Here is a 40,917-nt window from a genome sequence, read left to right as displayed (position 1 = left end):
GAAGACCGTAGCGGTGGGCGCAGGCATAGTGCCATGGATCCGCGGTCTGATTCGTATGCGACTGCGACTCGCGCACCACCCGTCCGGCCGCATCGAAGGCGAAGCGTACCTCGGCCGTGGGGCTGGTAAAGGAGGCCAGCTGGCCATCGGCGCGCCAGGCGAAATGCTCGGTGATCGCCGGCGCACACGCGGTGGCCGGCAGGTGACGGGCGATGAGACGGCCCACGGCGTTGTGTTCGTAACGCGTTACCGGTGCCTCGGGCAGGCTCGCCTCGGTGCGGGCGATGAGTTCGCCCGCGGCGTTGTAGGTGTAGTGCTGGGTACGGCGATCGAACCCGGTCTCGGTAATGAGGCGGTCCAACGCATCGTAGGCAAAGTGGGTCTGGGCCTCGTTCTCGTTGATGAGGGCGACCATGCGCCCGGCCACGTCGTAGCGGTAGCGCTGGGTGAGCCCACCCGCATCGCGATAGGCGGTGAGGCGCCCGAAGCGGTCCCACACCAGGGTGTCGGTGCGCGGATGCGCCTCGCCCTTGGCGCTGCGGGTGAGTTGGGTGACACGGCCCAAGGTATCGTACTGGTAAGCGATGCGACTGTCGTCGGGGCGATAGACGGCGATGACGCGCCCGAGGCGGTCATGTTCATAGCGGGTGGCTTCGCCCAGCGCGTTGCGCTCGGCCAGCAGCCGCCCTTCGCCGTCGTAGTCGAAGCGGTGGCTGCGCCCCGAACAGTCGGTGTGTGTGGTGAGCTGACCCAGTCGGTTCCACTCGAGTCGGCGCACGCCACCGCGCGCATCGGTGATGGTGGTGGGGCGGTCGGGCAGGTCGATGTCGTCGTAGGTGTAGGCGGTGGTGGTGCCGTCCGGCGCGGTGACGAGCACGGGACGGGCGCGTTCATCACGCTGGATCTTCCAGGTCTGCCCCTCCGGGCCGCGGATCTCACGCGCGGCGCCGGTGTCATCATCGAGCGCATAGTGCCAGGCGCTGCCATCGGGTAGGCTGCGCGCGGTGAGCCGCCCCTGGCCGTCGTAGCGCGAGGTGGTGCGCCGCCCCAGGGGGTCGATGCTGGCGATCTGACGACCGAAGCCGTCGTATTCGAAGGCCAGCTGCGAGCCGTCGGCGCGGGTGTGGCCGGTCCAGCGCGTGTCGGGGCCTTCGCCTTCGAAGTCGTAACGCTCGGTGCGCCCCAGGCTGTCGGTGACCTCGGTGTGCCCGGCGTGGTAGGCGAACTGACGGCTCAGCCCATCGGTCTCGGTCTGGCGCAGTACCCGGCCCTCGGGGCCGGGGGTGTCCCACGCGTAGTGCAGTGCGATGCCGCCGGGCTGGCTGTGGCCGGCCATGACGGAGCCGGTCCAGGTGAATTCACGCACGATCTGGCCACTGCGGTCACGCACTGCCACGAGACGGGCGGCGCTGTCGTAGTCGTAGCGCACCAGCCAGTCGGTCTCGGGCGCGTGCGGGTCGACACCGTAGGGCGTGCGCGGCGTATCGCGCGGTGCGAAGGGCGAGGGGCTGGTGGGGACCAGCGCCACGCCGTGCAGGCGCGAGCGCTCGGCCACCATGACATAAAAGAAGAGGTAGCGACGCCCGGCGCTATCGACGACGGTGGCCGGACGGCCCTGGCGCCAGGCGAACTCGGTACGGTAGCCGTGGGCGTCGAACTCGGCCACGAGCCGCCAGTCCTCACCCTGGGGGGCAAAGTGCAGGGCCTCGGTGCCGCGCACGACGAAGATCGCCTCGGGCTGGTGTTGCAGCGCCTCGGGGATGAAGGCCCAGCGCCCGGTCCACGGCGCCAGCGCCTCGGCCTGCGGGACGACCGGGCCGCCGCGGCGGATCCACAGCGCTTCGGACGGCGAGAAGCGGGCCTCGCCGGGCGCGAGCGGACCGAAGGTAATACGCCGCCCCTGGGCGTCGATGAGCACGGTGGCGGTGTCGCTGACCTCCAGCCCGAGGCCCTCGCCGGGGATGGACCAGCCCGGGCCCAGGGCGCTGTCGCGCGCATCGCTCGAGACATAGCTGCGGGTAAAGGCGAAGGGGGCGGGGGCGACGAGGGCAAAGTCGGTCTCGGCCGGCAGCAGCTTGACCCCGAGCACCGGGTTCACCGGCCACCCGACGGTGGGCTTGCAGGTGGGGCAGCGGTCGGCTGCGCCTTCGGCGGCGTCGCCGATGAGCACCGTGGCCGAGCCGGTGACGATCTTGCCTTTGACGACCGAGTCGCCGATGCGGGCGGCGGGTTTGCCACTCATGAGGGGATCCTTGTCAGGCGTTGATCTTGACCAGCGTCGAGAGAATCTCGATCAGGGCGGGGGTCAGGCGCACCGTACTGGCGCCGCACGAGAGCACGAGCTCTTCGCTGGCGGTGAGTTCGATGCGCTTGGCGCTGACCTTTCGCGTCTCGGTGACGTTGAGGGTGTCGTTCTTGCTGACCGTGGTACTGCGGTCCGAGCCCACTGTCTCGGTCTTGTTCATGCCGGTCGCCTCCACCCGGATGGCACCGACCATCGAGGTGTGGAGCAGACCGACGTTCTCGCTGTGCATCATCCCGACGTTGAACATGGACACCATGCCGATGGTCTCGGTCTTGATGGTGCCCACATTGACCGACCACTTCTTGCCGATCTTGTCGGTCTCGTTCTGGTCGATGGTCTTCTTGCGGCTCTTGTGGACGGTGACCGACTCGTTGCCGTCGACGGTTTCAGTGCGGTTCTTGTGGACGGTGATGGTTTCGTTGGCATCGACCGTCTCGGTGCGGTCGCGCTTGACGTGGGTGGTCTCGTCGCGGTCGATGGTCTTGGTGCGGTCCTGGCCGACCCAGTGGGTCTCGTCGAGCTTGACCTCGATGTCCTGGTTGCGCTCTGCGTGGATCCACAGCTGCTCGGCGCCCTTCAGATCCTCGAAACGGATGGCGTTGGCGTTGGCGGCGGATCCGCCCAGGGAGGAGCGGGTGAGAAAGCCCGACTGGGTCTTGTTGGCGGGCAGGGCCCAGGGGGGCATCTGCTCGGCGTTATAGACGCGCCCGGTGATGATGGGGCGGTCGGGGTCGCCGTGCTCGAAATCGACGATGACTTCCTGGCCGATGCGCGGCAGGTGGATGGCGCCGAAGTGGCTGCCGGCCCAGGGTTGGGCGACACGGATCCAGCAGGTGTCGGTACCGTCTTTCTTGCCGTAGCGGTCCCAATGGAAGTGCACCTTGACGCGGCCGTACTGGTCGGTGTGGATCTCTTGGCCGGGCGGGCCGACGACGATGGCGGTCTCGACGCCGCGGGTACGTGGCTTGGGGTGGCGAGTAGCGGGCGAAAGGGGCGGTTGGCGGGCATGGCCTCGACGGTGATGCACATGCGGCTAGCCTCGGTTGTGGTGGCGCCTTCGTAATCGTTGTCGGCTATGTCGTAGTTGGCGGCGACGATGAGGAGCTCGCGGTTCTGGTCGGGCCGCGGGTGTTCGCGCAGGACGAGTCGATGGCCGGGGGCGGCGCCGCGCACGCGCCCGGCTAGCAGCACGGTCTCCTGTGCACGTTGGAGTCGCTCAAGGGTGTTGGCTGCGTAGCGGCGACCGTCGGCAGGTTGAAGGTAGTCGCCGGGGTAGTGAAAGCGGGTGTAATGGTCGAACAGGTGTCCGCGGGGGTCGGCGTGCTCGGTGGTGAGGTTGGCCGAGGGGTGTTCGAAGTCGTAGTCGGTGTGGATCAGACGGCCGGGTTCGACGCGTCGGCTCAGGCGCCAACTGTCGAAGTGGTCCTCGTCGGCGCGGGCCTCGGTGCCGTCGTAGTAGGGTACCGAGGCGTAGCCGGGAAATTCGGTATGGGTCGAGAAGTGATCGGCCAACACCAGGGTCTCGCCGTCGGCGCTATGTTCAAACCAGAAGTAGATGCCTTCATGTTCCAACTGGCGGCAGATGAAGGTAAGGTCGGTTTCTCTGTACTGGACGAGATAGGTCCAGGTCTTGTAGGTGGCCTTCAGCCGCATGTCAAAGCGCACCGCGTTTTCGCCGAGGACTTGGTAAAGGATGTCGGGCACGCTGCGGTTCTGCCAGATACGGAAGCCGGCACGGCGCGAGGCGTGCCACAGACGGGGGGCAACGGTGGCCTCATAAACCCAGTGCCGGCCGTGCTTGCCGATGGCTGCGAAGTCGATCATCTGGCCGCTGAGGTAGCGCCGGCCGCGTCGGTCGGTTTCCAGTTCCACCGCGCAACGCTCGCCGATCTGCGCTTGGCAGTCGATATCTCGCTCGGCGGACTTGAAGCGCACCTTGAAACAGTAGAGCGTGGATAGCGCCTCCCGACCCGTTAGGCTTACCGCCCAGAGCGCGTCGCCTAGCGGCGTGGACGCTGACAACAGGCGGTTCATGGTGCAGTCCTTTCCAATGGCGCGTCGTTTGGTGGGGGCGCGGCAGATTCGGCCGTAGCGTTGAACGAATAGGCCGGAATCAGTAGATCGACACGGCGGTTAACTGCGCGGCCTTCACGCGAACTGTTTGAGGTGAGAGGCTCCGTGTCGCCCTTGCCTTCATGAGTGATTCGCGCGGCGTCTACGCCGAGTTCGATCAGCGCGTTACGCACGACCTGGGCTCGTTGCAGGGATAGTTCGACGTTTTGCTGTGCGGGTCCGACGTTATCGGTATGGCCGATGACTCGTACCGCGAGCGTTGGGTGGGCACCCAGTGTTGTAGCGATATGTTCGAGTACTGGGAGGATAGCCGGATTGATTGTCGTGCTGGCGCTGCGGAACAGATCGCCCGAACGGATACGGACCACGGTTTCGCGGTTCTTGAGTTCGGTGATGCTGAGATGAGGGTCAAGTCTAAGCGTCTGGATGGCTTGATCCCGTTCATTGACCCAGGTTTTGTGTTCCCGCTCCTGTGGCGTAGTGGCATCGGAAGGGGGCAACGGAGCCTGTTCTTGAGAAGTGGCGCAAGCTCCGAGCAGCAGCAACAGCAGGAGGGATGAAAGCAGCTTATGTGGTAAGCGAGGCATGAGTCTGGATTCCTGTTGAGGTCCGGATGAGCCAGGGATCGGTTGGTGTGCAAGATCCATTTCGCGGATGGGGTGGCGTGGCCCGTGATGGTGTCAATTGATGACCTGCAATTCGCCACGCCGGACGTAGCCGCGGGAAGATTGTTCAGTGCTTTTCACTGCGGCGGGAAGGGCGCTGCGCAAGACCTCGACTTCGACCCATTCGTCGTTGACCGTCCGTAGCTTGAGTACCTGGCTGCCGGCATCGAGTTGCATGACTGCGTCGCTGTCGGCGTCAGGCGTCTGTCTGAGCACGACGGACCGATCCGGTGCGCCGGGCTTGAGCTGGTAGTACTCGTAATAGGGCGCCCGTCCGGCGCATCCTGCTTCTTGCTCGGCTTGGCGCACGGTCTCCTGCAGGCGAAATGCCGGGATATCGGCGACGGTCCTGCCGATGCTGGAGAAGTCGCTGAAGAAGAATCGTCTGTCGCATTCGATCAACGAAGACAGGTGTCGCACCCGCAACCGGACATGGGTGAGCGCATACCCTTCCCGGTAGCGGAAGAACTCCGGCGGCACGCTGGGAAAGAACTGATCCAGAATGGGGATGGCGGCTTCGAGGGGGAATTCGGTATCGAACACGTCTCCTGCCGTGGGGGTGCCGCGGTAGAGTTGGATGATCGTGGGTGATGCCGGGGGGCGCCCGTCGTCGGCGATGCTCGGCAAGGCGTCGAGTGACCGCCGGTCGGGGAAGAACCGCAGAAACAGGGTCCGCTGCTCGGTCTTGCCGTCCGGCCATGAGGGAACCCAGTAGGCTTGGAGGACGCCGGAAAGTCTGGCGTCTCCCGAGAATTCGATGCGCCCCGTCTGCGCCGAGCGGGTTGCGTCATGGAGAATGCCTGACGCAGCAGGCACGATGATGGCTGCCTGGCCATTGGTTGGGGCGGCGGCTGCAAGAAGGTGCGCTAGCCCGAAGGCGAGTATCGAGACGACACGGCTGAGAATGTTGGGTTTCGACATTGCGCTTGAATGGGGATGGATTCGGGAATGGGCTATTGATAGCTGGAGGAAATCGAGAGGTTGACGTTTTCGATGCCGTTGGATTGGAGAAACGCTTTGAGCGTTTGCAGCATGGATACGCTGGAGCCGACGAAATCGGTTCCTCGCGTTTCGCCCACCAGCAGGCAGCCGTCGGTGTTGTGCGGATAGTTGCCGTTGTGGATGAGAATGTACCGTCCTTCTGACACTTGGTTGTTGTAGAGGAGCGGGACTGGGTTGTGCTGCTTGACGGCGTCGATGTTGCTGTTGTGCCACTTCAGTCTGTAGATGCCTTCCGGTATGCGCAAGCGTAGTCCGGCCTGCGTGGTATCCGGGCCGGGGCGTTCGAGGACGTAGCCCTTGATCGAACCATTGTTGGCCGTGAGCACACTTACCGTGGCGTTGGCGGTTTCCCACTTTCTGACGATTTCGATGGTGCTGATGCTCATGGTGCGGCATCTCCGGCTGATGACGATATCCGATAAGGTGCGGCCAGGGCGCGTGCCCCGGCCGCAAGCCTGCACCTAAGCGACGTTCTGCTTGACATCCCACGAGCCGGTAACGGCGGCTCCCATCGAGCCGTTAGCGTTCTGCTCCTTGACCTCGACCTTGATCTTGGAATACGAGATACCAACCGATTCCTTGACCCGGGCATCGTCGGTTGAGCCGGAGGGGCCGGCATGGGTGATGATGCAATCGGTGAGGGTGATGCGCATGTACTCCTGGGCGCCATCGCCGACCTTGCAGCACGATACTTCCACCGTGCCGATGTGCTTGCCAGAGGCGCAGTACTGCATCAGGTTGGGCGTGGCCTTGTCGGCATAATGTGTGAAAGACAATGCATCGAAGTTGGCCTTGCCGACGCCTCCGCCACCGCCGGTGAACATGGACGATGACTGTGATACGCCGTAGTTGAATGAGAGCACGTCGATCCAGCCGGTGTGTTTGGAGTCCTTTGATTCACCGTCGATACCAGCGATCTTGATGAAGAAGTCTTGTAAAGATGCCATGGGTATTTACCTTTCTATTCAGGTTGTGGGTCATGAGAAAAAAATTATGCTGATGTCAGGCCGCGTTGCCTTCCTTGACGGACGGTAACTTCGAGACCAGACGCAGGCTCATCGTCAGTCCCTCGAGTTGGTAGTGTGGGCGCAGGAAGAACTTGGCGCTGTAGTAGCCTGGGTTATCACGGACTTCCTCAACGACAACCTCCGCTGCCGCCAGCGGCTTACGTGCCTTGGTCTCCTGGCTGGAGTTGCCCGGATCACCGTCGACGTAGTTCATGATCCAGTCGTTGAGCCAGCGTTCGACGTCTGTACGCTCTTTGAAGCTGCCGATCTTGTCGCGGACGATGCACTTCAAATAGTGGGCGAAACGGCAACACGCGAACAGATAGGGTAGACGAGCTGCCAATTGGGCATTGGCGCTGGCGTCTGGGTCGTTGTACTCGGTAGGTTTTTGCAGGCTTTGCGCACCGATGAAGGCTGCGGCATCGGTGTTCTTGCGATGGAGCAATGGCATGAAGCCGTTTTTTGCCAGTTCCGCTTCGCGGCGGTCGGAGATGGCAATCTCCGTCGGACATTTCATATCCATGCCGCCGTCGTCGGTAGGGAAGGTGTGGCAGGGCAGGTGCTCGATGAGTCCACCGGATTCGACGCCGCGAATCGAAGTGGCCCAACCGTAATGCTTGAAGCTCCGATTGATATTGACCGCCATTGCGTAGGCGGCGTTGACCCAGAGGTAGCGGTGATGATTGGCTCCTTCCGTACGCTCTTCGAAGTCGAAGTCATCGATAGGGTTGGTGCGTGCCCCGTAGGGAAGGCGCCCGAGGAAGCGCGGCATTGCCAAGCCGATGTAACGCGAGTCGTCCGTTTCCCGTAGGCTGCGCCACGGGGCATATTCGGTATTTTCGAAAATCTTGGTCAGGTCGCGTGGGTTGGCGAGTTCTTGCCAGGAACTCATCTGCATCACGGCGGGGTCTGCGCCAGCGATGAAGGGGCAGTGGGCAGCGGCAGAGATTTTGGCCATCTCGCCTAGCAGTTCGACGTCCGGTCCGGAATGGTCAAAGTTGTAGTCGCCGATCAGGCAGCCGTATGGTGCGCCGCCGAGTTGCCCGTACTCTTCTTCGTAGATGCGGCGGAAGATTGGACTCTGATCCCAGCCCACGCCCTTATGGCGGCGCAGGTTGCGATGCAGGTCCTGCTTGGACAGATTCATCACCCGGATCTTCAGCATTTCATCTGTCTCGGTGTTGTTCACCAGGTAGTGGAGACCACGCCAAGTGGATTCGAGTCGCTGAAATTCGGGATTGAGGATGATGTGTTCGACTTGTTCGGAGAGCTTTCGATCGACTTCGGCGATGATCGCCTGGATCGAGCGGTAGGCATCTCCGGAAAAATTTACGGTCGATTCCAGCGCCTGCTCTGCGAGCGCGCGCACCGCCGATTCGACGGCACCACGATGATCTTCCGTCTTGGGCTTGAGTTGTTTCTCAAGCAGGTTGATGAAGTCTGGGGACTCACCGGTGGGGAGGGAAACCGATGCTTGCTCGAATGCAGGCTGGATCATGATGGTTCATGCCTCCTTGTTGGTATGGGTCGAGATGCCATCTTGCGGGAGCGTTGCGTTCGCGGAATGGGGCATCGATGCAAGCGACCTGAGAACAGCGGGGTCGCGCAGAATCTGTGCAAGCAGCTCTTCAGCGTCGCTTTTGCCATCCATGTAGCTGAGCAAATTGTTGAGTTGCGTGCGCGCCTCGAGCAGGCGGCGCAGCGGCTCGACCTTGCGCGCCACTGCCCCTGGGCCGAAGTCCGCCATGCTTTCGAAGGTAATGTCGATTACCAGCTCTCCGTCGTTGGTCAGCGTATTGGGTACCCTGAAGACTGCGCGCGGATTGACGGCCTTCATGCGTTCATCGAAGTTGTCGATGTCAATTTCGAGGAACTTGCGCTCTGCGACAGGGGGCAAGGATTTGGCAGGTGTGCCCGACAGATCCGCCATTACGCCCATGACGAATGGGAGTTGGACCTTTTTATCCGATCCGTATAGTTCCACGTCGTACTCGATCTGGACGCGGGGGGCCCTGTTCCGCGCGATGAATTTCTGGCCACTCTTGCCGCTAGGTACGTCGTTTCGAGTTGTCAACTTTGACTCCTTGGTCGATTTGTTTGGATCGTTGGGAGGGGGGCTAAATCAGCCCGCCGTGTTGTTTTCACCTGTGATGTGCCTGAGTTGTGCAAGGGCGTCGGGGGTCAACTCGGCGAGAATTTCTGCAAAACCAAGGTCGGCCAGTTTTTCGATGCGGCGGATCAGCAGTGGGGCGGGATGGGATGGCTCGTGGGATTCGAAGTAGCGTCGGGCGACGGCCAGCGCTAGGAAGGCGTCGTGCCGGTTCGTGACCCGCTCGGGCAACGTCCGCACCGCGGTAGCCCGTAAGGGGACAGACTCGGTCTCTGGCGTACAACCAGGGATGGGTTCTGCCATGTCGGATGAACTGAGCGCCTGCCCCTCTCCCAGTACGCTAAGGCGGTTGAGAAGATCTTTTAGCGGGCCTAGTTCTGGCCAGTACTCCGCTTCTACCCTGCTACGCCACAGCGCATCAATTTCAGCAAGAGTGCGAGAGGCGTGGGTGAGCGCCGCCAGACGCTCTGCATTGCGTTCGCTCTCGTCTGATAGCAGGCGTTCCATTTGGTCGGCTGAGGTAACGACGGCGTTCTCGGACGTTGTTCTGCCTTTCAGGATGGATTCTGCGTCACCAAGGCTGAGGGTGCCGATGGGGCAATCCAGGAAACATGCCTGACGGACGGCTTTCAGGCAGCCAGCAGGATCGGCGAGGGAGGCGAGTGCATTCATGCGCAACAGGGGGTCTCGCTCGCCGTCATGGTTCAGCGTCGGATGCAGGTCGTCCCAGTGCTGCTCCAGCCAGGAGTGAATGAGTAACAGCCCTTGGACTAGACCTGAAAGGTCAGTCAGTTCAGTGGCGGCCTGAGTCAGTACCACTGCAATGCGCAGGTCGCGGGACTCCATTGAGAGCCTCGTGCCTTGCTGCATCACCGCACGCCAATCGGGCGCTTGCGCGGGGATGATCTGGTTGCCGAGTTGGCGCTCAGGCTTTTCACGGGAACTGGAGAGGAAGTCCAAGAAGCGGGGGTCATACTCAAGATCCGGACCGCATGCACCGTATTCAGGGGGGGCTGGGAGGTTTTCCAACAGGCTGGTGAATAGGGTGGAATCAGCGAGCATGAGCGCTAAATTTCTTGAGAGTTGACGGTGCTGATGGCGTTAGTAAAAACGCATTTGGAATGTTCTATAATGCATTTGTCAATATTGAGTCATGACAATGGACTGTGTCAATGCATTTTGTGTTATCTTCCTTCGGATTGTCTCAATCTGCATCCGTTAGCAAAGGAGTGACTTGCATATGGCGTGTATTGGGGGGCGGAGAGGAGGCTGGTCCGGTTGTCTGTTGACAACGATGTGGGCGACTGTTGCTTCCTGTCTGCTGTTGCAGGCAGGGTGTTCAATGCCATCACGGCCAGAGTTGCCGGTGCCGGTAGAGATATCGCTCGCGGCATCCGAGCACGTGAATCCCACCGAACAAGGGCGGCCTTCTCCAGTGGTGTTAAGGGTCTATGAGTTGTCTGGACGGGACTTCTTCCAGTCTGCCGACTTTTTCGAGTTGCTTGGCGGGAGGGATCGGGCAAAGGATGCCGAAGTCATTGCGGTGCATGAGTTCGTGATGATGCCAGGGGAGTTGCGGGTATTGCGCCGACGCACGGAATTGGGTACGCGTTTTCTGGGCGTGGCGGTGGGATACCGGGACACCCAGGGGAGCATATGGCGGGCACTCGCCGCGGTACCCGCGCCGTACAGGGCCGGAAGACTGTGGTCTGCAGAGACCTCCCCGGAGCGGAAGTACCGCATCGTGGTCGGAGAGAAGGCTGTGGTCATCAATGCTGCGGACAGCTGAGATCAAGGTCTTGAATCATTGTTGTCGTGGGTCGGCGCACAGGGACGAGGAGCTCGCATGAGCAAAGAGCATAAGGTGGTGTGGTCGGAGGGAATGTTTCTGAGGCCGCAGCATTTCCAGCAGCAGGAGCGGTATCTGGAGGGGTTCGCGCATCGTCGCATCGCCTTTGCTAATGATCTTTGTTGGGGCTTCCATTCCTTGGAGTTGGACGAAGATGCGCTGGCGCTTGGTAGTGTTGTCGTCAGGATGGCGCGAGGCGTGATGCTGGACGGTACTCCGTTCGTGCTGCCCGGTGATGGCGCCGGGGCTTTGGTGCTGGATGTTCCGGCCGACGCTCGAGATGTCGTCATTTGCCTGGCTCTGCCACCCTTGCAGGAGGGTGCCGTGAATGTCATTTTTGAGGAGGATCCTCGCAGCGCGGCACGCTGGGTCAGCACGGTTGCTGAAGTTGCCGACATGAACGCGATCGGTGTGGGAACGGCGGACATTCAGTCGGGGCAACTGCGCTTTCGCCTTTTTCCTCAGCATTCTGTGCCCAGTGGTTGGCGCTCCCTTGGTGTGGTGCGTGTGCACGAACGACTACCCAATCATCATGTTAGTTTGGATCGTGGATACATCCCGCCGATGTTGTCATGCAAGGGCGCTGCCGCGTTGGACGGGTTCATCAAGGAGTTGGCCGGCCTGCTGGGGCAGCGCGCCGACGCATTAGCGGAGAGACTATCCGGCGGCGGACGTGGAGGGGTATCGGAAATTGCCGACTTTCTGCTGCTCAAGCTCGTGAACCATTGGCTGCCGGTGATGATTCATCTCGGGAGTCGGCAGGTGGTCCATCCGGAACGCTTGTACTCGGAACTACTCGGATTGGTTGGCGAACTGGCAGCGTTTTCGAGTCAACGCAGGACGAAGGCTTACCCACCTTATCAGCACGACGACTTGCAGGCCACCTTCTCCCCTCTAATGATCGATTTACGCCAAGCGCTGGCGCTGGTACTGGAGCAGACAGCGATCCGCATCGATCTGGAAGAACGTAAGTATGGCATTCGAATGGCGATGGTGCCGGACAAACAATTGTTGAAGAGTGCTTCGTTCATTCTCGCGGCTCACTCCAGCTTGCCTCCGGATCGATTGCAAGCGCAGTTCCCGACGCAGGTCAAGATAGGTCCAGTGGAAAAGATACGCGATCTGGTCAATCTTCACTTGCCAGGCGTACGTTTGAAGCCTTTGCCGGTGGCTCCGAGAGAGTTGCCGTATCACGCTGGCTATCAATATTTTGAGCTGGACGCCAACCACGAACTATGGCGCGATCTGGAACGTAGCGCCGGGGTTGCGATCCACGTCGCCGGCGATTTTCCGCAGCTTGAGCTGGAATGTTGGGCGATCAGACGATGAGCGCGGAACTTGGGGGTGCCAGGCAAGGAGCCGCTAGTGGTTTGGACTATTTGCTTGAGGGGGATGCCAAAGAAATACTGCGAAATGAATCCGGAGCGCTCTCCGGGAATGAAGCGCAGCTGGTCGCCTTGCCATCCTGTAGCGACAATCCGCTGGTAAGAGCGGCTGCCCGGTTGCTGAATCTCATTCCCAACTTGCGAGCCACGATTGCGCTCGACGAGCCGGAACGGTTGCATCGGAGTCTAGTCAGTGAAGTACGCTTCTTTGAGCAGCAGGCCTTAGCCGAAAATGTGCCGCGTGACGAGATCGTTGGTGCTCGCTATTGCCTATGCACGGCACTCGACGAGACCGCGGCGCAAACACCTTGGGGTAGCCGGGGTACTTGGGCGCGTCACAGCCTGCTGGTCACTTTCCACAGTGAAACCTGGGGAGGGGAAAAGTATTATCAGTTGCTCGGTCGTCTGGCACAGTCTCCGGATCGGCACCGACACCTGATCGAGTTGCTTTATTACTGCATTGCGTTGGGCTTTGAGGGTAGATTCCATATTGTGGAAAATGGACATGCCCAACTTGAGATGCTCAAGCGGCGCGTCGCGACTTTGATCAATTCCGCTCGCAACGGTTATGAGCAACGTCTGTCGCCCCATTGGCGGGGAGAAGAGACGGCACGCGAAGTGTGGCGGATGATTCCGCCCTGGGTGGTCGCGGCAGTTTGTGCCTTGCTCGCTTTCGTCTGCTACATAGGGTTCAGTTTCGTCCTGGCCCCCAAGTCCGATGCGGTATTCAGTCGTCTGGTAACACTTGAACTGCCAGCCTTGGACGTGGCCAAAGAGATGCCACGTGCGGTACCTCCCCGTTTGCGGCGCTTTCTAGAGAATGAGATCAGGGCTGGTCTGCTCGAAGTACGTGATCTCGCGGATCGCAGCACCGTGACATTGATGGGTGATGGCCTTTTTGACACCGGAAGCGCAGAGCCGAGGCCGCGTTACTTGGAGGTGCTTGATCGTATTGCCCGTGCGTTGGACGAGGTCGATGGAGTCGTGGTGGCGTCTGGCTATACCGACAGTGTGCCGATGCGCAGTGCCCGCTTTCCGTCGAACTGGCACTTGTCGGAGGCGCGAGCCAGTTCAGTGGCGAGAATGCTCACCGCCCGCATGCTCCGTCCGGACAGGGTGAAGTCCGAGGGGCGTGGGGAAGCTGAACCGATCAGCAGTAACGATACGGCGGAAGGACGGGCGCGCAATCGGCGTGTCGAGATCACCATTCTATTGTCCGGAGAGGCAATATCCCGCCAACTGAATTCTGGAGTGAGGGCCGTGGTGGAGGAAGGCAGACAATGATTCTGTCGTTCTCGCGACGCATGCTCGAGACACTGTTGTCGCGTGCGTTCTGGACGGTCATCGGTTTCGTAGTGGTGGTGGTGCTGATCTGGTTGGTCGGTCCTCTGTTGGCGATCGGAGACGTACGCCCGTTAGTGACGGCAGGCGCCCGGGCGTGGCTCATTGCTGCACTGGCGGCAGTTCTACTGGCGCGCTGGTTGCTGAGCCGCTGGCGCCGCAGCACGCGCAATGCCAGCATCGCGGAGCGCTTGTACGCGCTGTTGCAGGGCCCACACGGCGAGGAGAGCGATGAAGTCAAGCTGCTGCAGACGCGCTTCCATGATGCGCTTGCTGTATTGCGGCGGGCGCGTTTCGGCGATGGGCAGGGGTGGCTTGGGAGCCTGTTCGGGCGCGGTCGCTACCTATACGAACTGCCGTGGTACATCATTATTGGCGCTCCTGGTGCGGGTAAGACGACCGCGCTGCTGAATTCTGGATTGAGCTTTCCGCTGGCCAAATCCCATGGCAAGGGGGCTGTCAAGGGTGTGGGGGGGACGCGCAATTGCGACTGGTGGTTCACCAACCAGGCAGTGATGATCGATACCGCAGGACGCTACACCACCCACGATAGTGATGCGCTCGGGGATAAAGTCGAGTGGCACGGTTTCATGGGACTGCTGCGAAAATGCCGCAGCAGTCAGCCGATCAACGGTGTGTTGTTGACTGTATCTGTAACGGAATTACTCGACAGTTCGGTTGAGGAGCGGCGTCTGCATGCCAAAACCCTGCGCCAGCGTCTGGATGAGCTGCGTGAGGATCTCGGTATTTCGTTCCCGGTATATTTGCTGATCAACAAATGCGACCTGCTGTCTGGTTTCGACGAGTATTTTGCTGCGCTCGACCGAGCAGGTCGGGAACAGGTGTGGGGATTCACCCTGCCATGGTTGCATGGTGGTGAGAACGCTTACGATGCCACCGCGGTGAGTGTGGAATTGGGTTTGTTGCAGTCACGAGTGCAGGCCGGGTTGGTGGATGCGCTGCAGTCTGAGCCTGAACTCGGACGCCGTGTCCGCATTCACTCCTTCCCGCAACAGTTTGCCCTGCTGTGTAATGTGCTACGAGAAGTAGGGACGATGCTGTTTGTCGATTCGCGCTTCTCGTCAGTGCCTTTGTTGAGGGGGATGTACTTCACCAGTGCGACTCAGGAAGGTACCCCATTAGATCGGCTGATCAGTGCGATGGGCAGCCAGAAATCGGGATCGACGCAGGCAGCAATGGCTCAGCGGGGCACCAGCAAGAGCTATTTCCTGCAGGAACTGCTGACCCGTGTGGTGTTTGCGGAGGCGCATCTGGCAGGACACAACCGAAAAGTGGACCGGCGAGTGCGGGCACTGCACCTTGTTGCGTATGCGAGTTGCGTGGCCTTTCTGGTAGGGGTTACCGCAGCATGGACCTTTAGTTACCGCAACAATGTCAGCTACCTCGCCGAGGTGGATGGCAAGATTGATCGACTGGCGCGGAAGCTGAGTGAATTGCCTCCGAGGGTGGATGGCACGCTCTATCCATTGCTGGCTCCGCTGACCGAAGCGGAGACTGTGTCGGACAGCGTGTATTTCCGCGTCTCCAGCCCCGCGACAGCCTGGACGGCTGGGCTCTATCAAGGCAGGAAGCTGGCGGCTGGCTCACGTCCTCTGTATGAAGATCTGCTGCGGACTCGTCTGGCGCCAGCGATTGAGGCGCGCCTTGAATGGTTGCTTCGCACGGTTGCCGTGGAGGATCTCGAGTTTGCCTACGAGATATTGAAGGCGTATCTAATGTGGCATGATCGTTCTCGCTTTGACGCCAAGGTGTTTCAAGCTTTTGTCCTGGCCGACTGGGACTACAGCATGCCCGCCGGCGCTGCCCGCGAGGAACGGGATACGCTAGAGCGCCATGTCGCGGCTCTGATGGATATTGGCGGACCACTCGCGACCAGAGGCATAGACGGTGCGTTAGTCGATTCGACACGGGCAAGGTTGTCGCAGTTCTCTTTTGCCCAGCGCACCTATCGCAGGCTGGTACGCGCGCTACAACACAATAATCTGTCTAGCTTCTCGATCGGAGCTGTCGTCGGCCCAAGCGCCCCGTCGGTGTTCCGACGCCCCAGCGGGCGGCCACTGACCGATGGCGTTGCGTCGCTGTACACCTATCGCGGCTATCACGAGTTGTTCTCGGGCGAGGTGGACAACGTGCTGCATTACGTCGGAAAGGACGATACCTGGGTGCTTGGCGTTTCAGAGACCTCAGCGCGCGAACATGCGCAGGCCATCGCCAATGGAACATTGGCGATGGAGGTGAAGCGGCTCTATATGCGCGACTATGTGGCTGCTTGGGAGCAGTTTATCGATGACATCGATTTTGTTGCGCCACGTTCGCTGTCCGAGGCTGCCGCACTCACCAGGGAATTGTCTGCACCAGATTCTCCTCTTACCCGCTTGATGAGGGCGGTGGTTGACGAGACTACGCTCTTGAAGAACCCCCGGGCCGGGGAGGGAACGGATGCGTCGCTGTTCGACCGAGCCAAGCGTACCGTGCGTGCCACTCAGGAGGATGTACAGCGAATTGTTGGGCCAGCCATGATGCCCACTAGAGGGGGGCTGGAGGATAAGCCAGAACTGATCGTAGACAGGCGCTTCGATGCACTGCGCCGTTCGGTAGGCTCGGAGGAGGGAGGCGGCCAGCTAGTCAGTACTTTGAAAGCGCTGTCCGAACTGCATCTGTTGCTGAGTTCGGCAGAGGCGGCCAGGGTGGAGGGCTATCCGCCACCGAACAGTGATGTTCCCAATCGTCTGAAGGTTGAGGCAGATCGTTTACCACAGCCGAGTCGGCGCCTGGTGGAGTCTCTAGTGGGGACGGGAGCGATAATGATGGCGAGGGAGACGCGCGTAGCGAAAAGTAGTCAGATGGCCGGCACCGTGACCCGGGTCTGTCGGGAAACAATCGAAGGAAGGTATCCGTTCTCTTCCGCCGCGCTCAGGGAGGTCGCAGTGGACGATTTCGCACGAATGTTCGGCCCAGGCGGGGTGATTGATGGTTACTTCCAACGGGAACTGGCCGCGGTAGTGGACACCTCAACCGGCCCCTGGCGTCTGTTGCCCGGTGCGCAGGGAGGTCTTGGCGGGGGTGGGGTGCTTGTACAGTTTGAGCGTGCTGCAGTGGTGAAAGACGTGTTCTTTCGCAGTGGAGCTGGGGCTCCGTCTATCACGATCGTGATCAAACCGGTCGAGATGGACGCGACCATCACCAATCTTGTTCTTGACATTGATGGGCAGGTCATCCGCTATCAGCACGGACCACAGGTGGGTTACACGGTACGTTGGCCGGGCGTGCGGGGTAGCAACCAGATCCGTGTGACGGCCGAGCCCATCCAGAGAGGTAACACTACGAACCCGGTTCTGGAAGGGCCCTGGGCGCTGCATCGTCTGTTCGATAGGGCGAGCATCATTCCCGGTGCTAGCCCTGAACGCTTTCGTGCGGTGCTCGACGTCGGAGGGCGCAAGGCCATCTTTGAGGTAACTACCGGAAGTGTCAAGAACCCTTTCGCACTCAAGGAAATGAGGGAGTTCTCATGCCCGGCTGGACTGTGATGCGGCGGGAGTGGCGAAACGTTGGCTGGTGCGGGCGCGACTGGCAGGAGGGGGCATGATGGATATGCGATTCCTCGAATATTACAGTCGCGAACTCACTTATCTGCGCGAAATGGGTAGCGAGTTCGCTGAGGCCTTCCCCAAGGTCGCGGGGCGGCTGGGTATGCAGGGCGGTATGGTTGCCGATCCGTACGTAGAGAGACTGCTGGAGGGTTTCGCCTTTCTTGCCGCACGTATTCACGTCAAGATCGATGCTGAATTTCCTCGCTTCTCGCAGCGCTTGCTGGAGGTCGTTTATCCCCATTATCTGGCCCCTACACCGGCGATGGCGATCGCCTGCATAGATAGTAGCGAACTTGGTAGCCGCACTGTCCAGAATGGTTGCGGAACCTTGCCTCGGGGGACGCGCATGTTGTCGCCGACGGTATCGGATAGCCAGACGGCATGTTCTTTCGTGACAAGCCAGGACATCGACGTCTGGCCATTGCAGATCATTGGAACAAAGGCGGATTTACCCAGCGATAGGCTGTCGCTCGGTAGTTTGGCGGGTGCGAGGGTCGTCAAGGGGGTGATACGGATGCACCTGCGCTTCAGTCGCCCTGAGGCGGTGCGGGGCCCCCATCCAGATCGATTGTGCTTCCATATCGCCGCAGACGAGCCGGATGCAAGCTTGCTATACGAGGCAGTGCTCGGCCACGGCATGGGCGTGATGCTAAGTGAACTGGATGGCAGTCGAGCACAGTTTCTCACTGCACCCGATACGCTGCGTGCCGAGGGTTTCGATGCTGCGCAGGCATTGTTACCAACTGATCCGAGAGTGTTTCAGGGCTACCGATTGCTGCATGAGTACTTCTCTTTTCCTCCGCGTTACCTGTTTTTCAGTATTGGCGGAGTCGGCCCGGCGCTAAGGCAATTGCAGGGTGATGAGTTTGAGATTGCGATCCTGCTGGACCATGATCCGGGCGGTCTTGCTGCAGTCATGGGGAGCAGGAGCTTCATGCTCAACTGCGTCCCGATCATCAATCTGTTTCCGTCGGAAGGCAATCGTCTTCCGGTTACATCCGGTGCACTCGAGCACCATATTGTGCCTGACCGTACACGCCCACTCGATTTTGAGGTTCATCAAGTATTGAATGTGCATGGATATGATCGCGGTAACAATCCCGTGCGCTCGTTTTCCCCGTTTTACAAGCATGTAGGGCAGGACCGCAGGGGGGGAGAGGCTTATTTCTCCGTCCGAAGGGAAGCACGGCGCCTGTCCGAGGCGGGGGGTAAGGAGGGGGAGCGCTCCGGCTATCGGGGTTCGGAAGTGTTTGTGTCTCTGGTCGACACGCGGGAGGCCCCTTGGCCTGAGCATGTTGAGCAGATCGGCGTGGAGATGTTACTGACCAACCGAGATCTGCCACTTCTGTTGCCCGCCGGCACGTCGTTAAGTGTCGAGACTAGTCTACCGTTGCGGGGCGCCCGAATGTTGCGCGGACCATCCCGCCCGCGGCCTCAGCTTGCCGAGCAAGAGACAACCTGGCGCCTAATCAGCCACTTGTCGATCAACTATCTTGCCCTGCGCGATCTTGATGCGGGTAGCGGCGCAACCGTACTGCGCGAATTGTTTGGTCTTTATGCAGCGCTTGCTGATCCGGTGGTGGCCCGCCATGCCGATGCGATCGTGGCCATGCAGGTCGAGGCCGTAAATCGGAGACTCCCGGTTGCCGGGCCGCTGATGTTCGGGCGTGGGGTGGCAGTGACTGCAACACTGGACGAACGCCCTTTTGCTGGCGGCAGTCCATACCTCTTCGGCACGGTTCTGGAGCAGTTTCTGTCGAGACATGTGTCGATGAACATGTTTTGTGAACTTGTACTGTGCAGCACTACCCGCGGCCGCATCGCAACGTGGCCTCCACGTTGGGGAGGGCGCCCCGATGCCTGAACCCGTCCTCTATGACACGGTTGTGCCCTATCGTCGGTTGCTCGAGACCGAGCCGTGGCGCATCGATTGGTTCAATGCTCTGCGCTGGTTCGAGGCGAAGAATCCTCACAAGCCGCGGCTGGGCCGAGCAGCCCGTGCGAACGATGAAGTCCTGCGCGTCAGTCAGCCTCCGTCGCTGCAGTTCGCGCCCGCCTCACTCGTAGGATTCGACTTCGATACGCATGGGCGGCCGCGCTTGGCGCAACTCGTTTTCGGCCTGTTTGGTCCAAATGGGCCGCTGCCCGTGCATCTGACCGAATATGCCCACAGTGTCGCTCATGTCGAGAAAGACGCGGGGCTGCAGGCTTTCGTCGACATTTTCCAGCATCGGGCTGCGCTGTTGTTCTACCGGGCGTGGTCGAGCGCCCAGGCAACAACCTCTCTCGATCGACGGGATGATGACTCCTTCGGACGCCACGTAAGTAGTTTGATTGGCTACGGGGAGTCGGCTAGCGCTGGGCGTGATGCTATTCCCGACCATGCCCGCCGCTACATGTCTGGTCATCTGGTGCGGCTGACGCGCAATCCAGAAGGGTTACGGTCAATTCTGAGCAGTTTCTTTGGCTGGCCCTTCCGTATCGAGGAATGGGTGATGAGTTGGCTAACGTTGTCGCAAGAAGATCGGACCGAGTTGGGTGGTCATACCGATGCGTCGCGCTTGGGTGCCGGCGCCGTTTGCGGCGTTGCCATACCGGACCGCCTCCATCGTTTCCGCATCCATGCCGGTCCACTAGATCTGGCCGCCTATGAACAACTGCTTCCCGGTAGTGATTGGAACAGGCAACTGCGCGACTGGGTCCGCAACTACAGCGGTTTTGAACTGCAATGGGATGTTCGATTGATTCTGCGCGCCGACCAAGTTCCTACCGTCAGGCTCGGCGACTGCGCACGTCTGGGGTGGACGAGCTGGATGGGGAGGGAAGTACTGCGTCGGGACCGAGGAGATCTTGTCATCGATTGCGAACTGCTTGCGCCCTGCACTCAACAGTCGAGGCCATCATGAGTGGGATCATTCGCATGTCGTTGCCCAGCAAGCCCAACCTTACGCCATACGAGAGCATCAAGGTTTTGTTGTCCGGCGTTGCCCTGGCGGTAGCACAGGCGTCGACACAAGGTTCGATCAAATTCACCGCCCCGGCGAGGTGCAGTGGCGACCTTCTGATGGATCTGCCAGCGGAGAATTGACATGTCTTACGTAACAGAGGGAAAGTCTGTCGATCTCCCACAGATCCGTCCAGCGAATGCCCTACCATCCGGTGCGCGCTTGCAGGAGTTTGAGGTGCGTGCCGTAATCGGAGAGGGTGGATTCGGTATCGTCTACCAAGCGTTCGACACTTTGTTGGAGCGTGACGTCGCCATCAAAGAGTATTTGCCGGTTAGTCATGCAGTGCGAACCCCGGATGGCGCGGTGGTATCGAGTTCTGCACGGCAACAAGATACCTTTGAGAAGGGTCTGCGCTGCTTCATGTCAGAAGCTCGCATGTTGGCGCGGTTCAAACATCCTGCGCTGGTCGAGATCCTTCGATTCTGGGAAGAGAAGGGCACGGCATATATGGTAATGCCATTGTACCGTGGTCGCCCGCTAAGCCAACTCGTGCAGGAAGGGTTCCGCATCCAGGACGGTGTGGCGATGACGGCAATCCTGTCACCATTACTAGATGGCCTGGCGACGCTGCACGCGGTGGATTGCTACCACAGGGATATTTCCACCGACAATATTCTGATTCTTGAGGATGGTAGCCCGCTGCTGCTCGACTTTGGTGCAGCGCGGCGTATTCTTGTGGATAAGTCCGAAGTCTCGACTGTCATCCTTAAGCCGGGGTTCGCGCCAATCGAGCAATACAGCGAGGACGGCTCCATCGCTCCGCAGGGGGCATGGACCGATCTGTACGCGCTTTCGGCGGTAGCGTATCAGTTGGTAACGGGTGAGATGCCCGTGGTCTCCGTGGCTCGAATCATCCGCGATCCTCTGGTCCCTTTGTCTGCGAGGGCACCGGCAGGTTTTCCGGAGGGGCTGCAGGCGGCGATTGACGCTGGTCTGAGAGTCAATCCAGAGCTGCGGCCGCAGTCGATCGCCGCGTTCGTAGCGATCATGACGGCCGGTCCGAAGGTAGGGACCACGGATGCGATTGGCCTGACACCAAGCGCATCCGGCGCAGGGGCGGTAAACGACGTTGTCGCAATGCTCGTTACAGAGGGCACCGACGAAAATGTGGAGATCTCGCAGGGGACTCCTGCAGCGGGCATGCAGGTGATGGACCTGGGCTCCGCTTCGCCGTCAGAAGAACAGGAAGGAAACGAACCTCAACCCATACGTGAAAGCGTGCCAGTGGCACCGCGAGAGACGAAGAGACAACGTCGGCTTTTGCCGACTCTTCTGGGCGGGGTGTTCTTGCTGCTCACCGGTGCCGCAACCTACACACTGACTCGACATGAAGCCGAGGGGGAGGGGCTTGCGGCTTACGCGACCAATGCGACGGAGGCTACGAGGGTACCCAGTAATGATGCTTCGGCCTTCCTGCCCTTTCCGTTGTCGGCAAAGAAGGAGTCCGACCCGCGAAACGATGGCGGTTTCGAGCTGCGGAGCGGCGAGGGGGATGGCACAAGCACTTCGTTTCGGCCCACTGCGGGGTCAGCGCTGGAACTTGAGGAAAACGTCCTTGCCTTGCCAGTAGAGTCTGCTCAAACGGAGGTGTCGCAAGGCGACTCGATCGGAGCGGTTGCTGAAGGTCTTCGGCCGTCATCCAAAGATGAGGTTGAACACGGGGCAGGACACATCCCGTCTCTGATGGCCGATGGGGCGCGAAGTACAGCCGAGACTCGGGCGGACAGTGACAGTCAGCAGGGCGTGATCGAAGTGCGCGTTGAGCCATGGGGGAATGTCCTCGTGAACGGAAAATTGGTTGGCGTCGCACCGCCGCGGGTGCGTTTCCAGGTCGATCCCGGTGATCTGGAACTGGAGGTCAGCAATGAGACACATCCATCCAAGCGAATGACCATTACCGTCGAGGCCGGTCGCACCTATCGGATCAAACATGAGTTTGGCAAAGACTGAGGCGCGCACCGTGCGCTTGCAACGAACACTATGTTGCGGCTTGGCACTGGTAGTGCTGGTCGGATGTTCGGCCTTGTTCGATGCGCCCTCCTACGAGAACGTCGCCGCGTCAGAGATGGGGCAAATCCTTGGGGACGTTGTGCGCGAGCAGGCGGCAGAGATGGCGCGGCAAGGTAGTGAACGTGTCAGCCGTACTGCCGAGGATGGCATGGTTGAATTGCAGCGAGTCATCGTGTTCCCGTATCCGGACGGGACAACCGGTGAGCGCTCCCGCAACTGGCCGGTTATGCGTGTGGATAAGATAGGTCAGAGGCTGCCGCAACTGGTGCTGGAAAGCCCGATGCGGGGTCTCGTGTTTCTGAATGATCGCGAGATCGGCCTGGTGCAGGATGACAGTGTGCGCATCATCACACTGGATGTCGGGGAGCATCATATCCGCATCGAGCGGCCGCCGAAGGTGCCGATGGTTGCACAGTTCTATGCCGATAGAGGCGAGCGCATCATCTTGCGCTGGGAATCACGCTAAGTAACTCCCTTCCCGTTGAGAGGGCCCCATGCTTCAAATAGTCGCAATCAAGTATAACGAGACCATGCCGGTGTTGCCGATTGCAATATGCCTGCCGGCGGAAGGTGGGACCATCGGCCGTGACGACGACAATACCTTAGTGCTGCCGGACCCAATGCGTGTAATGTCCCGCCGCCACCTTCAGGTCACACCCGACGCGGATGGAGGCTATCGGCTCTCCAACGTCAGCACATCCAATCCGGCGTTACTGAACGCATTGTCTTTATTACCCGGCGAAGAATGCGCACTGAGTGACGGAGATCAGATCCGCATCGGATGCTATCTGATTGAGGTGCGTTTGTGCCGGGCAGAAGCGCAGCCTCCTGGCGTGCGCACCATAGACTACTGCGACGGTGCCACCGATCCTGTACAGACTGTGGTCGGATTTACGGGAGCAAGCGACGAAATTTGTGTGCAGGCCAGTGGAGTCCAGGCTACCGGTGTCTCCTGCGGGAGGGACGTGCTGCATGATTTTGCAGAGGCTGCAGAGTCTTTGGCGACACATGCCATGCAAGATATGGATGAGATCCTGACGTCCAGCGGTACGTGCCGAGCACTTGAGGACAATACTCTATACGCAATGTCGCTGCAGGGTATCGAACTGGCCGATCTGGCCGTCGAAAGTGGGCATCTGTTGCATGGCCTCAATAGCGCGGGAGCCGCTCAATCGGAGGCAGAACTCCTACGTGATGCGCTGACTGCACAGGGCAATACCTTGCTGGAGCAGGTATCGTTAGACCCGCTGGAAATCTTCGGCGATGTGGCGGACGAGGCTCTTGATCTGGTTGGTGGGGTACTCGGGGACGGTGTGGTGCGGGAAAGCAGCCATGCCATCAACCACCGTGCTGAATTGCACACGCCCTTTGTTCTGCCTGTGCTGGATAGCACCCAGGAGCCAGCGCAGGATGACACTGTGGGGATGCAGGCTGAAGCCAGTCGGGCGAGCGCGGGCGTGCCGCTCGCCGTCGATATGGTGTGTGTGTCTGAGGCTGGAGGCGAGAACAGTGGCTGCACTGTCTCTGTCGGAAAACGGATGCCTGGAACAGACCCTCTGATTCCAGAGGATTTCGGGTTAGAGGAACTCTTCGAACCCTTACAGGCACGAGCGGCGCCGGAGAGCACGCCGCTGCAGCCATCACCGCAGGACGCTTTGGCTGCTGAAGTGGAGCATAGGACTTGCATGGAAGAAGCTCCTCCGGCGGGGGGCACACCGGAGACCCTGGCGAGTTCGCCATCCGTCCGAGAACAGCGTACGCCAGCGCCTTTGGTGTCTGAAACAGCGCCCGCCGAGGAACAAGCCTGTTTGTTCGCAGCGTTGCTGGAGGGGTTGGAGCTGGAGAACCTTGCGAATCGGCAGGGACTTGATCCGGCGTTCATGCGTACCCTCGGAGCGCTGCTAAAAGTCAGTGTCGATGGCACCGTGCAATTGATAGCGGCGCGAGCAACAGTGAAGAGAGAGGTACGCGCCAATGTCACCTTGATTGCGCCCGATCGCAATAATCCACTGAAATTTTCGCCTAGCGGCGAGGTAGCACTGATGTACTTACTGGGGTCACGCTATCCTGGTTTCATGGATCCGGAAGAGGCAGTGCGAGAGGCCTTCGAAGATCTGTACAACCATCAGCTCGGCGTCGTCTCGGGTATGCGTTCGGCACTGAGTCACGTATTGGAGCGTTTCGACCCTGTGACCATCTCGCGCAACGCTAACGCCAGCGGAATGATCGAGACTCTGCTCTCTCTGGGGCGCAAAGCCAGACTCTGGGACGCCTATGGCCGATATTTCGAAAGTACCCGGGAGCAAGCCGAGGACCGCTTTCAGGAGTTCTTCGGCACTGCCTTCGTGGACGCCTATGAGGAGAGCTCGCAAAGTGGAGTGCAACAGAACACGGAGACACCGTAATGCACTTGTCAATTGCGCATTGCACGGAAACCGGAACACGGGACGGCAACCAGGACTTCGTTGGCTTCTGCGCAAATGAAAGCATTGGCTGCTTTGCACTGGCCGATGGCGCAGGTGGATACGAAGGTGGTGAAGTCGCTGCACGCATGGTTGTACGAGAAGTTCTACAGCATTTCCAGGTGGCCCCAGGAAAGTGCTGCGCCAACCCGGATTGGACCATTGCCGTGGCAAGAGATGCTCTTGGGCGGGCACGTGAGCTTCATCGTGACTGCAAGGATATGAATACCACGGTGGCTACCCTGCTGATCGACACCGAAGCTGCGCGGGCGACATGGTGCCAACTCGGTGATAGCCGCATCTATCTTTTCCGTCACGGGCGAGCATGTCTGCTGACCCATGACCATAGTGTTTTGCAGGCAATGATGGACGCAGGCTTCGAACGCGGTAGCCTACGTGGACGGCGTGACCGCAATACGTTGTATGCGGCGGTCGGCTCTGTTGATACACCGCCAACTGCCGTCTGCGAAGTCCCGTTGGTGTTGCAGTCAGGAGACGCATTCCTGCTATGCAGCGACGGTTTTTGGGAGGTGCTCGACGAAACCGCGATGGAGGAGGCGCTCAAAGAGGCTGTACTACCTGAAGACTGGGTGAAAGGCATGCTGGCACGTATTCAAGTACCCGGCCCCGGAGATATGGACAACTTTAGTGCTCTGGCAGTGTGGGTAGGGCCGCGTATCGAAGTCACTCGCGTTTTAACAAGGTACGACGACGATGTTGGCCGGATAGTGTGGCGATGAGGATGAGGCTACCTTTTAAACGACTAGCACAGCCACCGCTTCTCGGCTGGTTCGGGAAATTGCCGGCGGTGGGTGATTTTGCTGGGCGTGGCTTGCCGCTGAGCTTACGTGAAGGGGTGCATGCGTGGTGTGCCGATGGCATGGTGCGCCTTGCTGAGAGGCATGGGGAGATGTGGCGGGAAGCGTATCAACTGTCCCCGATATGGCATTTCGCAATGAACGCGGGCGTTTGGGACGAGCGCCCTTTGCTGGGCTGCGTCGCTCCCAGTATGGACCGTGTCGGTCGATGCTCACCATTGGTGGTGTTGCGGTCCATTGAATCCGACCACGTCGGCGCATGCCTGCCGCCGCAAAGCGACTGGTCGTACAAGACGGATGCCTTGGTGCGACGTATTATCTCCGATACTGTTGGGGTGGAGGCAGTGCAGATTGAACTTGAGGCCACGCTAGGGGAGCGTATGCCATGGTGTAGCGAGGCAACTACCACTGGGGAAATTCTTGCCGATCTTGGCATCGGCGAGAAAGGTTGTGCTGACTGGTTCTCATGGCCCGATCTGTGCGAGCGCTTTGCAGAACGTCGGCGGCGTAGTTTCTGGTGGGCCGAACCTTCTCCAATGCTGCCGCCGAAACAGGTCATCCACAACGGCGAGCCGGATGCTGATCTGTTCGAATTGCTGCTCATGGGATGGGCCGACCGATGAGCGGGAAGGCTGCAGACGTCACCCGCAGCGATGGTTTTCTTCCAACGCTACTTGACCGTTTGGTCGAGGCAACATCGAACGGTGGAGCACCCCTCTCGCGCCGAACCTATCAGGACACGGTGTTAAGGGATCTGCATTGGTTGCTGAACGCAATTGCACCTCTGTCGCAGACAGTGTCTGAGAGCTATCCACATTTGCGCGACTGTGTCCTCAATTTTGGCATTCCTGGCACCTCTGGCGGGATACTGACGAAGCGCGAGTTGGATGCACTGGCGGTCGAGATTGAGCATGCGATATTGGCGTTTGAGCCACGGGTCCTGCCAGACAGTCTCTCGGTCAGTGTGATATCCGACCGAGATGCGGCGATTCGTAATCAGTTGGTTTTCCGCATCGCCGCGGCATTCTGGTTCGACCCTTATCCGTTGGAATTATCGATCTGTGCCCAGTGGGACATTGAGAGTGGGCTGGTCGGTCTGCGGGAGGAATAACGATGGTCATGATGGCATTTCCTTATCAGGCCAAATGTCATCCTGTGCGTAAATCGCCATGAGCGGTCGCCTTTAAGTTGTTGCTATTCTGACCCTTACGATCCACCAATGCAGCGAGTGGCACAATGCTGTTGGCAACGCACCCCTTGGTCCGATGCGGGTGATGACCTCCCGTTTTTCGGGGCAGGGCCTAGGCAAATCAGTGAGGTCAGCGAATGGGCAATGGCGCGACCAGATCGCGGTAGGCATACCAGGTGGCATGCCCGACGATTGGCATCAGCACCACCAGGCCGACGTGAAAGCTGAGGAAGCCCACAATGGTCAGGCTGACGATCAACATCGCCCAGACCAGCATGGCCCCTGGATTGCGCGTCAGTGCCGCGACGCTTGCCAGCATCGAACTGATGGCGTCCTGGTTGCGATCGAGCATCAGCGGGATGGAGACCACGCTGACGGCGAACACGATGGTGGCGAAGATCATGCCCACGCCAAAATACACTGCAAGGAACTCGAGGTTCTCCATGGCGATCACCTGGCCGAGAAACCCGGACAGATTGGGCATTTCATTCGAGTAAAACAGCGCAAACACCACCAGCGAGGCGCGCGCCCAGACCAGAAAGACCACCCCGAGTACGACGGCGAAAAGCCCGATGTTGCCTGCATTGCGCCGCCATACCGTCAGCGTCGGTCCGAGCGCGCAGTGCTCACCCAGTTCGTGTCGTCGACTGATTTCATAAAGCCCCATGGCGACAAAGGGGCCCAGCAGCAGGAAGCCCGAGGTCAGCGCCGAGGTGTATTCATAGGCGTGCTCGAAGACAAAGGTGATCAGCAAGCCCATGGCGGCGAAACAGAAGCCATAGAACAGGCTCGGGATGGGGCAGGCGGTCAGGTCGCCCCAACCCTGGCGGACCCAGCGGAAGGGGGCGGTGATCGGAACATCACGTACGGTTGGAAAGGGCAGGTCTGCGGGATCGTCCAGCGGTGCGTCCTTGGGCTGCGGCATGTCTCTCTCCGGTCGGATTGTCGTTTGCTGCGACACGACACGGGCGAACGACGCGGGTGTGGCGCGGGGCGCGCCGCAGCATCGCCTGCAGCACCCCCCATCCCTGAATGCGTCGAACGTCTAGGAAACCAGGAACTCCCGTATCGCATTGCTCAGCGCGTCCGGGCTTTCGGCCATCATGGCGTGACCTGCCCCGGGCAGCACCATCATACGCGCATGGCCTGTGCTGTTGACCAGGGCATCGTATAAGGGTTTTACCGCACGCGGTGGTGTCATCTGGTCGCGCTCGCCACAAATCAGCAAGGTAGGGCAAGGGATGTCTGCGGCGAGCCGCAGCCCGTCCTGCCAGTCGTTGCAGGCCTGCAGGTCGGCCGCGAGCACGCCGGCTTGCTGGTGTGCCATCAGACTCCGGTTGAGTCCGGTCAGCGACATGCCCGGCGTGCTGGAGGCACCCAGTTGCCCGGTGGGCGTGTAAGACCATTGATTGATCATGGCATGTGCCCGGTCGCGGTCGGTGCGCGCAGCCTCGATCAACATGGGCGCGACCGGCATCGGCGCAACGCTGCCGACCAGGATCAGGTGGTCGATACGTTGGGCAGCGCGTCCGGCCACCGCAAGCGCGATCAAGGAGCCCATGCTGTGGCCGACCAGGCTGACCCGGGTCAGGCCGAGCCCGTCGAGCAGGTCGACAATCCAGTCTGCCAGGCTGTCGATGCTATCCAGCGCAGGACCATCCGACGCACCGTGGCCCGGCAGGTCGGGGGCCACGACGGCGTAGCCGCGATGCGCGAGGTGGCGGGCCTGGTAGGTCCATACACTGTGATCGTGGCCTGCGCCATGGATCAGAACAACGGCAGGCTGTTCGCGGTTGAAGGGGCGTCCGCCAGTGTAGATGCGGGTGTTGCGTTCGCGGATGAGCAGGTCCATGGTTCAGCTCTTCAACAGCTTGGCCACCGCGGCAAGGCCGCGATCGAGATCGGCGATCTGGTCGGTGATGCTTTCCAGCCCCACCGACAGGCGAACAGTGCCCTCGCCGATGCCGGCAGCTGCCAGATCGGCTGCGGTCATGCGGAAGTGGGTGGTGCTTGCGGGGTGGATGACCAGCGACTTGGCATCCCCTACATTGGCCAGATGCGAGAACAGCCGCAAGGCATCAATGAAACGCTTGCCAGCCTCGCGTCCTCCCTGAAGCTCGAACGACAGCACCGCGCCACACCCGTCGGGCAGCAAACGTTGGGCCAAGGCATGATCGGGATGATTCGGCAGTCCGGGATAGGCAACCGTCGTCACCAGGGGGTGTGCTGCCAGATGTTCGGCAACACGACGGGCATTGTCGACATGAGCGCGCATGCGAAGCGGCAGGGTTTCCAGCCCCTGCAGGATCTGGAAGGCGTTCATGGGTGACAGGCAGGCACCAAAGTCGCGCAGGCCCTCGCGCCGGGCACGCAACAGGAAGGCGGCAACCGGCGACTCCTCGGCAAAGTCCATGCCATGAAAGCCCTCATAGGGTTCGGTCAGGGTCGGAAACAGGCCTGAAGCCTCCCAGTCGAAGCGGCCACCGTCCACCAGCACACCGCCGACGGCAACGCCATGTCCGCCGATGAACTTGGTTGCGGAATGCATCACCAGATCGGCGCCGAGTTCGAGCGGCCGTTGCAGCGCGGGGCTGACCAGGGTGGCATCGATCATCAGCGGCAGGCGCGCCGCGTGGGCAATTGAGGCGACTGCGGGGATGTCGAGCACATCCAGCCCCGGATTGCCGAGAGACTCACCGAACAGCAAGCGGGTTTCAGGGCGGATGGCTGCCTGCCATGCGGCCGGGTCGCGCGGGTCGACAAAGGTGGTGTGAATGCCGAAGCGGGGCAGGGTGTAGCCCAGCAGGTTATGCGAGCCGCCATACAGGGAACGCGAGGCGACGACATGTCCGCCGCAGCCCATCAGTGTGGTGATGGCCAGATGCAGCGCAGCCTGGCCACTGGCTAGCGCAATCGCGCCGACGCCCCCTTCCAGCGCGGCGATGCGCTCCTCCAGCACCGCATTGGTGGGGTTGGAAATGCGCGTGTAGACATGTCCCGGGCGTTCGAGGTTGAACAGCGCGGCAGCCTGATCGGCATCCGGAAACACATAGCTGGTGGTGAAATGGATCGGCGTGGCGCGCGAGCCGTGTGTGGCGTCGGGCGATTGCCCAGCGTGCAGGGCGAGCGTTTCCCTGCCGAAAGTGGCGTTCGTCATCGGGTGTTCCGTGAAATTGGCAGCTGCGGGGGCAAGCGAAGCGGTCAGGCGAGTTCGTCGGGTTCGATCAGGCGCTCGATGACGGCGATACGGTCCTTGAGGGCAAGCTTGCGCTTCTTCAGTCGCCGGATCAGCAACTGGTCTTCGGTTGGGGTGTCGATCAGGCGGGCAATGGCGTCATCAAGATCACGATGTTCGTCGCGCAGTTCGGCAAGGCGCAACTGCAGACTGGTTACATCGTCGAAAGCGTCATCGTTCATGTCGGCCTGCCCGGGTGGTGGCGTCGATACGCCAGGGTATGGGATATGTTGGTGGCAATGGTAGGCGCAGGTCAGTGTTCTGACAATGGCTACGAGCTTGCAATAGTCTTCCAGGAGCGTCTTCCAGGGGCTGCCCTGGCGGTACCATCGCCAGAAACGGCGTGCGCGATACACGTCACTATCCAGTAATATTGAGCGTTTTCTCGCACGCGGAAGCATCCATGAACAAGGCATTCGTCAAGGAACCCGAGGGCGACGAGGACGAGGACGCGCTGTCGCCCTCGCTACGACTGCCGCCCGGCAGCAAGAACTACATGACCCGTCGCGGCTATCTGGCGCTGCGCGAAGAACTTGACCACCTGCTGAAGGTCGAGCGCCCCAAGATGGTCGAGACCGTGGCCTGGGCAGCAGGAAACGGCGATCGTTCCGAGAATGGCGACTACATCTACGGCAAGAAGCGCCTGCGCGAGATCGATCGCCGCATCCGTTTCCTGATCAAGCGTATCGAGAACGCCGAAGTGGTGACGCCGGAAGCGCAGGAGAATGTCGATCAGGTCTTTTTCGGAGCCACCGTGACGATCTGTGATGTCGACGATCCCGCCGCGCAGGAGCAGACCTGGCAGATCGTGGGTGTGGACGAGGCTAACGCCTCGGCCGGCAAGATCAGCTGGATCTCACCGCTGGCCCGGGCCTTGATCAAGGCGCGTGAGGGCGATGTGGTGCGCTTCATGAGCCCGGCCGGGGTGCGTGAGATCGAAATCGTCGAGGTGCGGTATATCTGATTATGGGAGACTGCGCATGCAAGGTCTTTCCTTTAAATGCGGAGCATCTAGGGGCTTGGTAGAGCGGCGGCCCCAGGCAAGTTTGCAGCCAAAGCTTGTGCCCGGATGTTTTCAGCAACTCTCGAGTCGTGTTTACGCAACAGTACAAACGCTGATGCGGCACGCTGTGAATCACCCGCCATGAGGTTTGCCAAGGTTGCGATACCGAGGGCTGCGGGCAATTCAGGATGCTGGGTGAGGATGGTTTCGGCGTAGGCACGCGCCTTCGCCGCATCGCGGATGGAGAGGTAGGCCTGGGCGAGGTAGAGCTGGGCATCCAGTGCCTTTGGTGCAAGTGTGAGTGACTTCTCCAGCGCCGGAATGGCACGACCAACATCGCGGTTGCGTAGGTGGGCGTGGCCCAGGTTGATCCAGGCATTGGCGAGCTTCGGGTCGTACAGCACGGCCTGCTCTAGGATGCTTACAGCGGCTGAGGGTTGGCCACGCAACAAAAGGATGTACGCCTTGCTGCTGAGTGCGTTGGCGTTGCGCGGATCACTTGCAAGGGCGCGATCAAGATATACTTGAGCCTTCTCGATGTCGCCATTGCGTCCATGGAAGCTGGCTAGATTTCCTAGCATGCGCGAGTGCCGAGGGTCGATACGCTCAGCGCGCGCAAAAGCCTCCAGGGCTGCGCCGCGGTTGCCAATCTTGCCGAGGAGATCGCCGAGATCAACCAGATCGTCCACTCCGGCTTTACCTAGCGTATCGACGTGCCGATAGGCCTCCACTGCGGTGTGCAGGTCTTGCGCCGCGATGCTATGGATCGCCAGCGTGCGCCAGGCGCGTGGCTCATCAGGTGCAATTTCCGTCAGGTGACGCGCGTCGCTCGCCGCGCCGGCTACGTCTCCACGCCGGGCGCGTAGTGCAGCGCGCTCCAGGCGCGCTTCGAACAATGTCGGATCGAGCCGGAGGACATGCTCAAGCACCGTTGTAAGTTCGTCATCACGCAGGGTCCGCGCCAGAGTCATCCCGAGTTTTTCCCAGCCTTCTGCGAATTCGGGATCTGCCTTGACCGCTTTGCGGAATGCGTCCTCAGCAGTGACGTATCTCTGACGGTTGTAGTCTGTTATACCAAGCGCAAGCCAAGTGGATGCATCCGTACGTTCGTCACCGCGTCCGGCGGTGAGGGCACGATGGGCTTCGTCGGCCCGTCCAGCCTCGGCCAGAAGGCGGGCCAACGCATTGCGCGCCTCAGCGTTGTTCCCGTTAAGGTCAAGTGCCGTCTGGAAAGCACGCTGCGCGGCATCAGGCTCGCCAAGCGCGCGACGGATGCTGCCGAGCAGGTTCCAGTTGCCGTATGAGAAGGGGTCCAAGACAATCGCACGTTCAATGCTGGTTTTCGCTGACTGAGCATCACCGGCCGCGAGCAGCCAGTGGGCACGCAATGCAGCCACACCCGCATCGCCAGGCAGAAGGGTTTCCGCGCGCGCCAACGCCCACTCAGCCTCCGAATGACGTCCGGCGTCATGAAGTGTGATTGCTAGGACTCGCCAGCTTTCCGCGGAGTGATCGTCCAGGCGAAGAGCCTCCCGCAACGACGTCTCCGCCTCCTGAGTCCGTCCGAGGCGACTGACCGCTCGCGCAAACTCGAGGTGTGCACGAGCAGACGTCGGCTGAGCGATGATCCAGCGGCGCGCGAAGTGTTCGAGCTCTGTCCATCGCGCTGTGCCACGTAGTACGTTAGCATCCGCGACCCATCTCGGTTCTGCCGAGGGTACCTCGGGCGACAGCGGTGCCTGTACGCCACGATCGGCAAGTTCGTTGATCCAATCTGCCGGCAGCGCCAGATTGAGGTTCTGACCAGCACTGAACACACTGGTGGTCAGCCCTATCAGTCTGCCCTCGCTGTCGAACAATCCCCCGCCGCTGGAACCTGGAGACTGTGGGGCACTGCTCAGGATCAACTGCTCACCGTCCACAATTGGGAAGTGCGAGACAAGACCGCTGGTAACAGACAGGCCGAAGCCTAGTGGATTGCCGACCGCGAACACACGTTCACCCGACAGAAGGCTTGCTGATGCTCGGACGCTCACCGGTCGCGCCTGCAAACCGTCGACCGCGAGCAAGCATAGGTCACGGCTACGATCGGCGCCGATCCACCGTGCGGAAAGTTCAGCAGCACCGTGGCGCACACTCAGCTGATCGGCGTCGCTGACGACATGGCAGTTGGTCGCCACCTGCTCATGACCGACAACCACACCGCTCCCCTGACCGACGCTGGCCCCGCCATTGATTGTTGCGATGATCGTCACCACCGACGGCGAGACTTGCGCGAACACGTGCTGGGCCTCGTCGGAAGCGCTTGCTGAGGCGGGGCCGCAGATTGCAAGTACGACCAGCAGCATTGAGGCAGGAATGCGCTGCGGCAAGAAGTTAGGGCGAACAGAAGCAAGGTGGGGCTTCATTCTTGACGGATCTCATATGGACGGATGGTGGCGAGATAGGCGCTCTCGGCCATCGCGGCGTCGAGACTGCGCAAATTGGCATGCGCGCGAATGAGGTCGGCGTGACGACCCGCAGCGCGGTACAGAATCATCAAGGCATTCCAAACCCGGGGCTGTCCGGGATCAAGAACAAGCGAGCGCTCAAGCGCCTCGATTCCCTCTGGCACTCTGGCTGCAAGCACCTGTGCATATCCGAGTTGGCGCCAGATCCTGGGTTCCTTTGAATGGGCGACGGAAAGGTCGCGGTTTATCCGGATCGCCTCGTCGTGATGGCCGCCGTCCTTTAGTGCAACCGCAAGCCAGTATCGATGGTCCGGGTCGACCGGTGCGATCTTGACCGCTTCGCGCAGTGCTGCAATGGCCTCGGGGAAGCGCTCCAGAACGAAGTAAGCTTTTCCGAGCTGGGCCCACACACGTGCCCGCTCTGACGGCTCCTTTGCCAAGCTGGCACGAAACAGCTCGATCGCTTCCTGCGGCCGGCCCAGTAATGCAGAGGTTGCACCGCGCCAGAACAAACCGTCGGCGCTGTCGGCGAATTCCGGTGGTAGCCGAGCGAGCAAGCGATAGGCGCCCGCACCATCCTGCGAGAACAGTAGCGCCTCGACCAGACGCCAGCGCAAATCGATCTGTGAAGGGTAAAGGCGCACCAGCCTGGTCCATCCTTCTACGGCAGCTTGATGATCTCCGCGCTGGCCAGCAAGGGAAACCATGCCCAAATGTGCGGGCATTTGCCACGGATCAAGTGCAAGAGCCCTGCGATAAGCTGCTTCGGCCTCATCGACTCCACCGTTGCCATGATGCGCCTGGCCAAGCAGTGACCATGCTCGTGAGCTGTCCGGATTGGATCTGATGATCGATATTGCTGCGTCTCTTGCTTCCGAGAAGCGTTGCTGACGCAGCAGGGCGCCGGCGACGCCGAGCCCGGCTTCCATCATGCCTGGTGATTGACGGCCGGCCTGACGCCAAGCTTTCTCCTCGGCGACGAAATCGCCCTGCATCCCGGCCGCGAGCGCTCGCCAGACCCAGCCGTCTGCATCCTCCGGGTACTGCCGGATCCATTCTTCAGTCAGACTGCCGAGTGCGGCTCCGTCCCCCACACGTGCCAGCCTAGGCGCACGGTCTCGCATGGACTGGAGCGCTGTATCCGCATCATCGCGTGCCTGAATCATGTCTACCCACGATGCCGGCATGGCGAAGTTCACGTTCTGGCCATCCCGATGACGATAGTCGATGACGCCGAGCAGTCGGCCATGCTCGTCGAGCAGCGCCCCTCCTCCCGATCCAGATGACACCGGTGCCGAGAACTGCAAAAGCTCGCCGCGATCGCCACCACCGAGTCCGGAGATCACCCCTTCGGTCAATCCAACGCCGAAGCCGAGCGCGTCTGCAAGCGCGTATGTGCGTGCCCCAACGCGTGGTTGCACGTCTGCGGGCGTCTTGACCAAGATCCGAGCTGCCACAGATGCGCTCAGCAAGCAAAGGTTGCGCCCACTATCTCGCGCAATAACAAAGGCATCGACTGTCTGTCCGCCAGCATCGACGAGGCGAATCGCATCGCTGCCGTCGAGTACTCTGCATAGGGTGACGAAACGTTCCTTGGCTACTGCGATTGCGCTTGCATTCGCGAGGACTGCTCCATCACCGTCGAAGGTTCGTACCATCAATACGCCATCGCGAACTGCCGAATATAGCGTGCTGGGTATGGGAGGTTCCGCATGAGCAGAGACTGTGAACCCGAAGGTCAGCGCGGCTATCAGGATATGACGTGGCATGTAATAGCTCCAGGAAGTTCGTTCCGCGGCGTTGGCATGACGAAACCAGCCGGCTGAGCGACGCTCCAGAACAGTGGCGGATGTGGATGATAAAACGCTATTGAAATGAAGATTACATGAATTGGAATGCTGTCTGCTGAAGACTCGTTCGTCATTCTCATGCAGGAATGTGACTGGTCGTGCTCTCATGCCGGCTTTAGTGGGGAAGGCTCCAGTCAAGTTTTTGTGACCGGTGGGCAGACCTGGCTCGATTCGACTCCGCGGGCCAGGAATAAGGGCAAAGTCTGGGTGGGGTAGAAAACAGACGATCCTGTTGTGCCCCTTCGTTCGCCAATCACGAGTGAGTCAGCATGGGGTAAAGAGAGGTCGTTCCACGGTCAGATGTTGTGCCGGCGGGTCCCACGGTCCGTGGAAACATGATCAAGCCAAAATACCCGCGACAACGCCGCCCCACGTTCGCTGCGGGATGAAATGCATCTTTTGCCCCAGGGGCTTGAAATCGGCACAGCCGGCCCCAATCTGCGGATCACGACTTTTTTCATCGGAGACGCATCGAGATGTCCAGCGCCCAGACCGCCGCCGAAACCCTCAATTTTCAGGCCGAGGTGAAGCAGCTGCTTCACCTGATGATTCACTCGCTGTACTCCAACCGCGAGATATTCCTGCGCGAACTGATCTCCAACGCGTCGGACGCCTGCGACAAGCTGCGTTTCGAGGCGATCGATCAGCCTGCGCTGTTCGAGGGTGACAGCGATCTCAAGATCCGCATTGCCTTCGACAAGGCAGCACGTACCCTGACCATTGCCGATAACGGCATCGGCATGAGCCGCAGCGAAGTGGTTGCCCATCTGGGGACCATCGCCAAGTCCGGTACCAAGGAATTTTTCGGCAAGCTGACCGGCGACCAGAAGAAGGACGCCAACCTGATCGGTCAGTTCGGGGTGGGCTTCTACTCCGCGTTCATCGTTGCCGACAAGGTTACCGTGGTTACCCGTCGCGCCGGCCTGCCAGTCAGCGAAGGGGTGAAGTGGGAATGTGCAATGACCGGTGATACCGCTGGCGAGTACACCGTCGAAGCGATTGAGAAGACCGGCCGCGGCACCGAGATCACCCTGCACCTGCGCGCCGACCAGGACGATCTGCTCTCCACCTGGAAGCTGCAGAGCCTGATCCGCAAGTACTCCGACCACATCGTCCAGCCCATCGTGATGAAGAAGGAGGAGTGGGACGAGGACAAGAAGGAACAGGTATTGACTGACGAGGATGAGACCGTCAATCAGGCCAACGCACTGTGGGCCCGTTCCAAGAACGACATCAGCGACGACGACTACAAGGCTTTCTACAAGCATGTCGGCCACGACTACGACGAACCGCTGGCATGGACCCACGCCCGCGTCGAAGGTCGTCAGGAATACACCCAGTTGCTGTATGTGCCCAAGCATGCCCCCTTCGATCTTTGGGACCGCAATGCGCGCCATGGGGTGAAGCTGTACGTGAAGCGTGTGTTCATCATGGATGACGCCGAGAAGCTGATGCCGACCTACTTGCGTTTCGTGCGTGGGGTGGTGGACTCGGCCGATCTGCCGCTGAACGTGTCGCGTGAAATCCTGCAGGAATCAAAGGACATCGACACCATCCGCCAGGGTTGCACGAAGAAGGTCCTGTCCCTGCTCGAGAGTCTGGCCACCAGCGACGAGGCCGGTGACGTCGAGAAGTACGCCACCTTCTGGAAGGAATTCGGCAAGGTGCTGAAGGAAGGCGTCGGCGAGGATTTTGCCAACAAGGACAAGATCGCCGGTCTGCTGCGCTTTGCCTCCACACATGCTGATACCCCGGATGAGGTGGTGTCGCTGAAGACCTATATCGAGCGCATGAAGGAAGGGCAAGACAAGATCTACTACGTCACTGCCGAGACCTTCAATGCGGCGAAGAATAGCCCGCATCTCGAGATCTTCCGCAAGAAGGGCATCGAGGTCCTGCTGCTGTCGGATCGAGTGGACGAATGGGTGATCGGCAACCTGACCGAATTCGATGGCAAGCCCCTGCAGTCGGTGGCCAAGGGTGGTCTGGACCTGGGCAAGCTCGAGGACGAAGCCGAGAAGAAAGAAGCCGAGAAGGCGGCTGACGACTTCAAGGAATTGCTCGACAAGATGAAGGCCAGCCTGGGCGAGCGCGTCAAGGACGTCAAGGTCACCTTGCGCCTGACAGATTCGCCGGCCTGCCTGGTTGCCGATGAACACGACCTGGGCATGAACCTGAGCCGCATCCTGAAGGCGGCAGGGCAGAGCGCGCCAATGTCGAAGCCTATTCTCGAGATCAATCCCAGCCATCCGGCAGTGCTGCGTTTGAAGTACGAAGAGAAGAACTTCGACGATTGGGCTGCGGTGCTGTTCGATCAGGCCTTGCTGGCTGAAGGCGGTACGCTCGACGACCCGGCAACCTTCGTCAAGCGCATCAACCAGTTGATGATGGCGATGAGCGGGAACTGAGCCTGACTGTCGCGCTGCCCGTGGGTGGCGCGATGACGAACGGGGCGGGCCGTTGCATGCGGTTCGCCCTGTTGTTTTTTGTGGTTTCCGGAGCACGAATGCGATCGAGCGTGGGAAAACGTGCCACTGGTACGTCAATCTACGAACTGCCCAGCCCATTTGCCGACGAGCCCGGCAAGGTGCTGTTGATCGAACCCGCCTGGCAGGACGCCGACGCGTTGGCTGAAAGCCTGCGTTGCGGCGACTACAGCAAGCCCTTCGTGCTGGAGCACGACGGGCTGCGTTCGCTCTATTTTGGCAGCCTGCGGTTTCAGCAGAGCGCCATGCGCGTCGACCGCCCATACGCGCTGGATGTCGCTTACACCCAGGGCATGATGGCCTTCATGCTGTTCAACCCCCGTCCTCGCAGCCTGTGCCTGTACGGTTTGGGTGGAGGCAGTCTGGCGAAGTTCTGTTACCGTCATCTGCCGGGCTGCGACATCACCGCGGTGGAGCTCGATGAGGACGTGGTTGCGTTTCGCGAACTGTTCGAGCTACCCGCGGATGACGCACGTTTTCGCATCGAGTGTTGCGATGCGATCGAACATGCTGCGGCGTGCACCTTGCGCCCCGATGTGGTGTTGGTGGATCTTTTTGACGCAAATGGGGTGGCCGGCGCATTGCTCGAGTCGGACTTCTATCGCGACCTGCATCGAGGTCTGTCCGGCAGCGGCATCATGGTCATGAACCTTGCAGGCGACAAAGCGGACTATGCCCGTCACGTCGCGCGCCTCGCCGAGGTGTTTGATGAGCACATGATCGCGATGTCAGTGCGCGAAGACGGCAACTATCTGCTGTTTGCCTTCCGCAACCCGGCCTTTGCGCCCCGCTGGAAGTGGATGAGTACCCAGGCCCGCGAGCTTGCAGACCGGATGGATCTGGATTTTCCGCAGTTTGCGCAACTGCTCGAGCGCGGGCAGACACTCCGACTGGCCCAGCGCATGCGCGCCTGAGCCAACACGTTCAGGTGGCAGGGCGGTCCACCGTGGCCGAGGGTGCATGCAGTTTCTGCTCAGCACGACGAAGCGCAGGGTGGGCTAGCGCGTGATAAAGCGGCAGTGGCGCAACGGATTTCGACACCCCGTGTGCGACCACGGCTGTTGCCATCAGCGGCAGCAGCATCTGGTGGTTGGCGGTCATCTCCATGACGATGACGAAAGAGGTAATTGGCGTCTGCGTCATTGCCGCAAGGAAGGCCACCATGCCCAGTACCAGGATCGCAGCGTCCTGCTCGCCGGGCAGGAAATAGGCGATATCTGCCCCCAGGCCGGCTCCCACCGCCAGTGCAGGTGCGAACACGCCACCCGGAATCCGCGATACGAAGGCCAGCCAGATGACAGCCATCTTTGCGACCATGAACAGGGCAGGCAAGGCTGCACTGCCTTCCAGCGCCGCCTTGGATTCGGCATAGCCCGTGCCATAGGTGGTGCCGCCACTGAGCAGGCCGATCAGACCGGTGGCCAGGCCGCAGGCTGCGGCAAAGGCAACCGGCTTCGCTTGCGCCAGCTCACCGACGCGTCCTGGCAGGCCACGCGAGGAGGCGATCAGCAGGCGCGAGAATCCGCCGCCCAGCAGGCCGCCAAGAACGCCGCACAGCAGTACCGGCCAGATCCCGTCCGGCCAACTGATTGCAGCGGGGGTGCGGCCGAAATAGGTGTAGTTGCCCAGCACGGCGAGTGACATCAGGCCTGCGAAGATGACCGCGGTCAAGGTCGTGCTGTTGGCGCGAAACGCACGGTAGCGGCACATCTCTTCGATGGCGAACATGATGCCGCCCAGCGGGGTATTGAATGCTGCAGCAATGCCGGCGCCACTGCCGGCGGTGATCAGGTCCCGGCTGGAGGCAATGCGGCCCCGGCGCCGTCCCGCCAGCATGTGCATGGCCGAGGCACCGATCTGCACGGAAGGCCCCTCGCGGCCGATCGAGGCGCCGGACAGCAAGCCACCCAGGGTTAGAAAGACCTTTGCGATCGCAATCCGGAACGACAGGAACTGGCGCCGCAGGCGTGCGTCATCGGTCAAGGATGCGGCGATGGCCTGCGGGATACCACTGCCTTCGGTGCCCGGAAAGAAACGACGAGACAGCCACGCCATGGCAGCAAACCCTGCTGGCGCGATGATCAGCGTGAGCCATGGGCTTTGCTGCATGAGGCCATGATGGAAGGCGATCGCCACTTCTGCGCCGATGGCAAAGGCGATTGCGATCGAACCCGCGAGCAAGGCTGCACCGACAAGCAGCAGGCGCTTGTGCCATCGCCCGAGCGATAGCCAGGGGAGTGCGTATCGGCGTCCTCCACGAGAGAAATGCCGGATTGCCCGGTGGTGAAAGTGCTTGGGTTTGTCCGGCGCTGTGTCCGGTGTGGGGTCGGGCTGCGACATGACAGGGGGCGGGGAGCTGCTGGAGCGAAAAGTCGGTTCAGGTTGGGTGAGTCAGCCCAAAAACGCCTGAATACGGGATATCAAGCGGTTTTTTCAGGTTTTGGTTACGATACGCGAATCGCGATTTGTTCGCGAATTTTTTGACAATGATTGTTTGAGAAAATATAGTCGGAGCCCATGCAGATGCCCGCGTCGCAAAGCAGTTCAAAGAAATCCACCGAGGGTCCGGTCGAGAAGCCGGCCAAAGGCATTACGCCGCTGTCGGCCTTGCAGCGTTTTCGGGTGTTGATCCGCACCGCACAACGCCATTCGCAGTGGATCGAGCGTCAGAGTGGTGTGACGGGTGCGCAACTGTGGGCGCTGCAGGAGTTGAGTGAAGCGCCTGGCCTGCGTGTCGGCGAGCTGGCCAATCGCATGGCGCTGCACCAGTCCACGGCGAGCAACATGATCGACCGTCTGGAAACCGGCAAGCTGATCCGCAAGGAACGCACTAGCGCAGATCAGCGCGTTGTCCGGCTTTACCTGACGGATGACGGTATTGCGCTGCTGGAGCGGGCGCCATCACCGGCGCGTGGGGTGCTGCCAGAGGCGCTGCGCCTGATGCAGCAGGACGAACTGGTGCAGCTGCAGGCCAGCCTGGATGGCCTGCTCAAACAGATCAAGCATCTCGATGAAGGTTTTGGCATGCAGCCCTTGCCGTTCACCGAGTGAACCGACT

General features: G+C 60.6%; 31 protein-coding genes and 1 pseudogene. 16 read left to right on the top strand and 16 right to left on the bottom strand.

Annotated elements, in window-relative coordinates:
- The 9 genes and pseudogenes from DNK49_RS18950 to tssA all read right to left on the bottom strand — a co-directional run.
- A partial coding sequence (locus DNK49_RS18950) for a DUF6531 domain-containing protein (protein WP_133255126.1) occupies window positions 1-2,089 on the bottom strand: 2,089 nt, incomplete at its 3' end.
- Window positions 2,090-2,255: 166 nt separating this feature from the next.
- Window positions 2,256-4,339, bottom strand: a pseudogene (locus tag DNK49_RS25180) (type VI secretion system Vgr family protein).
- Window positions 4,336-4,965, bottom strand: a complete 630-nt coding sequence (locus DNK49_RS18935) for an OmpA family protein (protein WP_165843381.1) — start codon at window positions 4,963-4,965, stop codon at window positions 4,336-4,338. The pseudogene DNK49_RS25180 and the gene DNK49_RS18935 overlap by 4 nt, the downstream one beginning before the upstream one ends.
- A 93-nt stretch (window positions 4,966-5,058) precedes the next feature.
- The gene (locus DNK49_RS18930) at window positions 5,059-5,964 is read right to left on the bottom strand and encodes an SH3 domain-containing protein (protein ID WP_110528307.1); all 906 of its coding nucleotides are present in this window, start codon (window positions 5,962-5,964) and stop codon (window positions 5,059-5,061) included.
- A gap of 32 nt (window positions 5,965-5,996) precedes the next feature.
- On the bottom strand, window positions 5,997-6,431 hold the full coding sequence (locus tag DNK49_RS18925; protein WP_110528304.1) for a DUF5675 family protein: 435 nt from the start codon (window positions 6,429-6,431) through the stop codon (window positions 5,997-5,999).
- Between the two features lie 75 nt (window positions 6,432-6,506).
- A complete protein-coding gene (locus DNK49_RS18920; RefSeq protein WP_110528301.1) occupies window positions 6,507-6,992 on the bottom strand; it encodes an Hcp family type VI secretion system effector in 486 nt (161 codons plus the stop codon).
- A gap of 55 nt (window positions 6,993-7,047) precedes the next feature.
- The gene (gene tssC / locus DNK49_RS18915) at window positions 7,048-8,550 is read right to left on the bottom strand and encodes a type VI secretion system contractile sheath large subunit (RefSeq protein ID WP_110528299.1); all 1,503 of its coding nucleotides are present in this window, start codon (window positions 8,548-8,550) and stop codon (window positions 7,048-7,050) included.
- Window positions 8,551-8,556: 6 nt separating this feature from the next.
- Window positions 8,557-9,126, bottom strand: a complete 570-nt coding sequence (tssB, locus tag DNK49_RS18910; protein WP_110528296.1) for a type VI secretion system contractile sheath small subunit — start codon at window positions 9,124-9,126, stop codon at window positions 8,557-8,559.
- A 48-nt stretch (window positions 9,127-9,174) separates the two neighbouring features.
- Window positions 9,175-10,224, bottom strand: coding sequence for a type VI secretion system protein TssA (gene tssA, locus DNK49_RS18905; protein WP_110528293.1), 1,050 nt, complete (start codon window positions 10,222-10,224; stop codon window positions 9,175-9,177).
- A gap of 178 nt (window positions 10,225-10,402) precedes the next feature.
- Between tssA and tssJ the strand changes: the two genes are divergently transcribed.
- The 12 genes from tssJ to tssE all read left to right on the top strand — a co-directional run bounded on the left by tssJ (window position 10,403) and on the right by tssE (window position 26,757).
- A complete protein-coding gene (gene tssJ / locus DNK49_RS18900; protein ID WP_110528289.1) occupies window positions 10,403-10,951 on the top strand; it encodes a type VI secretion system lipoprotein TssJ in 549 nt (182 codons plus the stop codon).
- Window positions 10,952-11,008: 57 nt separating this feature from the next.
- Window positions 11,009-12,340 carry a type VI secretion system baseplate subunit TssK gene (gene tssK, locus DNK49_RS18895; RefSeq protein ID WP_110528287.1) on the top strand — a complete coding sequence of 444 codons (1,332 nt, stop codon included), beginning with the start codon at window positions 11,009-11,011 and terminating at the stop codon, window positions 12,338-12,340.
- A 41-nt stretch (window positions 12,341-12,381) separates the two neighbouring features.
- Window positions 12,382-13,680 (top strand): DotU family type VI secretion system protein, encoded by a 1,299-nt coding sequence (locus tag DNK49_RS18890; protein WP_165843379.1) that lies wholly within the window; start codon window positions 12,382-12,384, stop codon window positions 13,678-13,680.
- Window positions 13,677-17,285: a type VI secretion system membrane subunit TssM gene (tssM, locus tag DNK49_RS18885; protein ID WP_110528281.1), complete on the top strand. Its 3,609-nt coding sequence runs from the start codon at window positions 13,677-13,679 to the stop codon at window positions 17,283-17,285. Before DNK49_RS18890 ends, tssM begins: the two co-directional genes overlap by 4 nt.
- Window positions 17,286-17,340: 55 nt before the next feature.
- Window positions 17,341-19,212 (top strand): type VI secretion system baseplate subunit TssF, encoded by a 1,872-nt coding sequence (gene tssF / locus DNK49_RS18880; protein ID WP_207807045.1) that lies wholly within the window; start codon window positions 17,341-17,343, stop codon window positions 19,210-19,212.
- Entirely contained in the window at window positions 19,205-20,254 is a 1,050-nt protein-coding gene (gene tssG / locus DNK49_RS18875) for a type VI secretion system baseplate subunit TssG (RefSeq protein WP_110528278.1), read from the top strand. The genes tssF and tssG overlap by 8 nt, the downstream gene beginning before the upstream one ends.
- Window positions 20,255-20,437: 183 nt before the next feature.
- Window positions 20,438-22,306: a serine/threonine protein kinase gene (locus DNK49_RS18865; RefSeq protein WP_110528272.1), complete on the top strand. Its 1,869-nt coding sequence runs from the start codon at window positions 20,438-20,440 to the stop codon at window positions 22,304-22,306.
- Entirely contained in the window at window positions 22,287-22,832 is a 546-nt protein-coding gene (locus DNK49_RS18860) for a hypothetical protein (RefSeq protein ID WP_110528269.1), read from the top strand. The genes DNK49_RS18865 and DNK49_RS18860 overlap by 20 nt, the downstream gene beginning before the upstream one ends.
- 28 nt (window positions 22,833-22,860) lie before the next feature.
- Window positions 22,861-24,771 carry a type VI secretion system-associated FHA domain protein TagH gene (tagH, locus tag DNK49_RS18855; protein ID WP_110528266.1) on the top strand — a complete coding sequence of 637 codons (1,911 nt, stop codon included), beginning with the start codon at window positions 22,861-22,863 and terminating at the stop codon, window positions 24,769-24,771.
- Window positions 24,771-25,568 (top strand): PP2C family protein-serine/threonine phosphatase, encoded by a 798-nt coding sequence (locus DNK49_RS18850; protein WP_110528263.1) that lies wholly within the window; start codon window positions 24,771-24,773, stop codon window positions 25,566-25,568. Before tagH ends, DNK49_RS18850 begins: the two co-directional genes overlap by 1 nt.
- Window positions 25,569-25,570: 2 nt before the next feature.
- Window positions 25,571-26,269, top strand: coding sequence for a type VI secretion system-associated protein TagF (gene tagF, locus DNK49_RS18845; RefSeq protein ID WP_165843378.1), 699 nt, complete (start codon window positions 25,571-25,573; stop codon window positions 26,267-26,269).
- A complete protein-coding gene (gene tssE, locus DNK49_RS18840) occupies window positions 26,266-26,757 on the top strand; it encodes a type VI secretion system baseplate subunit TssE (RefSeq protein ID WP_165843377.1) in 492 nt (163 codons plus the stop codon). Before tagF ends, tssE begins: the two co-directional genes overlap by 4 nt.
- A 208-nt stretch (window positions 26,758-26,965) precedes the next feature.
- On the opposite strand, the gene DNK49_RS18835 is transcribed toward tssE, so the two are convergent.
- From DNK49_RS18835 to DNK49_RS18820, 4 genes are all read right to left on the bottom strand, one after another.
- On the bottom strand, window positions 26,966-27,760 hold the full coding sequence (locus DNK49_RS18835) for a DUF2189 domain-containing protein (protein ID WP_110528254.1): 795 nt from the start codon (window positions 27,758-27,760) through the stop codon (window positions 26,966-26,968).
- A 120-nt stretch (window positions 27,761-27,880) separates the two neighbouring features.
- Complete coding sequence (locus tag DNK49_RS18830) at window positions 27,881-28,687, bottom strand: alpha/beta fold hydrolase (RefSeq protein WP_110528251.1); 807 nt, start codon at window positions 28,685-28,687, stop codon at window positions 27,881-27,883.
- Window positions 28,688-28,690: 3 nt separating this feature from the next.
- Complete coding sequence (locus DNK49_RS18825; protein ID WP_110528248.1) at window positions 28,691-29,992, bottom strand: O-acetylhomoserine aminocarboxypropyltransferase; 1,302 nt, start codon at window positions 29,990-29,992, stop codon at window positions 28,691-28,693.
- Between the two features lie 44 nt (window positions 29,993-30,036).
- The gene (locus DNK49_RS18820; RefSeq protein ID WP_110528245.1) at window positions 30,037-30,252 is read right to left on the bottom strand and encodes a YdcH family protein; all 216 of its coding nucleotides are present in this window, start codon (window positions 30,250-30,252) and stop codon (window positions 30,037-30,039) included.
- 221 nt (window positions 30,253-30,473) lie between these two features.
- Between DNK49_RS18820 and greB the strand changes: the two genes are divergently transcribed.
- A complete protein-coding gene (gene greB, locus DNK49_RS18815; protein WP_110528242.1) occupies window positions 30,474-31,034 on the top strand; it encodes a transcription elongation factor GreB in 561 nt (186 codons plus the stop codon).
- 47 nt (window positions 31,035-31,081) lie between these two features.
- Here greB and DNK49_RS18810 read toward each other — a convergent pair whose 3' ends face one another.
- Both DNK49_RS18810 and DNK49_RS18805 read right to left on the bottom strand, forming a co-directional pair.
- On the bottom strand, window positions 31,082-33,481 hold the full coding sequence (locus DNK49_RS18810) for a serine protease (protein WP_110528239.1): 2,400 nt from the start codon (window positions 33,479-33,481) through the stop codon (window positions 31,082-31,084).
- Window positions 33,478-35,292: a tetratricopeptide repeat protein gene (locus DNK49_RS18805; protein WP_165843376.1), complete on the bottom strand. Its 1,815-nt coding sequence runs from the start codon at window positions 35,290-35,292 to the stop codon at window positions 33,478-33,480. Before DNK49_RS18805 ends, DNK49_RS18810 begins: the two co-directional genes overlap by 4 nt.
- Before the next feature lie 557 nt (window positions 35,293-35,849).
- Between DNK49_RS18805 and htpG the strand changes: the two genes are divergently transcribed.
- A complete protein-coding gene (htpG, locus tag DNK49_RS18800) occupies window positions 35,850-37,781 on the top strand; it encodes a molecular chaperone HtpG (protein ID WP_110528233.1) in 1,932 nt (643 codons plus the stop codon).
- Between the two features lie 98 nt (window positions 37,782-37,879).
- A complete protein-coding gene (locus tag DNK49_RS18795; protein ID WP_110528231.1) occupies window positions 37,880-38,773 on the top strand; it encodes a spermine/spermidine synthase domain-containing protein in 894 nt (297 codons plus the stop codon).
- Window positions 38,774-38,783: 10 nt separating this feature from the next.
- Here the strand turns inward: DNK49_RS18795 and DNK49_RS18790 are convergent, their stop codons facing one another.
- Window positions 38,784-40,199 carry a chloride channel protein gene (locus tag DNK49_RS18790; RefSeq protein ID WP_110528228.1) on the bottom strand — a complete coding sequence of 472 codons (1,416 nt, stop codon included), beginning with the start codon at window positions 40,197-40,199 and terminating at the stop codon, window positions 38,784-38,786.
- 249 nt (window positions 40,200-40,448) lie between these two features.
- Between DNK49_RS18790 and DNK49_RS18785 the strand changes: the two genes are divergently transcribed.
- The gene (locus tag DNK49_RS18785) at window positions 40,449-40,910 is read left to right on the top strand and encodes a MarR family winged helix-turn-helix transcriptional regulator (RefSeq protein WP_243632445.1); all 462 of its coding nucleotides are present in this window, start codon (window positions 40,449-40,451) and stop codon (window positions 40,908-40,910) included.
- Window positions 40,911-40,917 lie beyond the last annotated feature (7 nt).

It is taken from the genome of Parazoarcus communis SWub3 = DSM 12120, from assembly GCF_003226565.1.
Taxonomy (GTDB): domain Bacteria; phylum Pseudomonadota; class Gammaproteobacteria; order Burkholderiales; family Rhodocyclaceae; genus Parazoarcus; species Parazoarcus communis.
Note: the sequence above shows the minus strand (reverse complement) of the source record. Positions and strands in the feature narration are given on the sequence as shown.

Bases quoted from the DNA above. Each gene is read 5' to 3' on its own strand.
- DNK49_RS18850 (WP_110528263.1), top strand. From the start codon at position 24,771: ATGCACTTGTCAATTGCGCATTGCACGGAAACCGGAACACGGGACGGC.
- DNK49_RS18935 (WP_165843381.1), bottom strand. From the start codon at position 4,965: ATGCCTCGCTTACCACATAAGCTGCTTTCATCCCTCCTGCTGTTGCTG.
- DNK49_RS18865 (WP_110528272.1), top strand. From the start codon at position 20,438: ATGTCTTACGTAACAGAGGGAAAGTCTGTCGATCTCCCACAGATCCGT.
- DNK49_RS18920 (WP_110528301.1), bottom strand. From the start codon at position 6,992: ATGGCATCTTTACAAGACTTCTTCATCAAGATCGCTGGTATCGACGGT.
- tssA (WP_110528293.1), bottom strand. From the start codon at position 10,224: ATGCTCGCTGATTCCACCCTATTCACCAGCCTGTTGGAAAACCTCCCA.
- DNK49_RS18790 (WP_110528228.1), bottom strand. From the start codon at position 40,199: ATGTCGCAGCCCGACCCCACACCGGACACAGCGCCGGACAAACCCAAG.
- DNK49_RS18835 (WP_110528254.1), bottom strand. From the start codon at position 27,760: ATGCCGCAGCCCAAGGACGCACCGCTGGACGATCCCGCAGACCTGCCC.
- DNK49_RS18795 (WP_110528231.1), top strand. From the start codon at position 37,880: ATGCGATCGAGCGTGGGAAAACGTGCCACTGGTACGTCAATCTACGAA.
- tssF (WP_207807045.1), top strand. From the start codon at position 17,341: ATGATGGATATGCGATTCCTCGAATATTACAGTCGCGAACTCACTTAT.
- DNK49_RS18825 (WP_110528248.1), bottom strand. From the start codon at position 29,992: ATGACGAACGCCACTTTCGGCAGGGAAACGCTCGCCCTGCACGCTGGG.
- tssE (WP_165843377.1), top strand. From the start codon at position 26,266: ATGAGCGGGAAGGCTGCAGACGTCACCCGCAGCGATGGTTTTCTTCCA.
- tssC (WP_110528299.1), bottom strand. From the start codon at position 8,550: ATGATCCAGCCTGCATTCGAGCAAGCATCGGTTTCCCTCCCCACCGGT.
- greB (WP_110528242.1), top strand. From the start codon at position 30,474: ATGAACAAGGCATTCGTCAAGGAACCCGAGGGCGACGAGGACGAGGAC.
- htpG (WP_110528233.1), top strand. From the start codon at position 35,850: ATGTCCAGCGCCCAGACCGCCGCCGAAACCCTCAATTTTCAGGCCGAG.
- tssM (WP_110528281.1), top strand. From the start codon at position 13,677: ATGATTCTGTCGTTCTCGCGACGCATGCTCGAGACACTGTTGTCGCGT.
- tagH (WP_110528266.1), top strand. From the start codon at position 22,861: ATGCTTCAAATAGTCGCAATCAAGTATAACGAGACCATGCCGGTGTTG.
- DNK49_RS18860 (WP_110528269.1), top strand. From the start codon at position 22,287: ATGAGTTTGGCAAAGACTGAGGCGCGCACCGTGCGCTTGCAACGAACA.
- DNK49_RS18810 (WP_110528239.1), bottom strand. From the start codon at position 33,481: ATGAAGCCCCACCTTGCTTCTGTTCGCCCTAACTTCTTGCCGCAGCGC.
- tssJ (WP_110528289.1), top strand. From the start codon at position 10,403: ATGGCGTGTATTGGGGGGCGGAGAGGAGGCTGGTCCGGTTGTCTGTTG.
- DNK49_RS18925 (WP_110528304.1), bottom strand. From the start codon at position 6,431: ATGAGCATCAGCACCATCGAAATCGTCAGAAAGTGGGAAACCGCCAAC.
- tssG (WP_110528278.1), top strand. From the start codon at position 19,205: ATGCCTGAACCCGTCCTCTATGACACGGTTGTGCCCTATCGTCGGTTG.
- DNK49_RS18930 (WP_110528307.1), bottom strand. From the start codon at position 5,964: ATGTCGAAACCCAACATTCTCAGCCGTGTCGTCTCGATACTCGCCTTC.
- tagF (WP_165843378.1), top strand. From the start codon at position 25,571: ATGAGGCTACCTTTTAAACGACTAGCACAGCCACCGCTTCTCGGCTGG.
- DNK49_RS18805 (WP_165843376.1), bottom strand. From the start codon at position 35,292: ATGCCACGTCATATCCTGATAGCCGCGCTGACCTTCGGGTTCACAGTC.
- tssK (WP_110528287.1), top strand. From the start codon at position 11,009: ATGAGCAAAGAGCATAAGGTGGTGTGGTCGGAGGGAATGTTTCTGAGG.
- DNK49_RS18830 (WP_110528251.1), bottom strand. From the start codon at position 28,687: ATGGACCTGCTCATCCGCGAACGCAACACCCGCATCTACACTGGCGGA.
- DNK49_RS18820 (WP_110528245.1), bottom strand. From the start codon at position 30,252: ATGAACGATGACGCTTTCGACGATGTAACCAGTCTGCAGTTGCGCCTT.